At 65.0% G+C, this 56588-nt stretch carries 54 protein-coding genes (2 of these 54 running past the window's edge); 21 read left to right on the forward strand and 33 right to left on the reverse strand.

The window, feature by feature from the left end; genetic code table 11:
• The 4 genes from tatC to AC1MDG_RS10930 all read left to right on the forward strand — a co-directional run.
• Window positions 1–169, forward strand: the end of a protein-coding gene (gene tatC / locus AC1MDG_RS10915; RefSeq protein WP_043481644.1) for a twin-arginine translocase subunit TatC. 626 nt of this gene lie to the left of the window's left edge; the window shows 169 of its 795 coding nt (coding positions 627–795); the start codon falls outside the window, past its left edge; it ends in the stop codon at window positions 167–169.
• 24 nt (window positions 170–193) lie between these two features.
• A complete protein-coding gene (locus AC1MDG_RS10920; protein WP_479803900.1) occupies window positions 194–3088 on the forward strand; it encodes a DEAD/DEAH box helicase in 2895 nt (964 codons plus the stop codon).
• A 63-nt stretch (window positions 3089–3151) separates the two neighbouring features.
• The gene (locus AC1MDG_RS10925; protein ID WP_479803901.1) at window positions 3152–4828 is read left to right on the forward strand and encodes an amidohydrolase; all 1677 of its coding nucleotides are present in this window, start codon (window positions 3152–3154) and stop codon (window positions 4826–4828) included.
• 419 nt (window positions 4829–5247) lie between these two features.
• The gene (locus AC1MDG_RS10930; RefSeq protein ID WP_043481650.1) at window positions 5248–5988 is read left to right on the forward strand and encodes a polyprenol monophosphomannose synthase; all 741 of its coding nucleotides are present in this window, start codon (window positions 5248–5250) and stop codon (window positions 5986–5988) included.
• A 141-nt stretch (window positions 5989–6129) separates the two neighbouring features.
• On the opposite strand, the gene AC1MDG_RS10935 is transcribed toward AC1MDG_RS10930, so the two are convergent.
• The 4 genes from AC1MDG_RS10935 to AC1MDG_RS10950 form a co-directional block, all read right to left on the reverse strand.
• Window positions 6130–6477 (reverse strand): RNA polymerase-binding protein RbpA, encoded by a 348-nt coding sequence (locus AC1MDG_RS10935; protein WP_026266329.1) that lies wholly within the window; start codon window positions 6475–6477, stop codon window positions 6130–6132.
• Window positions 6478–6756: 279 nt separating this feature from the next.
• Window positions 6757–7737 (reverse strand): SPFH domain-containing protein, encoded by a 981-nt coding sequence (locus AC1MDG_RS10940; RefSeq protein ID WP_479803902.1) that lies wholly within the window; start codon window positions 7735–7737, stop codon window positions 6757–6759.
• Window positions 7738–7840: 103 nt separating this feature from the next.
• Window positions 7841–8302 carry an NfeD family protein gene (locus tag AC1MDG_RS10945; protein WP_479803903.1) on the reverse strand — a complete coding sequence of 154 codons (462 nt, stop codon included), beginning with the start codon at window positions 8300–8302 and terminating at the stop codon, window positions 7841–7843.
• Between the two features lie 122 nt (window positions 8303–8424).
• Window positions 8425–9282 carry a methyltransferase domain-containing protein gene (locus tag AC1MDG_RS10950; protein ID WP_479803904.1) on the reverse strand — a complete coding sequence of 286 codons (858 nt, stop codon included), beginning with the start codon at window positions 9280–9282 and terminating at the stop codon, window positions 8425–8427.
• Window positions 9283–9416: 134 nt separating this feature from the next.
• Here AC1MDG_RS10950 and AC1MDG_RS10955 point away from each other — a divergent pair, with 134 nt between their 5' ends.
• On the forward strand, window positions 9417–11486 hold the full coding sequence (locus AC1MDG_RS10955; RefSeq protein ID WP_479803905.1) for a S9 family peptidase: 2070 nt from the start codon (window positions 9417–9419) through the stop codon (window positions 11484–11486).
• On the opposite strand, the gene AC1MDG_RS10960 is transcribed toward AC1MDG_RS10955, so the two are convergent.
• Together AC1MDG_RS10960 and AC1MDG_RS10965 are read right to left on the reverse strand one after the other, a co-directional pair.
• Window positions 11483–12154, reverse strand: coding sequence for a peptide deformylase (locus tag AC1MDG_RS10960; RefSeq protein ID WP_479803906.1), 672 nt, complete (start codon window positions 12152–12154; stop codon window positions 11483–11485). The two genes, AC1MDG_RS10955 and AC1MDG_RS10960, sit on opposite strands and share 4 nt — an antisense overlap.
• A gap of 21 nt (window positions 12155–12175) precedes the next feature.
• The gene (locus tag AC1MDG_RS10965) at window positions 12176–13090 is read right to left on the reverse strand and encodes a hypothetical protein (RefSeq protein WP_479803907.1); all 915 of its coding nucleotides are present in this window, start codon (window positions 13088–13090) and stop codon (window positions 12176–12178) included.
• A 114-nt stretch (window positions 13091–13204) separates the two neighbouring features.
• On the opposite strand from AC1MDG_RS10965, the gene AC1MDG_RS10970 reads away from it, so the two are divergent.
• Window positions 13205–13663, forward strand: a complete 459-nt coding sequence (locus AC1MDG_RS10970) for a nuclear transport factor 2 family protein (protein WP_479803908.1) — start codon at window positions 13205–13207, stop codon at window positions 13661–13663.
• On the opposite strand, the gene AC1MDG_RS10975 is transcribed toward AC1MDG_RS10970, so the two are convergent.
• Genes AC1MDG_RS10975 through AC1MDG_RS10985 form a run of 3 tightly spaced genes read right to left on the reverse strand, consistent with a single transcriptional unit; the run spans window position 13650 to window position 16733 of the window.
• A complete protein-coding gene (locus tag AC1MDG_RS10975; RefSeq protein ID WP_479803909.1) occupies window positions 13650–14786 on the reverse strand; it encodes an FAD-dependent oxidoreductase in 1137 nt (378 codons plus the stop codon). The genes AC1MDG_RS10970 and AC1MDG_RS10975 overlap by 14 nt on opposite strands.
• The gene (locus tag AC1MDG_RS10980; RefSeq protein ID WP_479803910.1) at window positions 14779–15519 is read right to left on the reverse strand and encodes a class I SAM-dependent methyltransferase; all 741 of its coding nucleotides are present in this window, start codon (window positions 15517–15519) and stop codon (window positions 14779–14781) included. Before AC1MDG_RS10980 ends, AC1MDG_RS10975 begins: the two co-directional genes overlap by 8 nt.
• On the reverse strand, window positions 15519–16733 hold the full coding sequence (locus AC1MDG_RS10985) for a type III polyketide synthase (protein WP_479803911.1): 1215 nt from the start codon (window positions 16731–16733) through the stop codon (window positions 15519–15521). The genes AC1MDG_RS10980 and AC1MDG_RS10985 overlap by 1 nt, the downstream gene beginning before the upstream one ends.
• Before the next feature lie 148 nt (window positions 16734–16881).
• Here AC1MDG_RS10985 and AC1MDG_RS10990 point away from each other — a divergent pair, with 148 nt between their 5' ends.
• Window positions 16882–19272 (forward strand): ATP-binding cassette domain-containing protein, encoded by a 2391-nt coding sequence (locus tag AC1MDG_RS10990; RefSeq protein ID WP_479803912.1) that lies wholly within the window; start codon window positions 16882–16884, stop codon window positions 19270–19272.
• Window positions 19273–19303: 31 nt separating this feature from the next.
• Here the strand turns inward: AC1MDG_RS10990 and AC1MDG_RS10995 are convergent, their stop codons facing one another.
• The 4 genes from AC1MDG_RS10995 to AC1MDG_RS11010 form a co-directional block, all read right to left on the reverse strand.
• On the reverse strand, window positions 19304–19693 hold the full coding sequence (locus tag AC1MDG_RS10995; protein ID WP_479803913.1) for a nuclear transport factor 2 family protein: 390 nt from the start codon (window positions 19691–19693) through the stop codon (window positions 19304–19306).
• Between the two features lie 389 nt (window positions 19694–20082).
• Window positions 20083–20379, reverse strand: coding sequence for an antibiotic biosynthesis monooxygenase family protein (locus AC1MDG_RS11000; protein WP_479803914.1), 297 nt, complete (start codon window positions 20377–20379; stop codon window positions 20083–20085).
• A 120-nt stretch (window positions 20380–20499) separates the two neighbouring features.
• Complete coding sequence (locus AC1MDG_RS11005) at window positions 20500–20976, reverse strand: VOC family protein (protein WP_479803915.1); 477 nt, start codon at window positions 20974–20976, stop codon at window positions 20500–20502.
• 135 nt (window positions 20977–21111) lie between these two features.
• Window positions 21112–21480 (reverse strand): VOC family protein, encoded by a 369-nt coding sequence (locus AC1MDG_RS11010; protein ID WP_479803916.1) that lies wholly within the window; start codon window positions 21478–21480, stop codon window positions 21112–21114.
• A gap of 169 nt (window positions 21481–21649) precedes the next feature.
• On the opposite strand from AC1MDG_RS11010, the gene AC1MDG_RS11015 reads away from it, so the two are divergent.
• Together AC1MDG_RS11015 and AC1MDG_RS11020 are read left to right on the forward strand one after the other, a co-directional pair.
• On the forward strand, window positions 21650–22066 hold the full coding sequence (locus AC1MDG_RS11015; protein WP_479803917.1) for a DUF3054 domain-containing protein: 417 nt from the start codon (window positions 21650–21652) through the stop codon (window positions 22064–22066).
• 82 nt (window positions 22067–22148) lie between these two features.
• A complete protein-coding gene (locus AC1MDG_RS11020) occupies window positions 22149–22430 on the forward strand; it encodes an Lrp/AsnC family transcriptional regulator (RefSeq protein WP_011692051.1) in 282 nt (93 codons plus the stop codon).
• 14 nt (window positions 22431–22444) lie between these two features.
• Here the strand turns inward: AC1MDG_RS11020 and trpD are convergent, their stop codons facing one another.
• Complete coding sequence (gene trpD / locus AC1MDG_RS11025; protein ID WP_479803918.1) at window positions 22445–23503, reverse strand: anthranilate phosphoribosyltransferase; 1059 nt, start codon at window positions 23501–23503, stop codon at window positions 22445–22447.
• A 112-nt stretch (window positions 23504–23615) separates the two neighbouring features.
• On the opposite strand from trpD, the gene ctaE reads away from it, so the two are divergent.
• The 4 genes from ctaE to qcrB all read left to right on the forward strand — a co-directional run bounded on the left by ctaE (window position 23616) and on the right by qcrB (window position 27992).
• Window positions 23616–24290: an aa3-type cytochrome oxidase subunit III gene (gene ctaE, locus AC1MDG_RS11030; RefSeq protein ID WP_231510979.1), complete on the forward strand. Its 675-nt coding sequence runs from the start codon at window positions 23616–23618 to the stop codon at window positions 24288–24290.
• Between the two features lie 87 nt (window positions 24291–24377).
• A complete protein-coding gene (qcrC, locus tag AC1MDG_RS11035) occupies window positions 24378–25166 on the forward strand; it encodes a cytochrome bc1 complex diheme cytochrome c subunit (RefSeq protein WP_043481688.1) in 789 nt (262 codons plus the stop codon).
• 98 nt (window positions 25167–25264) lie between these two features.
• Window positions 25265–26335, forward strand: a complete 1071-nt coding sequence (qcrA, locus tag AC1MDG_RS11040) for a cytochrome bc1 complex Rieske iron-sulfur subunit (RefSeq protein ID WP_043481691.1) — start codon at window positions 25265–25267, stop codon at window positions 26333–26335.
• On the forward strand, window positions 26313–27992 hold the full coding sequence (qcrB, locus tag AC1MDG_RS11045) for a cytochrome bc1 complex cytochrome b subunit (protein WP_043481693.1): 1680 nt from the start codon (window positions 26313–26315) through the stop codon (window positions 27990–27992). Before qcrA ends, qcrB begins: the two co-directional genes overlap by 23 nt.
• A 64-nt stretch (window positions 27993–28056) precedes the next feature.
• Here the strand turns inward: qcrB and AC1MDG_RS11050 are convergent, their stop codons facing one another.
• Entirely contained in the window at window positions 28057–28851 is a 795-nt protein-coding gene (locus AC1MDG_RS11050) for a GntR family transcriptional regulator (RefSeq protein ID WP_479803919.1), read from the reverse strand.
• A gap of 159 nt (window positions 28852–29010) precedes the next feature.
• Between AC1MDG_RS11050 and AC1MDG_RS11055 the strand changes: the two genes are divergently transcribed.
• Entirely contained in the window at window positions 29011–29304 is a 294-nt protein-coding gene (locus tag AC1MDG_RS11055) for an HPr family phosphocarrier protein (RefSeq protein ID WP_479803920.1), read from the forward strand.
• A gap of 129 nt (window positions 29305–29433) precedes the next feature.
• On the opposite strand, the gene AC1MDG_RS11060 is transcribed toward AC1MDG_RS11055, so the two are convergent.
• The 5 genes from AC1MDG_RS11060 to AC1MDG_RS11080 all read right to left on the reverse strand — a co-directional run bounded on the left by AC1MDG_RS11060 (window position 29434) and on the right by AC1MDG_RS11080 (window position 34658).
• Complete coding sequence (locus AC1MDG_RS11060; RefSeq protein WP_043481700.1) at window positions 29434–29835, reverse strand: cytochrome c oxidase subunit 4; 402 nt, start codon at window positions 29833–29835, stop codon at window positions 29434–29436.
• Complete coding sequence (ctaD, locus tag AC1MDG_RS11065) at window positions 29832–31559, reverse strand: aa3-type cytochrome oxidase subunit I (RefSeq protein ID WP_479803921.1); 1728 nt, start codon at window positions 31557–31559, stop codon at window positions 29832–29834. Before ctaD ends, AC1MDG_RS11060 begins: the two co-directional genes overlap by 4 nt.
• 10 nt (window positions 31560–31569) lie before the next feature.
• The gene (ctaC, locus tag AC1MDG_RS11070) at window positions 31570–32442 is read right to left on the reverse strand and encodes an aa3-type cytochrome oxidase subunit II (RefSeq protein WP_043481703.1); all 873 of its coding nucleotides are present in this window, start codon (window positions 32440–32442) and stop codon (window positions 31570–31572) included.
• 186 nt (window positions 32443–32628) lie between these two features.
• On the reverse strand, window positions 32629–33018 hold the full coding sequence (locus AC1MDG_RS11075) for a HesB/IscA family protein (RefSeq protein WP_011692062.1): 390 nt from the start codon (window positions 33016–33018) through the stop codon (window positions 32629–32631).
• Between the two features lie 209 nt (window positions 33019–33227).
• Window positions 33228–34658 carry a M20/M25/M40 family metallo-hydrolase gene (locus tag AC1MDG_RS11080; RefSeq protein ID WP_479803922.1) on the reverse strand — a complete coding sequence of 477 codons (1431 nt, stop codon included), beginning with the start codon at window positions 34656–34658 and terminating at the stop codon, window positions 33228–33230.
• Between the two features lie 132 nt (window positions 34659–34790).
• Here AC1MDG_RS11080 and AC1MDG_RS11085 point away from each other — a divergent pair, with 132 nt between their 5' ends.
• Window positions 34791–35393 carry a DUF3043 domain-containing protein gene (locus AC1MDG_RS11085; RefSeq protein WP_479803923.1) on the forward strand — a complete coding sequence of 201 codons (603 nt, stop codon included), beginning with the start codon at window positions 34791–34793 and terminating at the stop codon, window positions 35391–35393.
• A gap of 63 nt (window positions 35394–35456) precedes the next feature.
• On the opposite strand, the gene AC1MDG_RS11090 is transcribed toward AC1MDG_RS11085, so the two are convergent.
• Entirely contained in the window at window positions 35457–36560 is a 1104-nt protein-coding gene (locus AC1MDG_RS11090) for a quinone-dependent dihydroorotate dehydrogenase (RefSeq protein ID WP_479803924.1), read from the reverse strand.
• Between the two features lie 126 nt (window positions 36561–36686).
• Here AC1MDG_RS11090 and AC1MDG_RS11095 point away from each other — a divergent pair, with 126 nt between their 5' ends.
• The gene (locus AC1MDG_RS11095; RefSeq protein WP_479803925.1) at window positions 36687–37697 is read left to right on the forward strand and encodes an alpha/beta hydrolase; all 1011 of its coding nucleotides are present in this window, start codon (window positions 36687–36689) and stop codon (window positions 37695–37697) included.
• Window positions 37694–38779 (forward strand): alpha/beta hydrolase, encoded by a 1086-nt coding sequence (locus AC1MDG_RS11100; RefSeq protein WP_479803926.1) that lies wholly within the window; start codon window positions 37694–37696, stop codon window positions 38777–38779. Before AC1MDG_RS11095 ends, AC1MDG_RS11100 begins: the two co-directional genes overlap by 4 nt.
• Before the next feature lie 7 nt (window positions 38780–38786).
• On the opposite strand, the gene AC1MDG_RS11105 is transcribed toward AC1MDG_RS11100, so the two are convergent.
• From AC1MDG_RS11105 to leuA, 3 genes are all read right to left on the reverse strand, one after another.
• Window positions 38787–39650 (reverse strand): isoprenyl transferase, encoded by an 864-nt coding sequence (locus AC1MDG_RS11105; protein WP_043481717.1) that lies wholly within the window; start codon window positions 39648–39650, stop codon window positions 38787–38789.
• Window positions 39651–39652: 2 nt separating this feature from the next.
• Window positions 39653–40408, reverse strand: coding sequence for a DNA repair protein RecO (gene recO / locus AC1MDG_RS11110; protein WP_479803927.1), 756 nt, complete (start codon window positions 40406–40408; stop codon window positions 39653–39655).
• 93 nt (window positions 40409–40501) lie between these two features.
• Entirely contained in the window at window positions 40502–42241 is a 1740-nt protein-coding gene (gene leuA, locus AC1MDG_RS11115) for a 2-isopropylmalate synthase (RefSeq protein WP_479803928.1), read from the reverse strand.
• Window positions 42242–42495: 254 nt separating this feature from the next.
• On the opposite strand from leuA, the gene AC1MDG_RS11120 reads away from it, so the two are divergent.
• Window positions 42496–44448: a M13 family metallopeptidase gene (locus AC1MDG_RS11120; RefSeq protein WP_479803929.1), complete on the forward strand. Its 1953-nt coding sequence runs from the start codon at window positions 42496–42498 to the stop codon at window positions 44446–44448.
• Between the two features lie 92 nt (window positions 44449–44540).
• Here AC1MDG_RS11120 and AC1MDG_RS11125 read toward each other — a convergent pair whose 3' ends face one another.
• The 5 genes from AC1MDG_RS11125 to AC1MDG_RS11145 form a co-directional block, all read right to left on the reverse strand.
• Window positions 44541–46115 carry an LCP family protein gene (locus AC1MDG_RS11125; protein WP_200891004.1) on the reverse strand — a complete coding sequence of 525 codons (1575 nt, stop codon included), beginning with the start codon at window positions 46113–46115 and terminating at the stop codon, window positions 44541–44543.
• Window positions 46116–46271: 156 nt separating this feature from the next.
• Window positions 46272–47231 carry a GTPase Era gene (era, locus tag AC1MDG_RS11130; RefSeq protein ID WP_043481724.1) on the reverse strand — a complete coding sequence of 320 codons (960 nt, stop codon included), beginning with the start codon at window positions 47229–47231 and terminating at the stop codon, window positions 46272–46274.
• Window positions 47215–48558 (reverse strand): hemolysin family protein, encoded by a 1344-nt coding sequence (locus tag AC1MDG_RS11135; protein WP_043481727.1) that lies wholly within the window; start codon window positions 48556–48558, stop codon window positions 47215–47217. The genes era and AC1MDG_RS11135 overlap by 17 nt, the downstream gene beginning before the upstream one ends.
• Window positions 48555–49028, reverse strand: a complete 474-nt coding sequence (gene ybeY, locus AC1MDG_RS11140) for an rRNA maturation RNase YbeY (protein ID WP_043481730.1) — start codon at window positions 49026–49028, stop codon at window positions 48555–48557. Before ybeY ends, AC1MDG_RS11135 begins: the two co-directional genes overlap by 4 nt.
• The gene (locus AC1MDG_RS11145; protein ID WP_043481732.1) at window positions 49025–50113 is read right to left on the reverse strand and encodes a PhoH family protein; all 1089 of its coding nucleotides are present in this window, start codon (window positions 50111–50113) and stop codon (window positions 49025–49027) included. The genes ybeY and AC1MDG_RS11145 overlap by 4 nt, the downstream gene beginning before the upstream one ends.
• Window positions 50114–50489: 376 nt before the next feature.
• On the opposite strand from AC1MDG_RS11145, the gene AC1MDG_RS11150 reads away from it, so the two are divergent.
• Window positions 50490–51452 (forward strand): GerMN domain-containing protein, encoded by a 963-nt coding sequence (locus tag AC1MDG_RS11150; protein ID WP_479803930.1) that lies wholly within the window; start codon window positions 50490–50492, stop codon window positions 51450–51452.
• Window positions 51453–51477: 25 nt separating this feature from the next.
• On the opposite strand, the gene AC1MDG_RS11155 is transcribed toward AC1MDG_RS11150, so the two are convergent.
• The 3 genes from AC1MDG_RS11155 to hrcA form a co-directional block, all read right to left on the reverse strand.
• Complete coding sequence (locus tag AC1MDG_RS11155; RefSeq protein ID WP_479803931.1) at window positions 51478–52254, reverse strand: 16S rRNA (uracil(1498)-N(3))-methyltransferase; 777 nt, start codon at window positions 52252–52254, stop codon at window positions 51478–51480.
• 2 nt (window positions 52255–52256) lie between these two features.
• Window positions 52257–53384, reverse strand: a complete 1128-nt coding sequence (dnaJ, locus tag AC1MDG_RS11160; RefSeq protein WP_479803932.1) for a molecular chaperone DnaJ — start codon at window positions 53382–53384, stop codon at window positions 52257–52259.
• 94 nt (window positions 53385–53478) lie between these two features.
• The gene (hrcA, locus tag AC1MDG_RS11165; RefSeq protein ID WP_043481740.1) at window positions 53479–54492 is read right to left on the reverse strand and encodes a heat-inducible transcriptional repressor HrcA; all 1014 of its coding nucleotides are present in this window, start codon (window positions 54490–54492) and stop codon (window positions 53479–53481) included.
• Window positions 54493–54726: 234 nt separating this feature from the next.
• On the opposite strand from hrcA, the gene AC1MDG_RS11170 reads away from it, so the two are divergent.
• On the forward strand, window positions 54727–55578 hold the full coding sequence (locus tag AC1MDG_RS11170) for a DUF3097 family protein (RefSeq protein WP_043481742.1): 852 nt from the start codon (window positions 54727–54729) through the stop codon (window positions 55576–55578).
• A 167-nt stretch (window positions 55579–55745) separates the two neighbouring features.
• Window positions 55746–56165, forward strand: coding sequence for a DUF4870 domain-containing protein (locus AC1MDG_RS11175; RefSeq protein WP_043481744.1), 420 nt, complete (start codon window positions 55746–55748; stop codon window positions 56163–56165).
• Window positions 56166–56201: 36 nt separating this feature from the next.
• Here the strand turns inward: AC1MDG_RS11175 and hemW are convergent, their stop codons facing one another.
• Window positions 56202–56588, reverse strand: the 3' end of a protein-coding gene (gene hemW, locus AC1MDG_RS11180) for a radical SAM family heme chaperone HemW (RefSeq protein ID WP_479803933.1). 843 nt of this gene lie beyond the right edge of the window; 387 of the gene's 1230 nt are visible here — the last part of the coding sequence; its start codon lies beyond the right edge, outside the window; the stop codon is at window positions 56202–56204.

The following is a 56588-nucleotide window of genomic DNA, read 5'->3' on the forward strand; positions in this document are numbered from 1 at the left end:
CCTGTCCATGTTCCTGCTGGCCGGACCGCTGCTTGCACTGTTTTTCGCCGCTATCGGACTCTGTATCTTCAATGACCGGCGCCGGGACCGGAAAGCCGCAAAAATCGCCGCCGAAACTGAAGCGACGGCCGACGTCGCAACGCCCGGCACCGAACTGGGGAAACTGTAGTCCCACGCCCACTAGGCTGGAAGTATGTCCTCCACAACCGGGCCACAGTCGCCGTCCGAACTCTATCGGGCCAGTGCCGAACGGACCGCAGAAACTAAAACGTACCTCGGCGCATTCGTGCGGTCGCTGAATTTCGAACTCGACGATTTCCAACGCCAGGCATGCCAGTCCCTGCAGCAGGGGAGGGGTGTACTGGTTGCGGCCCCTACCGGCGCCGGCAAGACCATTGTGGGGGAGTTCGCCATCTATCTGGCACTCCAGCGGGGACTAAAAGCCTTCTACACCACCCCGATCAAGGCGCTCAGCAACCAGAAGTACTCCGAGTTGGCAGATAAGTACGGCCCGCAAAACGTCGGACTCCTCACCGGGGATACCAGCATCAACGGCGACGCCCCGGTAGTCGTGATGACAACCGAGGTGCTGCGGAACATGCTCTACGCGGATTCGGACACCCTGGATGACCTCGGCTTCGTGGTCATGGACGAGGTCCACTACCTCGCGGACCGGTTCCGCGGCGCCGTGTGGGAGGAAGTCATCATCCATCTTCCCAGCGAGGTCCAAGTGGCATCGCTGAGCGCCACTGTCTCCAACGCCGAGGAATTCGGTGCGTGGCTGGACACTGTCCGCGGGCACACCGACGTCATCGTTTCCGAGCACCGGCCGGTCCCGCTGTGGCAGCACGTCATGGTGGGGCGCGAAATCGTGGATCTGTTTGCCGGGGAAACGACGTTTGACGAGATCGCCCCCGAAGGCGAAGCGGATCCCGCCGCGACGGCAATGACGGCGAACGCTGCCCTTGAACGGGGCTTCGAAGTGAACCCCGACCTGCTGGCGATGGCGCGCACCGAGAGCCAGATGAATTCACGGGCCCGCTTCGGCCATGGCGGACGAAGCCAGCGCCGCCAGCAAAGCCAGCGGGGAGATAGCCGCCACGGCCAGGGCGGCCAGCAGAGCCCTGTCAGAAAGGCCAGTCGCCCGCAGGTAATTGCCAGCCTGGACCGCCAGGACCTGCTGCCCTCCATCACCTTCATCTTTTCCCGTGCCGGCTGCGACGCCGCTGTGGCCCAGTGCGTCTCAGCCGGTCTGTGGCTGACCACTGAGCGTGAACAACAAGTGATCGCCCGCCGCGTTGACGAAGCCGCGCAGGACATTCCGTCGGACGATCTTGACGTACTTGGCTTCTGGAGCTGGCGGGACGGCCTCCTGCGCGGGCTGGCAGCCCACCACGCGGGGATGCTCCCCACCTTCAAGGAGGTCGTGGAGAAGCTGTTCGTCGAGGGCCTGGTGAAGGCGGTGTTCGCCACTGAAACCCTCGCGCTGGGCGTCAATATGCCGGCACGGTCCGTGGTGCTCGAAAAGCTGGACAAGTTCAACGGTGAAGCACACGTGGGGATCACCGCCGGCGAATACACCCAGCTGACGGGCCGCGCCGGCCGCCGCGGCATAGACGTGGAAGGCCACGCCGTGGTGCTGTGGCAGCCCGGGACCGACCCGACTGCGGTGGCAGGCCTGGCATCGCGCCGCACCTACCCGCTGAACTCCAGCTTCCGTCCCACGTACAACATGAGTATCAACCTCCTGGCGCAGTTCGGCAGGCCGCGCGCCCGGGAAATCCTGGAATCCTCCTTTGCCCAGTTCCAGGCGGACCGATCTGTGGTGGGCCTGGCCAAGCAGGTCCGGAGCAGGGAGGAATCCCTGGCCGGCTTCCAGAAGTCCATGACCTGCCATCTGGGCGACTTCACCGAATACTCCCGGCTGCGGCGGGAGCTGTCGGACGCGGAAAATGTCGCATCACGCAGCACCTCCAAGGCCCGCAAGTCCATCGCCGAGGACTCGTTGAGCAGGTTGCTGCCCGGCGATGTGGTGGATGTGCCAACGGGGAGGGCGCCCGGATTGGCTGTTGTGCTCGGCTCCGACCACAACTCCCGTGAACCGCGGCCTGCAGTGTTGACGATGGACAACCAGCTTCGGAGGATAGGCGTCCAGGACCTAGAGGGGCCCATCACGCCGGTCACCCGGGTCCGGATACCTAAGTCGTTCAACGCAAAGGTGCCCAAGTCGCGCAAGGACCTGGCGTCGTCGGTCCGCAACGCGATCAGGGAAAACCGTCCCCCCGCTCCGGGGAACGCCCGCAATACTGATTTCGGCAGGGCAGCGGCCCTGCCCGATCTCGAGAAGCGGATCAGCGATCTGCGGCTGACGTTGCGTTCCCATCCCTGCCACGGCTGCAGTGAACGCGAGGATCATGCACGGTGGTCGGAACGCTGGTTGAAGCTTCGCCGCGAAACGGACGGACTGATCCGCGAAATCCAGGGCCGGACCAACACCATCGCCAAGACCTTCGACCGGGTCTGCGACCTTCTTTCCAGCTACGGTTACCTCGAAACGTCCAACTCCGGAAAGGTGACCATCAACGCGGACGGCCAAAAGCTTCGCCGCATCTACGGCGAGAAAGACCTGCTTATTTCGCAGTCGCTGCGGCAAGGCGCATTCAGCGACCTCGATGCCACCGAAGTGGCTGCCCTCGCTAGCGTTCTGGTTTACCAGGCAAAACGGGAGGAACGCGGACTCCGGCCCAGGATGCCCAGCGTGTCGCTGGAGACGGCGGTAGACATCGTTGTCCGGGAATGGTCCGTGCTGGAAGACGCCGAGGAAGAGAACAAGCTTCCGTTGACCGGGGAGCCGGAACTGGGGCTCGTCTGGCCGATCTATAAGTGGGCCAAAGGCAGGCACCTCCAGGAAGTCCTCAACGGCACGGACCTTGCCGCGGGCGACTTTGTCCGGTGGGTCAAACAGGTCATCGACCTGCTCGATCAATTGGCGAAGATCCCCGGCCTGGATCCGAGGCTTTCACGGCTCTGCTCGGAGGCCATCATCCTGGTGCGACGCGGTGTGGTCGCCTACTCCACCGTGGTGTGACGCCGCAGGCGCCACCCCGCACACTTCCACCCATTTCAAGGCTGCTTAGGAGCACCACACACCATGACTGACGCACGGGCGGACCTGCCAGACGGAAAACGCAAGGTAACGCTGTACCGCAACGGTTCTGTCTACACCGCCGCCGACCCCTTTGCCACCGCCATTCTGGTGGACGGTGACACCGTGGCGTGGGTCGGTTCGGAGCAGGCGGCAACGTCGATCGCGGATTCGTCCATGGACGTCATCGACCTTCAGGGCGCACTGCTGGCCCCCGGCTTCGTCGATTCACATGTGCACCTGACGGAAACAGGCATTGCCCTGGACTCGCTGCAGCTGGGGAAGGTGCATTCAGCGGCCGAAATGCTGGATGCCGTAGCTGCCTCCGTGGCGGCAAAGCCAGTCGACGCCAGCACAACAGTGCTCGGCCACGGCTGGGACGAGAGCGGCTGGGCGGATCAGTCGCTGCCCAGCCGTGAGGAACTGGAGCGGGCAGCGGGCGGCCGTCGCGTGTATCTGTCGCGGGTGGACGCCCATTCCGCCCTGGTGTCGTCCTCGCTGGCCGAGTCAGCGGGACTGGCCGGCCTGGATGGCTTTTCGTCCGGCAGCCAGGTAAAGGGCCGCGCCCACACGTCAGCCAGGCTTGCTGCGCGGCAATTGCCGGACGACGTACTGCAAAGCTTTCAGGCACGGGCCCTGGCCGAAGCCGCCGCCAACGGCTACGTGGCCGTGGCCGAAATGGCGGCGCCGCATATCGGCAGCGCTGCGGACCTGCGGATTGCAGCCGGGTGGAACAGCCCGGAGGGTTCACGGAAGGCCGTGCCTGAAGTACTCCCGTACTGGGGCCAGCTGGCCGGGTCCGAGGACGAGGCCCGCGGCATCCTCGAAAGCCTGGGGGCCGGTGTGCGCGGCCTCGCCGGGGACCTGAACATTGACGGATCCCTGGGTTCCCGCACTGCCGCCCTGCGGGACGACTACAGCGATGCCCCGGGGGAGCGGGGCAGCCTCTACTTGTCCGTCGACGAAGCAGCAGCCCATCTGGCAGCGTGCTCGCTGCTGGGCATTCAGGCCGGGTTCCACGTCATTGGCGACGCCGGACTCGATGCGGCGTTGGACGCCCTGGACCAGGCAGCAGCCGACGTGGGGGAGCAGCGGGTCAGGGCAGCCGGCCACCGGTTCGAGCATGTGGAAATGGCCGATCCAGGGGCAATCAGCCGGCTCGCCAAGTACTCAGTGACCGTCAGCGTGCAACCGGGATTCGACGCCATCTGGGGCGGACCGGGCCGCCTCTACCACGAACGGCTGGGGCACCGGGAGCGCGGTATGAACGCCTTCGCATCCTTCTACGCGGCGGGGGTGCCCATCTGCTTCGGCAGCGACAGCCCGGTCACGCCGTTTAGCCCCTGGGCCAGTGTCCGTGCCTGCCTTGAGCACAGCAACCCGGACCAGCGCATCTCAGCCCGTGCGGCGTTCCTCGGCCATACAAGGGCCGGCTGGCGGGCAGCCAAGTACAGCAATCCAATGGCCGGACAGCTGGTTCCAGGTGCGCCAGCCAGCTTTGCTGTCTGGGAAGTGGAGGAACTCATGGTGCAGGTTGCCGACGGCCGGGTGCAGTCGTGGAGCACGGACCCCCGGGCACGAACACCTTTGCTCCCCGCGCTGGACACCGGCGCCAGCCCGGTATGCCTGCAGACCGTCCGGGACGGGAAAGAGTTGTTCACAAACGGCTCCCTGCAGTCATAGACGGGAAAGCTACCGGCGCGCCGTATGCCACTGACCTGCGGTAACACCTAAAACCGCACGTCAAGCGCGGGTTGACACTCCGGGGCCTGTCCGTAGCATTGAGTCGCAACGGACGGATCCACAGTCGAAGGGCTCCGTCTGGCCACGTGACCTTCCAGCAGGATCCTTAGCCCGGGACTGCCGGCAGGCCAGACTGTGGCAGTCCCAGGGGCAGGTCCACTTCGCAGCAGAAAACAGTTCCGCCGAGGCATATCGCATCCGTCCGAAACTGGCCCGAGGCGCGTGGACCTGCCCGCGGCTCCCCGTGGACGGCGCCCGGAGTGCGCAAACTCCCTATAATGGTGACTTGCGCCTTAAAGCCGGCAGTCCTGTTGAGCTTCCTGGCGCGTGACCGCTCCCATCAAGGAAAGGGCCCCGCTGTGCGTGTCCTCACCATCATCCCCACCTACAACGAGCTGGAATCGTTGCCCAAGACACTCGCGCGCCTGCGTGCGGCGGTCCCGGCTTCCGATGTGCTGGTGGTGGACGACAACAGCCCGGACGGAACCGGACGGCTGGCGGACGGCATCGCGGCTGAGGACAGCCAGGTCCACGTCCTGCACCGTGAAGGCAAGGCCGGATTGGGCGCTGCCTATATCGCCGGTTTCAAGTGGGGGCTGGAGGCCGGGTACGACATCCTCGTGGAAATGGACGCCGACGGCTCACACCAGCCCGAGCAGCTGCAGCAGCTCCTTGACGCGGTGGAAGAGGGCGCCGACCTGGCCATGGGTTCCCGCTGGGTGCCGGGCGGCAGCGTGGTCAACTGGCCGCTGTACAGGCAGGCAATCTCACGCATCGGCAGCACGTACGCCCGGCTTATGCTCGGCATCAGGATCAAGGACGTCACCGGCGGGTACCGTGCCTTCCGGCGCACCACGCTTGAGAAGCTCAACCTCGACCAGGTGGACTCCGTGGGCTACGGGTTCCAGGTGGACCTCGCCTGGCGTGTGGCCAAGATGGGCCTGAAGATCGTGGAACGCCCCATCACCTTCGTGGAGCGCGAACTCGGCGCCTCCAAGATGAGCGGAAACATTGTGGTGGAAGCCATGATCAACGTGACCAAATGGGGACTTACCGCCCGGTGGCAGAAGCTGACGGGCCGGGGTTCCGCCGCGGCCTAGGCGAGAGTTGCGAAGGTCCCGCGGCCGCCGGAAAGGGCAGGCCGAAGCAACCGGGCCCCATACACCAAAGGGCTGGGCCCGTAACCTCCCATGGAGGCTACGGGCCCAGCCCTTTGTCCTGCGCTTTGGTCTGCGCCGGGCCTAAGCCGAGCGCCGTTCGCCGCGGCGTTCCCGCAGAATGGTCAGGCGGTCTTCGAGGATCTGCTCGAGCTCAGGCAGTGAACGGCGTTCCAGGAGCATGTCCCAGTGCGTGCGGACGGCCTTCTCGTTGCTGTTGACGGGGCGTTCGCCGTCGACGAGCAAGGCTTCCTTGCCGGTCTTCGAAACCCACACCGGGGGGATCTCGGCTTCGGAAGAGAAGGTGACGAAGACCTGCTCGCCGTCCTCGCAACGGTACTCAACCCGCTGGCGCGGAGCCGGCTCAACGCCGGATTCCGTCTCCATGCTCTGTGCGCCAAGACGCATGCCCCGAAGGCTGCGATCGCTCATGATTTCTCCCTTTGGTCGGTTCGCGGAGTCAGGCTCCGCGCTAGCCGGGGCAGCTCACGCCTCGGACTACTGTTTGCACTGCGCTGCATCAATAAATACAACGCTTTGCCAAGCTTGGTTGTTCCAGCAGGCCTGAACCAGCCGGACAAATATACTATTATACGGGCTTCCGTCCCGGCGAGTAAAGCGGGGACTCCCGGGACAAGTTCATCCGGGACGAAACCGGGGGAGGCACCCGCAATGCGGATACCTCCCCTGGTCGTAGGTTGACGGGGTTGCCTACAGCGGCTGGCCCGAGGTGTTTGGTTCGGCACCGCCAGGCCGGGCCTCGGTGGCAGCATTAGTACCGGCGGCCGCGTCGAAAAGGCCGCCGCTGCGGGGGTCCGGATTGGTGCCTCCAAGGGCGTTGCCGATGCCCTTCAGCGCTTCGCCGACTTCGCTGGGGATGATCCACAGCTTGTTGGAGGAACCTTCGGCCAGCTTGGGCAGTGTCTGCAGGTACTGGTACGCCAGGAGCTTCTGGTCAGGGTTGCCCTTGTGGATTGCGTCGAACACCTTCTGGATGGCTTGGGCTTCGCCGTCTGCACGGAGGATGGCAGCCTTGGCGTCACCTTCGGCCTTGAGGATGGAGGACTGGCGCTGGCCTTCCGCGGTGAGGATGGCCGACTGTTTGGTGCCCTCGGCGGTGAGGATGGCAGCGCGCCGGTCACGTTCCGCCCGCATCTGCTTCTCCATCGAGTCCTGGATGGAGTGGGGCGGATCAATGGCCTTCAGCTCCACCCGGGAAACGCGGATGCCCCAGCGGCCGGTCGCTTCGTCCAGGACGCCGCGAAGCTGGCCGTTGATCTGGTCGCGGGAGGTCAGGGCCTCTTCGAGGTTGAGGCCGCCGACGACGTTTCGCAGCGTGGTGGTGGTGAGCTGTTCCACCGCCTGGATGTAATTGGCAATCTCGTACGTAGCTGCCCGCGCGTCCGTGACCTGAAAATAGACCACGGTGTCAATGGAGACAACGAGGTTGTCCTCGGTGATGACCGGCTGCGGGGGAAAAGAGACAACCTGCTCGCGAAGGTCCAAAAGCGGCAGGAGCCTGTCCACGAAGGGAATCAGGATGGTGAGTCCGGGCAGCAGTGTCCGCTGGTACTTACCTAGTCGTTCCACGACGCCGGCGCGGGCTTGCGGGACAATCCGCACCGACCGGACCAGCACTATTATTACGAACGCTACGAGAACCAGCAGCACGATTGTGACTGCGATATCCATACATCACCTATTCCCCAGTTATGTGTCTTGCCATGTGTTGCGGCGGTGCCCTGCCGCCTGCCCGGCGCCGGTGGCGGCCGCCGGGAGAGTGTGACTGCTGGTATTACTGGACGGCTGTTTCCGGCTGCGGCGCCACCACGGCGGTGGCCCCTTCGATGGCGGAAACCACCACACGTTGCCCGGCGTTGAGGACTCCGTTCTCCGAACGTGCGCTCCAGACGTCCCCGCCGATCTTGACCAGGCCGGAGGACGTGCTGACGGTCTCCATGACGAGGGCGGATTCGCCAATCAGGCGGTCGATGTTGGTCCGCTGTTCCGCAGGGCCCTTTTTCAGGTGTTTGAGCGCAACGGGACGAACAAAGACCACCATCAGCAGGGAAACGACGCAGAAGACGACAATCTGCAGCCAGAAGTCGGCGCCGGCGAAGTCAGCCAGCAGGCCCGCCAGGGCCCCGCCTCCGAGCATGATGAAGAAGAGATCCAGCGTCAGCATCTCCACCACGGCAAACGTCAGGAATACGGTGAGCCACAGTGCCCACCAGTTCTCGCCGAGCCATTCGAACATGCGCTCCCCCTTTGTTTCCGGGGCCGCGGACGCAGGCCCTCAGTAACTGTCCTTCCATCCTAGACCGAAGGTGCGGGGCTTAGGAGGCGGCCCGGAGGGACGTCCCGAAAGTAGTCAAGTCGTTATGCGGGCGGCGGCGTCAGGGGCTCAAATACGCTGATCCGGAACCGGGCTGAGACCTTTGTCAGCGGCGGCAGGGCGGCGGTGATGGCGTCCAGCGCCGTCGGGTCCAGGTGGTGGCCGGCGGGACCCATCAGGGCAAGGTGGCCGACGTCCGCGGGTTCAAGCCCAAGGTCGAGGTCCATCTCCCGTGTGGAGTGCGGAGCGAAATGTCCTTCGAGGGAGGCGGCAAGCCGCTCCTCCTTGGCGGGTTCAATGCCGAGCATGCCGGTTTGTCCGGCGATTTCCGCCAGGTGGCCGGGGCGCGGGGTCACCACGATCAGCCGGCCGCCGGGACGAAGCACACGGGCGAATTCCGCAGCGTTCCTCGGGGCGAAGACCACCGTGACGACGTCGACGGCCGCGTCAGCGACCGGAAGCGGTTGCCAGACGTCGCAGACCAGGTTCACGGCATCGGGATTCAGCCGGGCGGCACGCCGCAGCGCGAACTTGGATATATCCAGTCCGACGGCGGAGGCGGGGTTGGCGTCCAATATTGCCTTCAGGTAATGGCCGGTCCCCGTACCGGCGTCGAGTACCGCGGCGTGCGGCCCGCGCAGCGCGGGCGTTGCCAGTTCCGCAACTGCCTCCGCCAGTGGCTTGTAGTGCCCCTCGGACAGGAAGTCGAAGCGGGCGGCCACCATGGCAGCGGTATCGGCTTCGAAGACGGTCCCCTTGCCCACCAGCAAGTTGAAATAGCCCTGCCTGGCAGCGTCAAAGCTGTGGCCCTCCGCGCAGGCCAGCCGGTAGCCGCCCAGGGCGGGGACCAGGCTGTTCCTGCAGACGGGGCACAGGAGGGATCGGGCGGCGTCGGGGAGCATGCAACCCATCCTAGGGGCCCTGGCGGCGGCCGGCTCCCGGCGCCCGACCGCCAGGAGCCCCGGGTCCCGGCAGCAGGGTCCGGCGCGGCGTGAGTTATTTCACAGACCATGCACGAGCCGTTAGGCTCACACACGTGAAACCTGAACATCTGCCCCTGCTGAAGTCCGTTTCCGCCCCCGCCGTCCATCCAGACGGCAGCCGGGCCGTGGTCTCGGCCATCCGCCCGGATTTCGACGCCGACACCTACGTGGGCCAGTTGTGGACCGTGCCGCTGGACCCCGGGAAGCTGCCCCGCCGGCTGACCCGCGGCTTCCGCGACACCGCCCCGGCTTTTTCACCGGACGGCCTCGTGCTGGCTTTCCTGCGGGCAACTGCCGACGGGAAACCTCAGCTTTACGTCGTGGAGGCAACCGGCGGCGAACCCCAGGTCCTGACCAACGCCAAACTCGGTGTTTCATCCTTCGCCTGGTCACCCGACTCCCACAGCATCGTCTTCGGCGCCAGGACGCCGGACGACGGCCGGTACGGCACCCTGGACGGCGTCTCCGCCGGGGCCGAGGACGCGCGGCTCATCACGGACTTCAAATACAGGATGAACGGCGTCGGGTACACGGCGGACAAACCGCTCCAGCTCTTCATCGTGGACGTACCCGAGCTGGACGACGAACCACGCGTCGCGCCGTCAGGGCGTGCTCTGCACGCACGAAAGACCGCCGCGACGGGTACCGGAGCGGAATCCGGTCCGGTACCGGACGCCGACACCGCCGACACGCTGCTCCCGCCGGCCCGGCAGCTGACGTTCGCGGCAACTGACCATAGCGGCGAATCGTTCAGCGCGGACGGTCGTTGCGTGTACTTCATTGCCGCGCTTCATGAGGGCAGCGACGACGACCTTGAGACCGGCGTCTACCGGGTTTCCGTCTCCGGAGGAGAACCGGAACCCGTCAGGGCTGCCAACAGCGGCCGCCAGACAGTGGGCGCGGCACGCCAGTCCAGGAACGGGAAGTGGCTGTTCTACACCGCCCAGGAACTAGGCGAATCCGGCAAGGACTTCGTGGCGCGCAATACGGCTCTTTACGTGATGCCGGCTGCCGGCGGCGACGCCAGTGTCCTGAGTGACGTCGAAATGATGGATCTCTCGGGCGCAGCCGCCGGACTGGAGCTCCGCGGACCTGAGTCGGTCTTGATGCTGAACAACGCGCAGGGCACGGTGGAGCTTCTGGAGTTCGGGGCCACGGGGAACCACTCACTCCTGGTTCATGGCGACCGGGTTGTCACCGGCGCCGCCTCGGCCGCCGGCTCAGTGTTCGTCAGTTTCGCCGACCCGGCCACTGCGGGCGACGTCGCGGCCCTGGAGGACGGACAGCTGCGCCTGTTGACGGATTTCTCGGCGGAACTGCGGCTTCAGGCCGAGATCATCGAGCCACGGGCGCTGACCTTCGATGCGGCTGACGGCTATCCGGTCCACGGCTGGCTGGTGCTGCCGCCCGGGAAAGGTCCGCACCCGGTGCTGCTCAACATCCACGGCGGCCCCTTCGCGCAATACACTGTGGCCCTGTTCGACGAGGCCCAGGTGTACGCCGCTGCCGGTTACGCGGTGCTTATGTGCAACCCCCGGGGCTCTGCCGGCTACGGCCAGGCCCACGGGCGGGCCATCAAGGAAAAGATGGGCACCGTTGACATGCAGGACGTGCTGTCCTTCCTCGACGGCGCCCTGACAAAGTTCCAGGAGCTCGACGGCGGTGCCCTCGGGATCATGGGGGGCTCCTACGGCGGATACCTCACGGCGTGGACCATTAGCCAGGACCACCGTTTCAAGGCGGCCGTCGTGGAGCGCGGCTTCCTGGATCCGGTCAGCTTCATCGGCTCCTCGGATATCGGCTGGTTCTTCGGCGGCGAGTACACCGGCACCTCGGCCGAGCAGATGGCGGCCCAAAGTCCCATGGCCACGGTCCGCAACGTGCGCACGCCCTCGCTGGTGGTGCACAGTGAAGAGGACCTCCGTTGCCCCGTGGAACAGGGCCAGCGTTACTTCACCGCGCTGAAGCAGCAGGGTGTGGACGCGGCGTTCCTCGTGTTCCCGGGCGAAAACCACGAACTCTCCCGTTCCGGCACCCCGCACCACCGGAAGCAGCGCTTCGAGGAGATCCTGCGCTGGTGGTCCCGTTACCTGCCCACGGCGGCCAACAGCCAATTGTCCTAGTCGGCGGGCCGGCCCGGCAGAAAACCCAATTCCTGCCGGGCGAGGCCGATGTCCGGATGCGCCCAGCGGGCACCGTATTCGGCATTGTTGCTGAGAGAGCGCAACTCAGCCTTGTCCACGTAGAGGATTCCCTGCAGGTGGTCTGTCTCGTGCTGCACGATCCGCGCCTGCCACCCGGAGAAATCCTGCCGTCGCGCGGTTCCGGCGGGGTCGCTGAAATTGAGGCGCACGGTTTCGTGACGCGACACCACGGCCTGCAGGCCCTGGAGCGAAAGGCACCCTTCATAAAACGCCGCGGTGCCCGTCCCCAGCGGGGAGTACGAAGGGTTGATGACCGCAAAGAACTCCAGCGGTGACCGGTGGCGGACGGCCGACGTCTCGGCGTCGACGTCGTACTGGTCCTCCAGGACCGCAAGCTGCAGGGGTATGCCGAGCTGCGGCGCGGCCAGACCGACGCCCGGCGCGTCATGCATCACCTCACGCATCAGGGCGATCAGCGCCGCAAGTTCAGCGCCATCCAGTTGGCCGTCGTACGGGGCGGCCTGTTGCCGGAGCACCGGATGGCCGGCCTGGACAATGGGGGGAAGCCCGCCTGTTTCGAGGATTTCCTGGACAGTCTCCCTGATCCGGGCGGTGCTGAACGGCGTGGGGTTGGCTACATGAAGCATGGGAAAATCCTAGTGGGCTGTTCAGGCCGCTGTGACGAATTCGTGGATCCGGGCCTTCAGGAGGGTTCCGGCAGCAACCTTGAGCACACCTTTCCGGCCGCCGGCATCAACGCGGAGCGGCAGCAGGGTGCCCACCTTGTCCTCCGCGACAGCGTGCGGATCGCAGCGGGCAGGTCGGATGCGGAGACGCAACTCCAGGGGACCCGCGCCGGCAGCAACCGCCAAGCCGCGAGGCCAGGGGCTCTCCGGTGCTTCGGCCAGAAGAGTGGTGCCCTCGATGCGTTCAATAATCAGTGTGCGTAGTGTTCCGGGACCGGCTGCGCGCGGCGTGACCTGAAGGCGTACGACGGCGGTGCGGCCGTCCGCCGCAGCCTCCAGGTCCGGGGCCAGGCCTATGTCGGCAATCTGCCCGGCGTCCTGCGCGAGGCACAGCTCAGAATGGTTCCGGGCCAGGACTCCGAACGGGTCCGCAGCCGGCAGGTGCTCCTCGCTGGTTGTGGAGCCCTGCCGGACGGATACAGTCACTTCGGCCGGCGCGGCGCCGGAGCCGGCGTCCGCCTCGTTATCCGTCCCGGGTCTATCGGTCCCCGGCCGGCCGCAGGAAGGTGCAGGCAGCCTGGCCGGCAGGCTCTTGGTCTGGCCCGGCGGCACCTCGGTGCCCTCCGGCCGCGCCCGCCAGGCGGTGCCCGCCGGGAACAGCGGGCTCGAGACTTCGGCGCTGAGGACCGTGACCGGCACGTTCCGTGCATTGCTGATCTGGATCTCGATGACCTGCGTGCCGTAGTTGTCCCTGAACTGGCTGAGCCCTGCGGTCAGCGGAGCGGGCGCCGGCGGAGGGGGACTGCAACCTTGCACGGCCGGAACCGCCATCAGGCCACCCAGAGCGAGGACGGCAGCCGCGAACCGCCGTCGACCCGCCTGCAGGACGCCGTTCATGCCAGCAGTCTAAGGCCGGTGCCCGGGGTCGTCGTGCGGACGGGTCGCCCGGCCGCTGGCAGGCAGGCAACCGGCACTGAAAACAGTCGCCGGCCAATGGACTACCCTCGTTGCATGACTGAACAGACGCCGCTCACCTGTGTCCTTGGATTCGTCCGCGCCATTGAGGCAGGCGGCGGCTCCGCTGACGTGGACGGATTCCTGGCAGAGGACTTCACACTGGTGGAAGCGCCGCACGTGCTTGCTCCGGAGGGATCCACGCGCAGCCGCGAGCAGGTGCTGGCAGGTGCCGAGCAAAGCCGCCAGGTGGTGTCCAACCAGAGGTTCGACGTTCGGCGGACCACCTGCGAAGGAAACCGCGTTGTACTGGAAGTGGACTGGTCCGCCACGCTGTTGATGGATCTCCGCTATTGGAACGCGGGCGAAACCGTCCGGGCACGGACCACATCGGTCTTCGAGGTCCGCGAAGGCCGGATCACCAGCCAGGACAGTTACGACTGCTATTTCACCGGTGACGCCGATGCGGAACAGGCAGCTGCCGGGTCAACCGACGGGAGTCCTAGTGCATGGTAAACCGGGCGGCAACGCTTGAATTGATGGCCGGCACACTGGCGGCGCATCCGATCAGCCGGTTCCGGACCTGCCACAGCTGGCGCGGGAGCGGCCTGCCCAGGGCCATGTTGATTTCGGACTGCCGGGCAGCCCTCGCAGCCGCCCGCAGCCGGTGGCGATCAAAGGACCTGAGTTCCCGTTCGCGGGCAGTGTGCGCCAACTGGCTAAGGATGAGCGGTGCCAGTTCAGCAGCGTCCAGCCAGCCCAGGTTCATGCCCTGGCCGCCGATAGGGCTGATTTCATGGGCGGCATCACCGATGAGTGAAATCCGGCCGTGGATCATGCGGTTCACCAGTCGTGAGCGGACGCCAAAACTGCTCAGCATCGAATTGCTGCCGGCGTCGACGGCGATCCCGGTCCGATCCCGCACGATCCGCGCCAAGATACCGGCGGTAGGCGGCTCCGGCAGGGCTTCCGGCAGCCGGGCCACCCAACGACGCACTCCGCCCGGCAGCGGAAAGGACTCCACGATTCCGGGTACCTCCAGGAAAAGAGCCGCGTCGGGGCCGAACGCCGTGCCGTCGGCGAAGTCGCCCATCAGGTACCTGTCGGGATACATCTTCAGCGGGGCCGGGGTTCCCAGCAGGTGCCGGACGGTGGAGCGGACCCCGTCCGCGGCCACGGCCAGGGAGGCATGGATCCTAGATTCCCCGGCGGCGGTGAGGACGTCCACCGCAACTGCGGAGCCGTCGTCGTGGATTCCCGTCACGGTAAACCCGCGGTTTATCGCCCCGCCGTCCAGCTCCCTGACGCGCCGCTCCAGGGCGGCTTCTGTGCGTACCTGCGGGACTGACAGCACAAAAGGGTAGCGGCCGGACACGGAGTCAAAGGACATGCCGGCCACTTCCACGCCGCCGCCGATGGCAACGCCGCGGCGGATCGCCACACCCTCCTCCACCAGGCCTGCCGCGACTCCGGTCCGGTCGAGTGCTTCCAGCGACGGAGGATGGATGCCGATGGCGCGGGAGTGGGTGTCCGCTACCGCGCGGCGCTCCAGGACGCGGACCGACACGCCCTGCTGCAGCAGGAGGGCCGCCAGGTACAGCCCCACCGGTCCGCCGCCCACTACGACGACGTCAATCATCTCGTGTGTTCCGGTTCAGGTCGGCCCGGTTCAGGGTGAGGAGGTTGCGGAACGGCAAGCGCGGCGCCACGGCCCAGCCCGGGGGAGCTGCGGCCTGGAGTTCCGCAGTTGTGTAGCTGCGGCGGATGGAGGTCAGTCCGTCTTCCCGAATGAAGGAACCGGGGAACGGCCATGATGCCGCGTAGAAGAGTGCATAGGCGGCCGGGCTGCGGCGTATGTCGTTGTGGAGGACGCTGCCGCGGGACAGCAGCGCCGACTCGGCGAGGAACTGCGGCAGCTCCGACGCGCCCAGGTGGTGCAGCACGTGGTTGGAGACGACGACGTCGTAGCGTTCCCCTTCGGCCGCCAGTTCGGCAGTGGACGCCTGCCGAAAGGTCACCCCGCCGACGCGCCTGCGGCGCCGGGCGAACTCGAAGGCACGACGGTCCGGGTCTATGGCGGTGATCTCCAGCTTCAGCCGGTCCCCGGCCGCCCACGCCGCCAGCAGTACCGGCACGTCCCCGCCGCCGCAGCCGATGTCCAACAAGGTGGTCACCCTGCTGGCCGAAAGGACCGGCCGGAGGTGCGTCCGGTAGATTCCGCGCCATCCGGCCACCGCCCTGTTGACCACGGAAAATTGTGCGTAGGTACGGTCCAGCCGCTCAGGATCACAGCCTGGACGGTCCATTTCCTCCACTGCGTGGACGTCGCGCTGACGCAGCATTCCCAGGGCCGCCGCCACGTGCATGGCCATCAGATGAGCGACGGCTCTGTCCGTGCTGCGGCTTCCTCCGTCCCGGACGACTCCCGGGCCGCCGCGGGCGACGCTTCCGGCTGCGGGATGCGCACCTTGGTGAACATCGCCGTTTCCACCGTCAGGCCCGGTCCGAACGCCATGGAGCACACGCGTTCATCGCCCTCCTGCGGCGGGAGCCCGGCAATGTGCTTGAGGACGAAGAGCACCGTAGCGCTGCTCATGTTGCCGAAGTTGCGGAGTGTTTCGCGGGCCGGAACAAGCTGCTCGTCCGTGAGCTCGAGCCGGGACTGCACCTTGTCCAGGATGCTGCGCCCGCCGGGGTGGATGGCCCAGTGGGTGATGTTCCGATAGGGGAGTCCCCGCAGTGTTTCGTCGCGCGAAAGCAGCGGCTCAAGCGCCCCGATGATGTGGTCGTCAATGATGTGCGGGACATAGTTGCCCAGCACCATCTCGAAGCCTTCGTCGCCGATGTTCCACGCCATGGATTCCTCGCCGACGGGAGTGAGCACAGTCTCGAAGTGGTCCAGCTGCAACAGCGGGCTTCCTTCCGGAATGTCCCTGGCCGAGATGACAGCAGCCGCGGCTCCGTCGGCAAATAAGGCCGAGCCCATGATGGTGTCCGGGTCGTTGGAGGTGCGGACGTGGAGCGAACAGAGCTCGGCGCAGACCACCAGGACAACGGCGTCCGGGTCTGCCTCGCAGAAGGACTTGGCGGCGCGCAACGCCGGAAACGCCGCGTAGCAGCCCATGAAGCCCAGGTGGTAGCGCTGCACGGCCGGATTCAAACCCAGGGCACGGACGATCTTGTAGTCCGGACCGGGGTTGAAGAACCCGGTGCACGAGACTGTCACGAGGTGGGTTATGTCAGCTGCCTCGATACCGGCACAGGCATCCAGCGCGGCCTTGGCGGATTCCACGAAGAGCTTGGTGGCTTCGCGGCCGAAGATGTCGTTCCGGACCTTCGTGCTGGGACTCAGTACAAGGCCGGTATCCGGGTCAAAGAACTGCGGATCGTCCGCACGGCTGTCCCGGGTGAGCTCGGTGACGGCCGTGTACCGGGTGTCGATGGCTGCGGAATCAAAACAGGTATTGACCAGCCGGGAACCCAGCCTGGTAAGCCCTGGCTGGGCGGCGAACACATCGCGGGCCTCAGATTGAATGAGTACGGTGGGCGGGACAGCAGTTTCGAGGGACCTCATGTAGACCGTCATGGTTCATTCTCAGTGAGCATCGCCCTTAAGACAATGGTGGTTACCAAACGGTACGGCGCCCCGGAGGACCGCCCAAAGCTGGTTAGATTGAACCGGGCGACGCCGGCGGAACCCTCGCCGGCTGCCCGGATGAGCAGATGGAGACACGATGAGCATGGCCACCCAGACGGACCCGCAGTCGCCAGCGCAGCACGTGGCCGACAGCCACGATTTGATCCGCGTGCAGGGCGCACGCGAGAACAACCTCAAGGACATCAGCCTTGAGATCCCGAAGCGCCGGCTGACAGTGTTCACGGGTGTCTCCGGCTCGGGCAAGAGCTCCCTGGTGTTCGCCACGATCGCCGCCGAGTCGCAACGGATGATCAATGAGACCTACAGTGCATTCGTGCAGGGCTTCATGCCGACGCTGGCGCGGCCGGACGTCGACCTGCTCGAAGGCCTGACGACGGCGATCATTGTGGACCAGGAGCGGATGGGTGCCAACCCCCGCTCCACCGTGGGCACCGCCACGGACGCCAACGCAATGCTGCGCATCCTTTTCAGCCGGCTGGGCACTCCGCATATTGGGCCGCCCACGGCTTTCTCCTTCAACGTCCCGACGCGGAAGGCAAGCGGGGTGATGAGCACCGAGAAGGGCGGCCGGGTAGAGAAGAGTGTGGTGCAGAACGCGGTCTACCTCGGCGGCATGTGTCCGCGCTGCGAGGGCATGGGCTCGGTCTCCGATTTCGATCTCACGGCGCTCTACGACGACAGCAAGTCGCTCGGCGGGGGTGCCCTGACCGTCCCCGGCTACAGCATGGACGGGTGGTACGGCCGTATCTTCAGCGGCGCCGGCTTCGACATGAACAAGCCGATCGCGAAGTTCACCAAGAAGGAGTTGGACGATCTTCTCTATAAGGAGCCGACCAAGATCAAGGTCGAGGGAATCAACCTCACCTACGAGGGCTTGATCCCGAAGATCCAGAAGTCGATGCTCTCCAAGGACGTCGACGCGATGCAGCCCCACATCCGGGCTTTCGTGGAGCGTGCCATCACCTTCCAGGCCTGCCCCGAGTGCGACGGCACGCGGCTCAGCCCGGAAGCAAGGTCCTCGAAGATCCAGGGCAGGAACATCGCCGACCTGTGCGGGATGCAGATCAGCGACCTGGCGGCGTGGGTCCGTGACCTCAAGGAGCCCTCGGTCGCTCCGCTCCTGAAAGGCCTGCAGCACCTGCTCGACTCGTTCGCCGAAATCGGGCTGGGTTACCTCTCGCTGGACCGGCCTGCGGGCACGCTTTCCGGGGGAGAGGCACAGCGGACCAAGATGATCCGGCACCTGGGCTCGTCCCTTACGGACATCACCTATGTCTTCGACGAGCCGACGATCGGCCTCCACCCGCATGACATCGAACGGATGAACCAGCTGCTGCTGCAGCTGCGTGACAAGGGCAACACCGTACTCGTCGTCGAGCACAAACCGGAGACCATCGCCATCGCCGACCACGTCGTTGACCTCGGCCCCGGCGCAGGCACCGAAGGCGGCAGCGTCTGCTTCGAGGGAAACATTGAGGGGCTGCGGGGGAGCGACACCATCACCGGCCGCCACCTCGACGACCGGGCCACCGTCAAGGCTTCCGTGCGCACGCCGTCCGGCACGCTCGAGGTGCGGGATGCCTCAACGCATAACCTTCAGGACGTAAACGTCGACATTCCGCTCGGCGTACTCTGCGTCCTGACGGGAGTCGCGGGTTCGGGCAAGAGTTCGCTGATCCAGGGTTCGGTAGCCGGCCGCGGCGGTGTCGTGGTGATCGACCAGGGCGCCATCAAGGGATCGCGCCGCAGCAACCCGGCGACGTACACCGGCCTTCTCGAACCCATCCGCAAAGCGTTCGCGAAGGCCAACGGGGTGAAGCCGGCGCTCTTCAGCTCCAACTCCGAGGGTGCCTGCCCCACCTGCAACGGCGCCGGTGTGATCTTCACGGAATTGGGCGTCATGGCCACCGTCGAGTCCGTCTGCGAAGACTGCGAGGGCAGGAGGTTCCAGGCGTCAGTCCTGGAATATCAACTGGGCGGCCGCAACATCGCCGAAGTGCTGGCAATGTCCATGACCGAAGCCGAGGCCTTCTTCGGCGAAGGCGAGGCGCGCACGCCGGCGGCCCACAAGATCCTCGACCGACTCGTGGACGTCGGCCTCGGGTACCTGACCCTCGGCCAGCCGTTGACCACGCTGTCCGGCGGCGAGCGGCAGCGCGTCAAGCTGGCCACCCAAATGGCGGAGAAGGGCGAAGTCTACGTTCTGGACGAACCGACCACCGGCCTCCATCTCGCCGACGTCCGGAACCTGCTGGGCCTGTTGGACAGGTTGGTGGATTCCGGCAAGTCGGTCATTGTGATCGAGCATCACCAGGCCGTCATGGCGCACGCCGACTGGATTATCGACCTTGGCCCGGGCGCCGGCCACGACGGCGGCAGGATCGTCTTCGAGGGCACGCCCGCCGAGCTCGTTGACGGACGGTCGACGCTCACCGGCGAACATCTCGCGGCCTACGTGGGAGCCTGACGGGGGGAGAAGCCGCAGGCCCGCCGCAGTGCTAGCGGCCGCCCTTGGCAAGGTAGTCAGCCGCGTCGTACTGGGTGCGCAGCTCGCGGATCTTGTCGCCGTCGAACTCGAAGAACTCCGAAAACCGGACCGCGCCGCCCGGCAGTTCGGCGTCGTACAGTACAGCTGCGCCGCCTTCCCCGCTGACCGCCTGCAGGACGGCAATGCCCTTGACGTTCTCGATGAACCCCCGCACACCCTGGGCGAATCTGGTGCCGCCGGCTAGACGGCCGGCGAGCGGCCCCTCGAACACGAAGTCATCAGCCAGAAGCGGGAGCAGGTCGCGGCCATCCTGGTAAGCGTCCGCGCCTCCGCGCAGGACCGCATAGTAGCTCCTGAGGGTGGCGTGGCCTTCGATGACGGCCACTGAGGCGGTTGACATAACATCTCCTGACGTCGCGGTTTTGATGCTTGAGATAGTCAAGCGGGCGCTTGAGTATCTCAAGCACGTTTCGTCGGTTTGTTAAGACTTACGGGCAGTTTTTGCAGCGGCACGGGCGCTTGACTTGGTCCGTCAGGTTCGGCTGGGACGGCGTTCTGAGGTCGGAGGCATTAGATGAGGTGACCTGACCTGCGGTAGCCCGAATTACTTCATCCACGGGAGTTCTCGCAGCTACTTCCACTCCCGTGGTTTTAACGCCGATAATCTACATTATGTAAAGTAAATCGAATTCAGCTCCCCGGGGCGCAACGAAACGCTCCCCTTAGTACGGCTAACGAGGGAATCACCTACGGCTGACGAGGAACGCCGTGAACCGCCCGCGTTGCGCATCAGCCGATGCTTGCTGCTTCATCCAGGGTGTGCGGCTCATAGTGCTCCAGCATTTCGCGCATCGCCGTAATTTCTTGGGTGAACGTGTCTGAGGCGCGCCAGACTTCGACCTGTTCCAGGGACTCCCACGGGCCGGTGCTGATGAACCTGTTGGGAACATCGCGGTCATGCATGAGTATCGCCTTCGCCCCGGGAAAATCCTCCTGAGTCTTCCTGGCGAGGTCGCGCCAGGCCTGGACAAAGTCATTTTCCCTGCCGGGTTTCACCAACCAGATTCCAAGCGTGTAGACAGACATCGCGAGTGCCTCCAATCGTGTGCGGGGTAGGTATTCCCGATTATTGTCCGGCCGCCCGGAGCCGGATAGGGCCACATGGCATATGCCCTACTCCCCCGCGCCGATGCGGGCGCCGCTTCCTCAGGCCCCGTCGTAAGCGGCCTGAAGTTCCGAGATCTGAAGCTTCCGCATCCCCAGCATGGCCTGCATGGCGCGCTGAGCCCCCTCAGGATCCGGTCCACCCAGCAGTTGCCCCATGACGGACGGCACCACCTGCCACGAGACCCCGAACTTGTCCTTGAGCCAGCCACACTGGCCCTCCGAGCCGCCAGCTGTCAGTGCGGTCCAGTAACGGTCCACTTCTTCCTGCGAGGAGCAGCTGATCACAAAGGAGACAGCCTCAGTAAAAGTGAACACCGGCCCGCCGTTGAGGCCCAGGAACTTCCGGCCCGCAATCTCGAACTCAACGGTCATTGCCTGGCCCGCGGGTCCGGGTCCGGCATCTCCATAGCGGGCCACATTTAGGATTTTCGAGCCCTCAAAGACTGAGACGTAGAAATCCGCGGCTTCCTCGGCCTGGGTATCGAACCAAAGACAGGTGGTGATCTTTTCAGTCATCGGGTCTCCCTATATCACTGGTTTCTGTCACTGGCTTCGCCGGAGCAGGAATCCCGACGGCGATCCCTCGCCTGCGTGTGCGAGCCTATCCGCGGGTGATTCGCGGCACAATAGGCTGGCAGCTAAGCCGCCCCGTTAATGCGGCAGCTGACTGACCAGGCCGACCGTGTTGCCTTCGCTGTCGCGGATGAAGGCCATCCATTCGTCCGTTCCCGCCGGACCCAAACGGCCATCCGCATGGCTGAAGATCACCTTGGGCTCGTCGACGACCTCCACTCCCCTGCCCCGGAGCCTGGTCACGGTTTCCCTGACGTCAGGCACTGCCAGGTAGAGCAACGCGGACGGCGCCCCGGCCTCGAGTAACAGCCGTACGCCATCCAGGTCGAAGAAGAGGAGTCCCGGCGGATCGAATACGGCCCGGGCTTCGACACCGAGCAGAGCGGTGTAAAACGCCCCGGCCCTCGGGAGGTCGCTGGCATGTTGCGCGATCTGGACAAGTCTCATGCTGCCGTCCGGGTTTGTCGTTGCGGGATAAGCGGGAGCACTAGCGGAGTAAGGAAAGGCGACGGAATGTTGGGTGGCGGTGTTTCCGGGCACAGTCTAAAGCTCCGACGGCTGTCCGGCCGGCTCACGCCGGCTCGTGCCGGCAGGAAACCGCAACTAGTGTGGAGGTATGCCTTCCCGCCCCAATCCAGCACCCGTCCGCGCGACTGCCGGGAAAGCGGCGGTACTTGCCGCCCTTGCCGACACCGTCCTGATCCTGGCGTTTGCAGCCATCGGCCGCGACGCGCACCAGCGCGGGGACGTGATCACCGGGGTCCTGTCCACGGCCTGGCCGTTTCTGGCCGGAGCCGCCGTAGCCTGGCTTGCCGTGCGGGTGTGGCGGGGGCCGTTGCGGATCTGGCCGGAAGGCGTCGCTGTGTGGCTGGGAGCCGTCGCCCTGGGCATGGCCCTGCGGGCGGTCACCGGACAAACGGTGGTGGTGCCCTTCATCATTGTTGCCACGCTGAGCCTGGGTGTTTTCCTCGTCGGCTACCGTCTGATCGCGGCCGCCGCCGGGCGACTGAAAAGGCGCCGGCTGCACCGCTGATTCGCCCCGATGTACTAGGCTGGCAAGCACACAGCATCGCCTGCCGTTCCCGCAATGGAGCACCCGATCCGAAAGGTCAAGAGTGATCACCGCATTCGTCCTGATCAAGACAGACGCGTCCCGAATTCCGGAGACGGCCGAGGAAATTTCGGCGATTCCGGGCATCAGCGAGGTCTACTCCGTGACCGGGGAATGGGACCTGATTGCTGTGGCGCGGGTGGCGAAGCACGATGACCTGGCGGACGTTATTGCGGACAAGCTCTCCAAGGTACCCGCGGTGGTGCACACGACGACGCACATCGCGTTCCGCGCCTACTCCCAGCACGACCTCGATGCGGCATTCGCACTGGGCTTCGAGCAGTAAGCCCGGCGGGGCTCCTAACCCTGGGTGAGGGCAACCCACTTTTCCAGCACGGCCGCCGCGGCACCCGAGTCAATGGCCTTTTCCGCGCGCTTCAACGCGGCCGCCATCCGGTCGGTCAGCGGACCGTCCGCGTCGACGTCGAACGCCACCAGACCTGCGGCCGCATTCAGCAGGACGGCGTCACGGGCCGGACCCGCTACGCCGCTCAAAACATCACGAACGACGGCGGCATTGGCTGTGGCGTCCCCGCCGCGGAGCTCTTCCACAGTTGCGGGACGGATGCCCAGCGCCTGCGGATCAAACGTCTGCTCGGTCACCTCGCCGTTACGGATCTCCCAGACGGTGGACGGCCCCGTGGTTGTCAGTTCGTCCAGGCCGTCGCTCCCCCTGAATACCAACCCGCGGCTGCCGCGCTTGGCCAGGACCCCGGCCACCAAGGGCGCCATCCTCGCATTGGCGACGCCCACGGCGGAGGCCTGAACGCGCGCCGGGTTGGTCAACGGACCGAGGAAGTTGAACGCCGTCGGAATGGCAAGCTCACGGCGGGGCACGGCGGTGTGACGGAACGACGGGTGGAACACCTGAGCGAAGCAGAACGTGATGCCCGCCTCGTCGGCGTTGCGTGCAACCCGGTCAATCGGCAGGTCAAGCCGGACGCCGAGTGCTTCCAGCACGTCCGCTGACCCGGACGACGACGACGACGCACGGTTGCCATGCTTGACTACTTTTGCGCCGGCTCCCGCGCAGACGAGGGCAGCCATGGTGGAAATGTTGACGGTGTTCAGCTGGTCGCCGCCGGTGCCCACGATATCCAGCTTCTCGCCGCCGATGTCGACGGGGTTCGCGTGCGCCAGCATGGCCTCAACAAGCCCGGCAATCTCATCCACCGTCTCGCCCTTTGACCGCAGCGCCACCAGGAATCCGGCGATCTGCGAAGGAGTAGCCTCCCCGGACATGATGGTATCCATGGCCCATTCCGTGTTGTCGGCCGTGAGGTCCGTGCCGTTGATCAGTGCCGAAATGAGCCGCGGCCAGGTGTTGCCCGCCGCCTGTGCAGATGCCTGTGAAGTCACCTCCTGATGCTATCGAGGCACCCGCCCCGATGACCAATGTGAACCGGCCGGGGAACTTTTCCGCGCGAATTCGCGTCTTTGTAGAAAAAGTCTCCGCAAAAGGCGGTTTGCGTTGGGCAGGAGGAACTTTTACAGACATAATGTCTATGTGACATCTGCGACCCATGCCCCCAGTACCCCGGCGCACCCGACGCTGAACCGCCCGAATATGGTTTCCGTAGGAACCGTTGTCTGGTTGTCCAGTGAGTTGATGTTCTTCGCCGGTCTCTTTGCCATGTACTTCACACTCCGTTCGACGTCCGGACAGATGTGGGCCGAAGAGACAGCCAAGCTCAACTTCCCCTTTGCGCTCGTAAACACGATCGTCCTCGTGGCAAGTTCCTTCACTTGCCAGATGGGCGTCTTCGCCGCTGAGCGGCTCCAGCCGCGCCGCGCAGGCGGCCCCCTTGCCTTTACGCGTTGGGGGATGAACGAATGGTTCACCCTCACGTTCATCATGGGTGCCTTCTTCGTTGCCGGCCAGGCAACCGAATACGCCATGCTCGTCTCGGAGCATGTGTCGCTCTCGTCGAACGCGTATGGCTCAGCCTTCTACATGACCACCGGCTTCCACGGCCTGCACGTCATCGGCGGCCTCATCGCCTTCCTCTTCATCATCGGCCGTTCGTTCGCCGCCAAGAAATTTGGTCACTTCGAAGCTACGTCCGCGATTGTCACCTCGTACTACTGGCACTTCGTCGACGTCGTGTGGATCGGCCTCTTCCTGGTCATCTACGTCCTCAGGTAGCCCCGACTTGACTCTTTTTCTACAAGAGGCAGAATTTCAAGAAGCGGCTCCCGGAGCCGACGCAGGATCGAAAAAAGGAACCACCACGTGAAGGCACTCTCGCAGAAGCGACGTCACCCACTGGCAGCCATTGCGCTGCTGCTGATGGGCCTCCTCCTCACTGGTGGGCTGTACGCCGTTGCCACCACCGTCAACGAGGCCAAGGCTTCCACCACCAGCTTCAGTGCCAATGACACTGAAGAGGGCGGAAAGCTTTTCGCCGCCAACTGCGCAACATGCCACGGCATGGGTGCGAGCGGAACCAAGGACGGACCCTCACTTGTGGGCGTCGGTGCTGCCGCCGTTGACTTCCAGGTAGGCACGGGGCGCATGCCCATGCAGATGAACGGCCCGCAGGCTTACAAGAAGCCCGCACAGTTCAACGACGAACAGACCCACCAGCTGTCCGCTTACGTCGCTTCGCTCGGGCCCGGCCCGTCCATCCCCGAAGAAGGCCTCCTGGACGCGCAGGGCAATGCTGCCGAAGGTGGCGAGCTCTTCCGCGTCAACTGCGCCATGTGCCACAACGCAGCGGCCGCCGGCGGTGCGCTCACCCGCGGCAAGTTCGCTCCGGCCCTCGCAGACGTCTCCGAGAAGCACATCTACGAGGCCATGGTCACCGGACCGCAGAACATGCCGGTCTTCAACGATGCCAACGTCTCCCCCGAAGGCAAGCGTGACATCATCACCTTCCTCAAGCAGATCGAAGCTAACGGTTCACCCGGCGGAGCCGATCTCGGCGCCTTGGGCCCGGTTTCTGAAGGTTTGTTTGTCTGGATCGCCGGCCTGGGCGTCATCATCGCCTTCACCATCTGGCTGACGTCCCGGACGTCCTAGGGCGTCCGCAACTGTAAGAACTCCTGCTGACAAGTCAGCAGTATGGAATTGAAAACTAACCCGGCACAGGCCGGGACGAGAGAAGGATGAGGCGAATTATGGGCAACCATAGTGACGGCAGTCCGAACCACTCGGGCACCGTAGCTACGGCTGGTCAGAATGAGGTGGAGAAGTTCCAGGATCCTGGAATTCCCCCGCATCGTTTGCGCCTGGCTGACACGGACCCGAAGGCCGCAAAGCGTGCAGAACGGCAGGTTGCCATTCTCTTCGGCAGCTCGGTCGTGGGCACCGTGATCTTCCTGGTGGCGTACTTCGCCATCGATCTTGGACCCGACTCCACGATCGCCACCATCCGGCTGCAGAATGCCCTGCTGGGCATCGGCACCGCCTTTGCCATGCTCGGCATCGGCACCGGCATCGTCCACTGGGCGAAGGCCCTCATGCCGGACCACGAAGTCTCCGAAGAACGCCATGCCATCCGCACCGAAGAGGACCGCCAAGCGGCAGTCCGCATCGTTGATGACATTGTCGAAGAAACGGGCATCAAGCGCCGGCCGCTGATCCGCAACACCCTCCTCGGCGCCGTAGCGCTGGCTCCGTTGCCTGCACTGGCCGTCTTCGGTGACCTTGGTCCCCGCCCGGACGACAAACTGGCACACACCATGTGGGCCCCGCAGGAAGGCAAGCTCAAGCGCCTCACCCGGGACCCCGATGGCACGCCCATCAAGGCCTCTGACGTCACCATCGGCTCTGCTTTCCACGTGATTCCGGAAGGCCTGAACGAACTGCATGAAGGCAAGCTGAACGAAAAAGCCAAGGCTGTCGTCCTGCTCATGCGCCTTAACCCCGAGTCCCTCAAGCCCTCCGCGGGCCGCGAGGACTGGAGCTACAACGGCATTGTTGCCTACTCGAAGATCTGCACCCACGTTGGTTGCCCTGTTGCCCTGTACGAGCAGCAGACCCACCACCTGCTGTGCCCGTGCCACCAGTCAACCTTTGACCTGACCCAGGAATGCAAGGTTATCTTTGGCCCCGCCAGCCGGCCTCTCCCCCAGCTGCCCATCGCAGTTGACGCCGAGGGCTACCTGGTCGCTACGAGCGACTTCAAAGAACCCGTAGGACCGAGTTACTGGGAGCGTGATGAGCATGAGCGCAACATCAACAGCTAATGCCCCCGCCTTCGTCGCCAAAACCAAGGGCGGCCGCATTACCGACTTTGTTGACCAGCGCGTCGGCGGTTCGGGAATTCTCCGCGAATTCGGCCGGAAGGTCTTCCCGGACCACTGGTCGTTCATGTTCGGCGAAGTTGCCCTGTACTCCTTCGTCATCCTGCTGCTCTCGGGCACCTTCCTGACGTTCTTCTTCGATCCCTCCATGGCGGAGACGCACTACGACGGCTCCTACACGCCGCTGAAGAACGTCGAAATGTCCGTCGCATACAGCTCTTCGCTGGACATCTCCTTCGACGTCCGCGGCGGCCTGTTCATGCGTCAGGTGCACCACTGGGCCGCACTGCTGTTTGTGGCTTCCGTTTCCGTGCACATGCTGCGCGTGTTCTTCACCGGCGCGTTCCGCAAGCCCCGCGAACTGAACTGGGTGGTGGGCGGCGTCCTGCTGATCCTCTCCATGGCGGCAGGCTTCACCGGCTACTCGCTCCCCGATGACCTGCTCTCCGGCAACGGCCTGCGCATCATCGACGGCGTTATCAAGTCGATCCCGGTGATCGGCACCTACATCTCGTTCTTCCTCTTCGGCGGCGAGTTCCCGGGTACGGTCATCATCAGCCGGCTCTACATGCTGCACATCCTCCTGGTACCGGCACTGATCCTGCTGATGATCGTGATCCACCTCTTCATGGTGGTTGTTCACAAGCACACCCAGTACCCGGGCCCGGGCCGCAACGACGGCAACGTCGTCGGCTACCCCCTTGGCCCGGTATACGCGGCCAAGGCCGGCGGCTTCTTCTTCATCGTGTTCGGTGTCATCGCCCTCATGGCGGCGTTCTTCACCATCAACCCGATCTGGAACTACGGCCCCTACGACCCCTCCCCGGTTTCCGCAGGCACGCAGCCTGACTGGTACATCGGCTGGGTTGACGGCGCCCTGCGCCTCATGCCCGGTGTTATCGGCGACTTCCACTTCGAGTACGTCATCTTCGGCCAGGTGCTGACCCTGAACGTGCTGCTCCCTGCCTTGGTGCCTGCCGGCCTCGTTTTCACGATCCTCTTCATGTACCCGTGGATCGAACGCTGGATCACCAAGGACGACCGCGAGCACCACGTCCTGGACCGCCCGCGCAACGCTCCCACCCGGACCGCGATCGGCATGGCCGGCTTCACGTTCTATTGTGTAATGTGGGCCGCTGCGAGCTCGGACCTCATTGCAACGCACTTCCACGTTGCCCTGAACGATGTCACCTACTGGCTGCGCGCACTGTTCTTCATCGGCCCGGTCATCGCTTTCATCGTGACCAAGCGCGTCGCCCTGGCGCTTCAGCGCAAGGACCGCGAAATCGCCCTGCACGGCCGCGAAACCGGCCGTATCGTCCGCTTGCCGCATGGTGAGTTCATCGAGGTCCACGCCCCGCTGGATGACTACAAGCGCTACAAGCTGGTGGGCTTTGAGTCACCGGTGCCCCTGCCTGCGGTTCCGAACGAACACGGCGTCGTTACCCGCAAGGAAAAGCGCCGCGCGGCGCTCTCGCGCTGGTTCTTCGAGGACAGGGTTGCTCCTGCCTCGCCGGCCGAGCTCGAGGCTGCCCACGGGCACCACGGCCAGCACGAAGCGGTCGAGTCGGCCGAGGGACAGAAAACCCTCAGCCACTAGCTAACGGTTTGACAGCACCACAGAAGAGGCCCGGTCCGAATGGACCGGGCCTCTTCTTCATCCCCTATGGACTCCGGTAGCCGGAGGCGTAGTTGCGCGTAGGACGGACGCCGGGTCGCTGCAGCGGAACCCACAGCTTGTAGCGGTCTGCACGGTAGTAGGAAACGGAGTAGTCCACCATCGAGCGTGCGACAAAGGCATGCCTCTGGATCTTGAGCAAAGGCGAACCGACCTCGACGTTGAGCAGCCTCGCTGTGGACGGCGACGCTGCCGTGGCCTCGATCATGTCCTCCCCCCACTCCATGACCAGGCCAAAGCGTTCGCTCAGCACGTTGTACAGCGAGGTGGGGGGTTCGCCGTCGAGCAGGCCAGGCACCCGGTGCGCGGGAATGAAGTTCTCATCCACGCTCATGGGTTCGTTGTCAGCCAGCAGGAGGCGCCTGAAGCGCACCAGGGGGGTTCCCTCGTCCAGCTGGAGCTCCCGGGCCAGGAACGCGCTCGCACCGATCTGTTCGAAGCTGAGGACCTTGGCCGCAGGTACCATGCCGCGGCGCTGCATTTCCTCGCTGTAAGACGTCAGCTTTACCTGCAAATCGAGTTTGGGTTTTCGGACGAAAGTCCCCAGACCCACTACCCGTTCAATGACTTCCTCGCCCACCAGGGCGTCAATGGCTTGCCGGACCGTCATCCGGGCCAGGCCGAATCTCTCGGCAAGGTCACGTTCCGAGGGCAGCGAAGACCCGGGAGGGCAGGAAGCCGTGATGTGCGTGCGGAGGAGCTCCCGCAGCTGGACGTAGATGGGCGTCCCGCTGTCACGGTCGATCTCCCCTACCATTCTGCTCGCGTCAGACGCCGCCATGGCCACGTTCCAGATCTAGATTCATGCTTTAAGGGTAGAGCAACAACGAGGCAGGTCTAGACCACCCGTACCCGGTTTCAGCCACCGGACACCCCGGCACTACGCTTGTTCAGGAATGCAGTCGTGACGGCCGAGTCCCGTCGGAACAAAGGAGTCCTGTTGCCAGTGCGCAAGGCAATCGTTCAATCACCCATAGGCCTGCACGCGCGGCCGGCCGCTGTCTTTGTGCGGGCTGTGACGGAGTCCGGTCTGCCGGTCAGGATCGGCAAGGAGGGAATCGCGCCGGTCGACGCACGGTCCTTACTCGAGGTCATGACTGCCGACTTCTACTGTGGCTGCGAAGTGGAGCTCTCGGTTGATCCGGAGGCCCTTCCTGCCCGCCAGAGCGTTGAATCCGCAGCAGCGGCACTGGAAGGCCTAACCCTTTTGCTGGAGGCTGGAGCGGCCGCCTGACGGCTCCCAGGCGCCGACCGGCCACTCAGCGTCCACTCGTGGAAGGACGCGGTCCCGCTTTTCTAAATGAACGACAAAACGACGGCGGGCCCCACCGTTTGGTGGGGCCCGCCGTCGTTGATTTTGCTGCTAGTGCGCGTGGTCGCCGCGGCTGTATTCGTAGACCCAGCCGACCAGGGCGATGACGGCCAGGCCGCCGGCTATGAACGTGACCCAGAATCCTACGGCCAGGCCGAGGAATCCGCCTGCGCAAGACAGGCCCAGGACCAGGGGCCACCAGCTCCAGGGGCTGAAGTGGCCCTGCTCACCGGAACCCTCGTGGATCTCGGCGTCGTTACGGTCCTCGGGACGCATGCCCACGCGCTTGGCGGTGAACCCGAGGTACGCGCCGATCATGCCGGCGAGCCCGCCCACGAGCAGGACACCCAGGATACCGACCCATTCAGTCCAGTTGGTCAGGAATCCGTAAACCACGGAGACCGGTACGAAGAAGAAGACTCCGGCTCCAAAAATCCATGATTCGATCTTCACTTGGCGGTGTCCTTCTGATCTGCGTTGCCGAGCACGGACGCTGCCGGTGCCGGTGCCTCAACGGTGTGCGACTGTGCGAGTTCCGGGTGGTGGAGGTCCAGGGCAGGACGCTCCGAACGGATACGGGGCAGCGACGTGAAGTTGTGCCGGGGCGGCGGGCAGGATGTGGCCCACTCAAGCGAAGCGCCGAAGCCCCAGGGATCGTCCACCTCAACCTTTTCGTTGCTGCGCCAGGTGATGTAAACGTTCCAGAAGAACGGGATCAGCGAAGCGCCCAGCACGAACGAGGAGATCGTGGAGAACTGGTTCATCCAGGTGAAGTTGTCCTGCGGCATGTAGTCCGCGTAACGGCGGGGCATGCCTTCAACACCCAGCCAGTGCTGGATCAGGAAGGTTCCGTGGAAACCGAGGAACAGGAGCCAGAAGTGGATCTTGCCGAGGCGCTCGTTGAGCATCTTGCCCGTCCACTTCGGCCACCAGAAGTAGAAGCCGGCGAACATGGCGAACACCACGGTGCCGAACACCACGTAGTGGAAGTGCGCCACCACGAAGTAGGAATCCGAGACGTGGAAGTCAAGCGGAGGCGAGGCCAGGATGATGCCCGTCAGACCACCGAACAGGAAGGTGGCCAGGAAGCCGATGCTCCAGAGCATGGGCGTTTCGAAGGTGATGGAACCCCGCCACATGGTGCCGATCCAGTTGAAGAACTTCACGCCGGTAGGTACGGCGATCAGCATCGTCATGAAGGAGAAGAACGGCAGCAGCACCGATCCGGTGACGTACATGTGGTGTGCCCACACGGTGACGGACAGGGCCGCGATGGCAATCGTCGCGTACACGAGGCCCTTGTAGCCGAAGATCGGCTTGCGGCTGAAGACCGGGAAGATTTCCGAGACAATGCCGAAGAACGGCAGCGCGATGATGTACACCTCGGGGTGGCCAAAGAACCAGAACAGGTGCTGCCAGAGGACGGCGCCGCCGTTCTCGGGATCAAAGATGTGTGCACCGAAGCGGCGGTCGGCGCCGAGGGCGAACAGGGCTGCTGCCAGCGGCGGGAAGGCCATCAGGACCAGGATCGCCGTCACCAGGGTGTTCCAGGTGAAGATCGGCATGCGCCACATGGTCATGCCCGGGGCACGCATGCAGATGATGGTGGTGATGAAGTTGACCGCACCGAGGATGGTGCCGAAGCCGGAGAGCGCAAGACCGAAGACCCAGAGGTCACCGCCGACGCCGGGGCTGAAGGTGGTGTTGGACAGCGGCGCGTAAGCGAACCAGCCAAACGACGCCGCACCCTGCGGGGTGATGAAGCCGGAGACGGCGATCGTGGAGCCAAAGAGGAAGAACCAGAAGGCCAGTGCGTTCAGTCGCGGGAAGGCGACGTCGGGTGCACCGATCTGCAGCGGCATGATGACGTTCGCAAAGCCCGCGAACAGCGGGGTTGCAAACATCAGCAGCATGACGGTGCCGTGCATGGTGAACAGCTGGTTGTACTGCTCTTTGGTCTGCAGGATCTGCATGCCGGGTTCGAACAGCTCGGCGCGGATCAGCAGCGCCATGACGCCGCCGAAGCAGAAGAACACGAAGGACGCGATCAGGTACATGTACCCGATGGTCTTGTGGTCGGTCGAGGTGATCCAGTTGACGACGATGCGTCCCTTGGACTTCGGGACAACGGGCGCCCCAAGGGCCCCGGCAGGTGCGGATTGAGTGTATGTAGCCACGTCGCTCCCCTTACTTAATTTCGTTCAGGTTCGGGTTGCGGTCGTACTCTTCGCCGAGCAGGCCGGTGTTGCCGTCCTGGCGCAGCTGGTCCATGTGCGCCTGGAACTCCGTTTCGGAGACAACCTTTACGCGGAACAGCATTTCGGAGTGGTATTCGCCGCAGAGTTCGGCACATTTGCCGTCGTAGGTGCCCTCTTTGGTGGGGGTAAACCTGATGTAGTTCGTCTTGCCCGGGATCATGTCGCGCTTCTGCAGGAAGGCCGGGACCCAGAAAGAGTGGATGACGTCGCGCGAGTTGAGCTCCAGGTCAACGGACTTGTTGACGGGGAGGTACAGGGTGGGCAGCTTTTCCTTGTCCACTTCGGCACCCGTAAGGTGCGCCTGGACTCCGGCTTCGTGGACGTCGGCGTTGATGACGTCGCCCTGCTTGTAGTTGAAGTCCCATGCCCACTGCTTGCCACGGACGTCAACGACGACGTCGGCCGGCTCGGAGCGGTTGTCAATGGCCTGCTGGTCCCGGTCGGTGAAGTAGAAGAACACCAGCACCATGAACAGCGGGATGGTCAGGTAGAACACCTCAAGGGGGAGGTTGAAGCTGGTCTGCCGCGGGAATCCAACGGTGCCCTTGCGGCGGCGGTAGGCGACGATGCACCAGACCATGAGTCCCCAGGTAATGATGCCGACGACCAATGCGGCAATCCATGAGTTGACCCAGAGGTCCATGATGCGGTCAGTGTGATTGGTGGTGCCACGCTCGGTGGGCAACCAGCCTTTCTGTACCTCTGGTGAACATCCAGTCAAAGCCAACGCGCCGGCTAGTGCCAAGCCAGTGATCGTAGTGATCTGTTTGCGTCGGCTGCCGGTTCGGTTCTGCGAACTCACAGACGGCCCTTCCTACTTGTTGCTGTTGCCCGGGCCGTAGATGGCTCCCCGGGCACACTAAAAGTTTTACTACTCGATGTAGAGCTTACCGCTCCCCGGGGGTTTTCGCTCACATGTCGGCACCGTGCGTCGGCACCGGTTTAAACCGGTGCCGAAAGCAAGCTGTCATGAGGCAAAAGAGCCAGGTTAGTGGAAAGAATCTCCACAGGCGCAGGATCCGCCGGCGTTGGGGTTGTCAATGGTGAACCCCTGCTTCGAGATGGTGTCCTCAAAGTCGATGCTGGCGCCGCTGAGGTACGGGACGCTCATCTTGTCGACAACGACCTCAACGCCGTCGTAGTCACGTACGGCGTCTCCGTCGAGCAGCCGCTCATCGAAGTAGAGCTGGTAGATCAAGCCGGAGCAACCGCCCGGCTGGACAGCAACGCGCAGGCGAAGGTCGGTGCGGCCTTCCTGCTCCAGCAGGCTGCGGACCTTGCCCGCAGCGACGTCGGTCAGCTTGACCTCGTGCGTGGGCAGCTCTTCGCTGGCGGTGCCGGTGGCTGCGGCGCTGTTTTCATTGGTTGTAGTGCTCATTGGCCTACCTTCTTACGACGGTGGTGGCGACTCGGCTTGCGCGTTGCCCGCCCCTACGGAAACGGTATGGGCTATAGCTACATGCTACGTCGATCCTGCGTGTAGCTCTAACTCCTGACGTAACCGTGGCCATACCCTGAATGTTCCCTGACGGCTCCGAAACAGAACCGCCAGGAAACCTTCACGCCAGCGTGCCTCCGGTGCTGGCGTCAGGCGAGACCCTCATGGTTGAGCCGTGCCAGCAGCAGGGCTTCGGCCACGACGGCGTTGCGAAAGTCCTCCAGGTGCAGCGACTCGTTGGCACTGTGGGCCCTGGAGTCGGGATCCTCGACGCCGGTTACCAGGATCTGCACTTCGGGGTAGACCTCCGTGAGGTCCGCAATGAAGGGAATCGAACCCCCGATGCCCATTTCCACCGCGGGAACGCCCCACGCTTCCCCCAGCGCCCACATCGCCATGCCGGCGGCAGCGGAACCCGTGTCAGTCAGGAAGGAGCTGCCGCTCTCCCCCGGCGTGAATACCACCTTCGCCCCGAACGGCGCATTCGACTCGACGTGGTTCTGCACCGCGGCCATGGCGTCGGCCGGGTCTTGGCCCGGGGCCAGCCGCAGGCTGAACTTTGCCCGCGCCCGCGGCAGCAGGGTGTTGGAGGCCACGTCCACGGCGGGAGCATCGAAGCCGATGATCGACAGCGCCGGTTTGGTCCATAGCCGGGAGGCGATGGTTCCGCTGCCGGCGAGGCGGACGCCGTCCAAAACGGACGCGTCGGCTCGGTACTCCGCTTCCGTCAGGTCGACCGAGACGTCGTCCCGGCTGACCAGGCCCTTCACGGCGACGTTCCCTTCGTCGTCGTGCAGGGTGGCGATCAGGCGGGAGAGCAGGGTGGGTGCATCGAGGACGGCCCCGCCGAACATTCCGGAATGGACGGCGTGTTCCAGTACCTGCACCTCAATGGTTCCGTCCACCAGGCCGCGCAGGCTGGTGGTCAGGGCCGGTACGCCAACCTTCCAGTTGCTGGAATCCGCCACCACAATGACGTCGGCGCGCAGCAATTCGCGGTGGGTTTCCAGGAACGTGCGGAACGTGGGCGATCCGGCTTCCTCCTCGCCCTCAATGAAGAACGTCACGCCGAGTCCCAACTCATCGGCCAATACTTCGGTAACGGCGGCATAGGCGGCAATATGTGCCATGATGCCCGCTTTGTCGTCGGCGGCACCCCGGCCGTACAGCCGGCCGTCGCGTTCGACGGCGGTAAACGGTTCGGTCTCCCACAGCGCCAGATCGCCGGTCGGCTGGACGTCGTGGTGGGCATACAGCAGAATGGTGGGCTTTCCCTCGGCTGCGGTTCGTCGCGCCACCACAGCGGGACCGCCCGGCGTGCCGTCCTCTTTGTTGCAGCGCAGGATCCGCACGTCATCGATGCCTGCGGCCCGCACCAGTTCCGCCACAGCCTCCGCGCTGCGGTCCAGCGGGGCAGGATCGAAGCTGGGCCAGGCAATGCCCGGAAGCTTCACAAGGTCTGTCAGCTGCCCAACGGTGGTGTCAAAGGACGCGTGTACGGCCCGGCGCAGGGCATCGACGTCGATCCCGTCGATTCCTGCGCTGATTTCTTGCGGGGTCCCCGCCGGTGATGAAGTCATGGCCAAAACCCTACCTGTGTCCGTAACCACAGGAAACACTCCGGAACCGCCGGCGGGCTCCCCCGGTTCCGTCGCTGCGGGGCCCGCGCGACACATGACTTTCCGCCTGCGCGTGCAAGGTATTCTTTAGGAGTGTTTGGACGTAAAAAGGAAGCGCCGTTGGCGCAGGACGTAGTTGACCAGCAGGCAGCCGAGGCCTTGGCCCGGCAGGACGCAGCCCTCGGCAAGGGTGCGCCCACGCCCAAGCGCAAAGCACAGGAAGCGGCGCGGAAGCGCCCCCTGGTGCCGGAGGACCGAAAGGCCTCAAAAGCAGCGGAGCGGGCAGCCGTGCAGGAGCAGCGGCTCAAGATGCGCCAGGCACTGGACACGGGTGACGAGAAGTTCCTTCCCCTCCGGGACAAGGGTCCGCAGAAGCGCTATGCCCGCGATTACGTTGATGCCCGCTTCAGCCTCGGCGAGTACCTCATGTTCGGCGCCCTGCTGTTCGTGATTATCTCCCTGCTGGTTCCCTCCACCAGCGAATCAATGATTTATGTTTTGGGTGGCTTCTGGGTGATGTTCCTGGCCGTCTTCGTCGACGTGTTTATCCTGTCGCGGAAGCTCCGGAAGCGCCTCACGGAAAAGTTCGGCGAGGTGGAACGCGGCACTGTCTGGTACGGATCCATGCGTTCCCTCCAGTTCCGCCGTCTGCGCCTTCCCAAGCCGCTCGTCAAGCGCGGAGAGTTTCCCGCCTGATCCAGGCACGAAAAAGCCCCCGGCAGTCTCCCGACTGCCGGGGGCTTCTTCGTTGGACGGCGCTTATGGCCGGGGTTCCGCCTGGGCGTTGGCCCGGCGGCGGCTGGGGTGCTTGGCCAGCTGGCGGTTAATCCGTGCCGCCCAGAAGGGGCCCTCATACAGGAACGCCGTGTAGCCCTGCACCAGGGTGGCGCCGGCGTCGAGCCTTTCCTGGACATCTTTCGCCGTCTCCACGCCGCCGACGGAAACCAGTGTGAGGGTGGTGCCGGCTGCTTTCCTGAAGCGGCGCAGCACTTCCAGCGACCGGGCCTTCAGCGGGGCGCCGGACAGCCCGCCGGGCCCGCAGTCCCGGATTTTTTCGGGGTCGGAGGTGAGCCTCTCCCGGCCGATCGTGGTGTTGGTGGCGATAATACCGTCCAGCTTGAGGTCCAGGGCGAGCTGCGCGACGTCGTCGATGTCCTCGTCGCTAAGGTCCGGCGCGATCTTCACCAGCAGCGGGACGTGCCTCCCGGCGGACTTGTCCGCTTCCTCGCCCACTGCTTTGAGCAGCGGGCGGAGGGATTCGACGTTCTGAAGCAGCCGGAGACCCGGCGTGTTGGGAGAGCTGACGTTGACCACGAGGTAATCGGCTGCGGGCGCCAGGTTCCGGGCGCTGATGAGATAGTCACCCACTGCGTCCTCGAGTTCCACCACCTTGCTCTTGCCGATGTTAACGCCGATCACCGGACGGACGCCAGGGTGGCGCCGCTGCAGGGCAGCCCGGGCGGACTTAAGCCGGGGTGCAACGGCGGTGGCGCCGTCGTTGTTGAATCCCATCCGGTTGATGACTGCCTTGTCCTCGACGAGGCGGAACAGCCGCGGCTTTTCGTTCCCGGGCTGGGCCTGCCCGGTGATGGTACCGACCTCCACGTGGCCGAACCCCAGCTCGGTCAGAGCTTCAATTCCGTGCCCTTCCTTGTCAAAGCCGGCAGCGAGCCCGAAGGGCGAAGGGAAAGTGATGCCGAAGGCAGTGGTCTGGAGCGACGGCGCCGGGGCCGTGAATTTCGCGAGCACCCTGCCCGCCCCTGAGCTGTGGGCCAGCCTGATGGCTCGAAACCCGATCTTGTGGGCGCGTTCGGCGTCCATCCATGAAAAGGCAAGGCGAAAGAAGGTGGGATATACGCGCATATGTCCAGTTTTCCGCTTCAGGCTCCGCAGACCAAACCGGCGCGCATGCTGTCCCGCGGTGTGACGCGCTTGGGAGGCACCGAGGGTTTGTTCGCTGCTGAAGCAGCCGTTGTCTAGGCTAATCAAATGGAGTGGCACACAGATATCCTGGGGGACGACTTCGCAGCCTGTTCGTACCAGGCCACAGGCGCCGACGGCGTCGAGCGTACGGCTACCCTTGTGCGCCACGTGCCCCAAGGCGAAGCCCGCGGGACAGGCACCTCAGGACCCGGGCCCCTCCCCCGCCGGGCTGTCCTCTTCCTTCACGGCTGGAGCGATTATTTCTTCAACGTGGAGCTCGCCGGCTTCTGGACACGTAAGGGATTTGAGTTCTTTGCCCTGGACATGCACAACCACGGGCGGAGCCTTCAGCCTGATACGCATGGCGGCTACGTGGCCGACCTCGACGACTACGACGCCGAAATCAGTAAGGCCATCGGGATCATCGGCTCCCTTTGGCCGGAACACGGCATCAAGCCCTCCCTGACCCTGATGGGCCACTCAACGGGAGGTCTGATCGCCGCCCTGTGGGTCAGCCGGCATCCTGGCGTGGCTTCCCAGTTGGTCCTGAACAGCCCCTGGCTGGAAATGCACGGCAGTTCATTGGTCCGGCGCGCCGCCAGGTCCATGGTGGGGCCGCTGGCACGATACCGGCCGGAGGCCGTGCTGCGGCTGCCGGAGCGCGGCTTCTATTGGCGAAGCATCAGCAGCGAGGCCGAGGGTGAATGGACCCTGGACAACAAGTACCGGCCGCCCCTCGCGTTCCCCGTGCGGGCCGGCTGGCTTAGTGCGGTCTTGGCCGGGCATTCCCGGGTGGCCCGCGGGCTGCGGATCGACGTCCCCATCCTGGTCCTCCTGTCCGGGGCCAGCGAGAACGGCATGTTCTGGACGGAGGCCATGCGACGGTCGGACGCCGTGCTCGATGTGAATACCATTGCTATCCGGGCCATGGCCCTTGGCCGGACGGTCACCTTGGAACGGATCGACGGCGCCCTCCACGACGTCTTCCTGTCTCCGCCGCATGTCCGGGCGGATGCGTACGCCCGGCTGAACCGCTGGATCCGGGGCTACGTCCTCGACGACGGCGGCGAGGAGTGAAAGCGGCGGCGCCGGAGGCACCTCCGTGGCAGCGCGATCAGCTCGGGGACGGATTCGAGTCCTTGGAGCTGCCCCTGCCCGACGACGACGAAGGCGCGGTGTGTGCCACGCTGGTCCGGTACGTGCCGGCCGCTCCGGCGGGTCCGCCTGATTTCCTTGCGGGGCTGCGCAGCACGGTCTTCCGGCCGTTGGCGTGGCCGGCCGGGGACGCCCGGGCGCAGAACGGTTTTGTACGCCCTGGAGCAGTCCTGTACCTTCACGGCTGGGCGGACTACTTCCTGCAATCCGAATTGGCCAGGTACGTTGGCGCGCGCGGCTTGCACTTCTACGCGCTGGACCTTCGCAAGTATGGCCGCAGCCTGCGGACCTGGCAGACGCCCGGCTACACCACGGACCTGGAAGTCTACGACGCGGACATTGCCGCCGCGCTCGCCATGATCAGGACGGATGTGGCAGCGCGCACCGGCGTGGATGCGGAACCCGCTGTCCACATGCTGGCACATTCACTGGGCGGCCTGATCGGGGCGCTGTGGGCCGACCGCCACCCGGGCGCGCTCGAAACGCTGGTCCTCAACGCACCATGGTTGGAGCTTCAGGGCAGCAGCCTGATCCGGAACATCGCCATGCACCTCGTCGAACCCATTGCGCGCGCGGATCCGCGACGGCCGTTCCATTTTCCGGAAATGCCCGGCTATTGGGAGAGCGTCAGCGACCAGGCCCACGGCGAGTGGTTCCTGGATCCGCAGTGGCGCCCGACGGCGTCGTTCCCGATCCGTGCCGGATGGACCCGGGCGGTTCTTGCCGGACATGCGGCCGTGGAACGGCGCCTGGACATCGCGGCTCCCGTCCTGGTGATGCTCTCGGACCGAACCAAAATCCAGGCCGAGTGGTCCGAGGAGTTGATGAGCGCGGATGCCGTGATCGACGTGGAGCAGACAGCGCACCGGGCGCTGGGCCTGGGACGCCGGACAGCCGTCTTCCGCTACCCCGGGGCGATCCACGATGTGTTCCTCTCACGCCGCGAGGTCCGCCAGGAAGCGTACCGTGACCTGGTCGCCTGGCTGCATTCGCATCCGGGCTGACCGGTGGTCAGGGCTGCCCGGACTCCGCGGGTTGCGGTTCCTCGGGGCGGCGGTCCGGCCGGGCCGCATCCACGGCGCCGCCGTACCTGCGGTCCCGCCGGGCATAGATTTCGACGGCGTCCCACAGGGTGCGGCGGTCCACGTCGGGCCACAGCGTGTCCATGAAGACGAACTCCGCGTAGGCCGACTGCCACAGCATGAAGTTGGAGAGCCGCTGCTCACCGGAGCTTCGGAGAAAGAGGTCGACGTCGGGAAGGTCCGGTTCGTCCAGGTACTTCTGGATGGTCCGTTCAGTGATGGCACCAGGCTTGAGCCGGCCGGCCGCGACGTCTTCGGCGATGGCCGAGACCGCATCCGCGATTTCGGCACGGCCGCCGTAATTAACACACATGGTCAACGTGCAAGTGCTGTTGCCCTGGGTGTATTCCTCCGCCTCTTCCAGTTCCCGGATCACCGATCCCCAGAGCCTGGGCCGGCGTCCCGACCAGCGGATCCGGACACCCCACTCGTCCAGCTGGTTCCGCTGGCGTCTTAGCACGTCCTTGTTAAATCCCATCAGGAAGCGGACTTCCTCCGGGGAACGCCGCCAGTTCTCCGTGGAGAAGGCGTACACCGTGACGTACTTGATCCCGAGTTCAATGGCTCCCGCGACGACGTCCAGCAGCGCAGGCTCCCCCGCCTTGTGGCCCTCGATCCGCGGCAGCCCGCGCTGGTTCGCCCAGCGGCCGTTGCCGTCCATGACGATTGCCACGTGTTGCGGGATAAATTCCCCCGGAATCGATGGCGGCACGGCCCCGGAACTGTGCGGATACGGCGCCGTCACCGGCGCGGTCCGCTGCCGGACGGGAGTCTTCTTCTTTCCAAGGGCCACTGTCAGCTACGCTCCACATGTTTGAGTGATTTCAGCACCCGTTCAAGATGCCATTGCAGATAGCTGGCCACCAAACCGGCAGCCTCGCGCCGGTGCAGGGCCAGGGACGCATCCGCCGTCGTCCAGTCCCCCGTCAGCAGTGCACCCAGCAGGAACACTGTTTCCGCCGCGGGTGCGGGCGACCCAGGCGGACGGCAATTGCTGCACACCATGCCGCCCAGCGGCGCCGAAAAGGCCGTATGCGGGCCGGGTGCGCCGCAGCGGGCGCACACCGTGAAGCTGGGAGCCCACCCGCCGGTAGCCAGGGCGCGCAAAAGGTATGAGTCGAGGATGAGCTCCGGGGTGTGTTCTCCCCGGCTCAGCGAGGCAAGGGCCCCCACCAGCAGGTTGTATTGCGCGGTGCCGGCCTCGCCGTCCACGTCCGTCAGCTTTTCGGCCGTCTCGGTCATGGCCGCCGCCACCGTGTAGCGGCCGTAGTCGGCCGCGATGCTGCCGCCGTAGGCTCCCTTGGCCACCGCCTGGGTGACGATGTCCAGTGTCCGTCCGGAAATCAGCTGCAGGTCCGCCACCATGAACGGTTCCAGGCGGGCGCCGAAGCGGCTGCTGGTGCGGCGCACTCCCTTGGCGACCGCCCGCACCTGGCCGTGGTGTTTTGTCAGGAGCGTGATGATCCGGTCTGCTTCACCCAGTTTGTGGGTGCGCAGCACCACGGCGTCGTCACGGTAGGCGCGGGCAGAGAAGGAGGATTGTTGGGCCACGGTTAATCTTCGCACTGACCTTCGGGAAAACGCGGCTGCTGCGCCTCCGGAGTGGTCCGGGGGCGCAGCAGGTCAGCGGTTGGAATGATTGGCCTAGGCCTGTGCGTCCCGGATGGCGCGGTTGACGGCCGAAATGACGGCCTTCAGCGAGGAGGTGGTGGTGTTGGAGTCAATGCCAACGCCCCACAGCACCCGCTCGCCGACTGCGCATTCAACATACGCCGCGGCACGGGCATTGCCGCCTTCAGAGAGCGCGTGCTCGCTGTAGTCCAGGACCCGTACGTCCACGCCGTCCTGGCCGAGGATCGCCAGGAGCGCGGCGATCGGGCCGTTGCCGGTGCCGGTGCGGCGGACCTGGGCGCCGTCGACGGTGACCGTCGCGTGCAAGGTCATGGCGCCGTCGTCGTCCGTTTCCGTGCTGAAGGACCCCAGCGAATAGCGTCCCCACTGGCCGTCCTCCTTGCTGGAGGGCAGGTACTCGTCCTGGAAGATCTGCCAGAGCTGGGCGCCGCTGACTTCGCCGCCCACGGTGTCGGTCCGCTTCTGGATGACGCCGGAGAATTCGATCTGGGCGCGGCGCGGCAGGTCCAGGCTGTGCTCGTTCTTCAGCAGGTAGGCCACGCCGCCCTTGCCGGACTGCGAGTTGACCCGGATGACAGCCTCGTAGCTGCGTCCCAGGTCCTTGGGGTCGACCGGCAGGTACGGAACCTGCCAGGTGTAGTCGCCCACGTCCTTGCCGGCGGCCGCCGCGTCACGCTCGAGGGCTTCGAAGCCCTTCTTGATGGCATCCTGGTGCGAGCCGGAGAACGCGGTGAAGACGAGGTCGCCGCCGTAGGGGGAACGCTCGGCCACCGGCAGCTGGTTGCAGTACTCAACGGTGCGGCGGATGTCGTCGATATTGGAGAAATCGATCATGGGGTCGACGCCCTGGACGAACATGTTCAAGCCCAGCGTGACCAGGTCGACGTTGCCGGTCCGCTCACCGTTTCCGAACAGGCAGCCTTCAATGCGGTCCGCCCCGGCGAGGTAGCCGAGCTCGGCGGCGGCAACACCGGTGCCGCGGTCGTTGTGCGGGTGCAGCGAGAGGATGATTCCCTCGCGGGGGTGCAGGTGGCGGCTCATCCACTCGATGGAATCGGCGTAGACGTTGGGGGTGGCCATTTCCACCGTAGCCGGCAGGTTGATGATGACCTGGCTGTCAGCCGAGGCCTCGAAGACGTCAGCCACGGCGTTGCAGACGCGGACGGCGTATTCGAGCTCCGTACCGGTAAACGATTCCGGTGAGTACTCGTAGGTGATGTGGGTGTCAGCCAGGGTTTCTTCGTACTTCTTGCACAGGCGGGCGCCCTGGAGGGCGATATCCAGGATGCCGTCCTCGTCCTGGTTGAACACGACGCGGCGCTGCAGGACCGACGTCGAGTTGTAGAGGTGGACGATGGCCTGCTTGGCGCCAACCAGGGACTCGTAGGTCCGCTCAATCAGGTGCTCGCGGGCCTGCGTCAGCACCTGGATGGTGACGTCGTCGGGAATGTGGTTGCCTTCAATCAGCTGACGGACGAAGTCGAAGTCAGTCTGCGAGGCGGAGGGGAATCCCACCTCGATTTCCTTGTAACCCATGCGGACCAGCAGGTCGAACATTTTCATTTTGCGGGCCGGGCTCATGGGGTCGATCAGCGCTTGGTTGCCGTCCCTGAGGTCCACGGCACACCAGCGCGGGGCTTGGGTGATGACTTTGTCCGGCCAGGTCCGGTCAGGCAGTTCAACGGTGATCTGGTCCTGGAACGGCAGGTAGCGGTGAACGGGCATTCCGGAGGGCTTCTGTGCGTTTCGCATTACTATCGGGGCCTTTTCTGTGGTTCCTGTGTGAAAGGTGGCCGGGCAACACTAACTCCGCGACGAGGATTGGCCTTGCGCTAGATCGCGTCTGAGGCCTCGCCGCGGCAGCTAAGAAGAAGCAGTTCTGCGCGCACCATTTCACAGTAACACGGGTGCGTAAGATGAAGGAGCATCACCTCCAGCAACGTCCACTATGCAGACGCTGCCACCGGGGCCAGCGCCGGCGGCAGCCTTCACCTGAAGGAGCACTTGTGCCAAACTCGGGGATCGACCTGTCCAACATCGACCACACCGTGCGGCCGCAGGATGACCTGTACCAGCACATCAACGGCGCGTGGCTGAAGAGCACCACCATTCCGGATGACCGGCCCCTTGAAGGCACCTTCACGGCCTTGCGGGACGGGTCCGAGCTGGCGGTCAGGGAAATCATCGAAGAGGCCGCCGGGCGCGGCGAAGAAGCCACCGGCATCGAACAGAAGGTCGGGGACCTTTACAACAGCTTCATGGATGAAGCCACTGTCGAGGCCAAAGGCATGGAACCCATCCGGGAACGGCTCGCCTCGGTGTACGCCACGAAGTCCGCGGCGGACGTCATCGAACTGGCCGGAAGGCTCTTCCGTTCCGATGTATCCGGGCTCTTCTACATCTACCCGGCGCCTGACGCGGGAAACCCGGACCGGATCCTGCTGTACACCGGGCAAGGCGGCCTCGGCCTGCCGGATGAGTCGTATTACCGCGAAGAGAAGTTCGCTCCCATGGTGGCGGCCTACCGCGGGCACGTCGGGAACATGCTCGGCCTCGCCCGGAACCCGGACCCGGAAGGCGCCGCGGAACGCGTGGTGCGTCTGGAGACAGCTTTGGCAGCCCACCACTGGGACAACGTGGCCCTGCGGGATCCGCAAAAGACCTACAACCTGAAATCCGCCGCGGAGGCCCGGGAACTTTTCCCGCTGATGGATGCCTGGTTCGAGGCCGCCGGGATCGTGCCGGACAAGCGGCAGGAGATGGTGGTCAGCACGCCCGATTTCTTCGCCGGGGCAGCCGGCCTGCTCGAATCCGAGCCTGTGGAGGCCTGGCAGGACTGGCTGGCCATGCGCGTTGTCAGCTCAGCAGCTCCCTACCTCTCGGCAGAATTCGTGGATGCGAACTTCGCGTTCTACGGCACCACCATTAGCGGCACACCCCGTAACAAGGACCGCTGGAAGCGCGGCGTCGCCGTCGTCGAAGCAGCCCTCGGCGAAGCGGTGGGCCAGATTTACGTCTCACGGCACTTTCCCGAAACCCACAAGGCCCGCATGCAGACGCTCGTGGCCAATCTCATTGAGGCCTACCGGCAGAGCATCACCGGGCTCGCCTGGATGGGCGAGGACACCAAGCTCGAAGCCCTCAAGAAGCTTGAAGCATTCCGGGCCAAAATCGGCTACCCGGACGAGTGGATCGACTACTCCGCGGTGGAGATTGACCCCGCCGACCTCCTCGGAAACGTGGAGCGGGCCCACAATGCCGACGTCGACCGGCACCTGGACGAGGTGGGCAAGCCCGTTGACAAGAACAAGTGGCTCATGACGCCCCAGACCGTCAACGCGTATTACCACCCGCTGCTGAACGAAATCGTGTTCCCGGCGGCCATCCTGCAGGCTCCGTTCTTCACCGCGGACGCCGACGACGCCGTCAACTACGGCGGCATCGGCGCCGTTATCGGACACGAGATCGGGCACGGTTTCGATGACCAGGGCTCGCAGTTCGACGGCGGCGGCGCCCTCCGGAACTGGTGGACCGAGGATGACCGGACCGCCTTCGAGGCCCTGACGTCCAAGCTGGTGGCCCAGTTCGATGCATTGTCGCCCACCGCGGCCCCTGGCCACCACGTCAACGGCAAGCTCACCCTGGGCGAAAACATCGGCGACCTCGGCGGCCTCACCATTGCCTACAAGGCCTACCTGATCAGCCTTGACGGAGCGGAACCGCCGGTGCTGGACGGCCTGACGGGTCCGCAGCGGTTCTTCGCGTCCTGGGCTGCCGGCTGGCGGCAGGTGATCCGGAACGAGGAGGCCATACGCCGGCTTGCGACGGACCCGCACTCCCCCAACGAGTTCCGTACCAACGCCATCGCCAAGAACCTGGATGCCTTCCATGAAGCATTCGATGTGGCAGAACAGGACGGCATGTGGATGCCTGCGGCGGAACGCGTCAGCATCTGGTGACCGACACGTCCCGATGAGGAAAGCGGGGCCGGCCACAGAACGTGGCCGGCCCCGCTTTTCTCTTACTATCGACCGCTTACTATCGACCGCTGCTAGCGAACAATCAGTTCAGGGTTCGCCTGCTGGCAGACCGTGTCGCCGGCCGTCTGGTTGACAATGTCGGACGGAAGTGGCGCCGAGTCCATTTTTGTTCCGGACATGAAATCGGCGCCGAGGTAGACCTGAACTCCGCTGACGCCGGCTGCCGGGAGAACCTGCGTGGCCGGTATTTCCAGCAACGCCGCGACGTCCGCGGCCACGTCCTCGAAACCGGGTGCGTAGTAGACCGCCGTCTTCTCGACCGGCTGCGCCGCCAGCGGGGCCACCTGGGTGAAGCCGCCGGCAATAATGGCCTGGGTGATTTCCTGGGTCCGTGCCGGAACTCCCGTTCCGTTCGCCACCGTGACCGGCTGCAGCGCCTTGTTATATGCAGGCGGCGGTGTTTCGGCAGGCGTGGACGGTGAAGGGGCGGGAGCCGACTCGGTCGGTTCCGCCGTGGGACTCGGGGTGGCTGTGGGGTCGGTCAGGTCGACGTCCTTGCGCAGCGCGGCGAAAAGCTGTGACGCAGCCGGCTCAGCAACGGTGAGTCGGTTGGGATCGGTGGGCGCGGGCGTGGTGGGCACGGCCACGAACGCCACCTTGCTGATGTCGATGTTCTTGAGCCGGTTACCGATGGTCAGCAGCGACGGCACGGACGCCAGTCCATCATCCACCGTAAGGTTCCGGGTCACGACGTCGGCAATCTTGAGCATCTTCTGGGGGTCCGACAGCGTGCCGTCATCCTTGATCTTGCGGGTGAGGGATGACAGGAAGCCCTGCTGCGCCTTGATGCGGCCCAGGTCACCGCCGTCCGCGAAGGCATGCCTGGTCCGGAGGTAGGCCAGCGCCTGCTCGCCCTGCACCTGCGAGTTTCCCGCGGGGAGGCGCAGGCGGGAGTCGGGGTCGTAGACGGCGTCACTGACGCAGACTTCCACGCCGCCCACGGCGTTGGAAAGTTCCTTGACAGCGTTGAAATCCGCCATCATGAAGTGGTCGATTTCCAGTCCCGTGATTTTGTTTACGGTATCCACGGCACAGCCAATGCCGGCCTCTTTCATGGCTTCGTTGATCATCACGCCGCTTCGGGCCGGAAAAACCTGCTTGGTCTTCTGGTCCGTGCATTCGGGAATGTCCACCAGCAGGTCCCGCGGGAAGCTAATGACGCTGACACGCTTGTTGTCCGCCGAGATGTCCATCATCATCATGACGTCCGACTGGCCGTAGCCGGTGGAGTCCTCGGCCGTTCCGTAGTCGGAGTTTTTGCCATCCCGGGTGTCAGAGCCCAGGATCAGGATCTGCATCCGGTCCTTGGAGTCGTTGACGGGATCTTCGGTACGGCTGCTGCCGGCACCGAGCGGGGCTTTGCTGATGTTCATCTGCAAACGGATGACCCAGAAGGCGGCGAAAGCCACAGCGCCCACAAGAACGAGGGCCACAACAGCAGTAGTCACCTTGAACCACACCGGCTTTCCGCGCATTGCGCCGAGGTGCCGGGCAGGGCCCATGTCCTTCGTGTCCGAATGCCTGGCAGCGGCGTCGGACGCTGGCGAACCAATGCCTTGTCCGGGAGTGTCTCGGCGTCGCACCACGTGGTGTTACCTTCCTCTATAAAACGGGGTTCGGTCCATTTTAGTGGTCCTGGCTGGGAAAACGCCCGATGGGCGGGCGCAGCGGGACAGCCGGGAGCGGCCGTCCGGTCCGGCACCCGCGTCGAACCGCCAGGCAGCCGGGTGGCTCGATGCAGTCTAGAAACCGAGCTTGACCAGCTGCTTTGGATCCCGCTGCCAGTCCTTGGCCACCTTGACGTGCAGGTCCAGGTAGATCCGCGTTCCGAGCAGCGCTTCGATGCCCTTGCGGGCATTGGTGCCCACTTCCCGCAACCGGGCGCCGCCCTTGCCGATGATGATGGCCTTCTGGGAGGGCCGCTCCACGTAAAGGTTGACCCTGACGTCAAGGAACGGGCTGTCCTCGGGCCGGCCCTCGCGGGGAACGATCTCCTCAACCACAACGGCCAGGGAGTGCGGAAGCTCGTCCCGGACCCCTTCCAGGGCGGCTTCTCGAATGAGCTCCGCGACCATGACGGCTTCGGGCTCGTCCGTCAGGTGCCCGTCCGGATAGAGCGGCTGCGACGGCGGCATGTGGCTGATGAGGACATCCGCCACAGTGTTCACCTGGAACCCGTCCGTTGCCGATACCGGCACAATGTCCTTCCACCCGTCTTCGCCGAGGACTTCGCGCCCCAGCGCGGCAACGGCAAGCAACTGCTCAGTCAGTGCCTGCCGGTCCACCAGGTCGGCCTTGGTGACGATCGCGATGATGGGCTTCTTGCCGACCGCGGCCAGCTGCGCGGCTATAAAGCGGTCGCCGGGGCCGATCTTTTCGTTGGCCGGAAGGCAGAAGCCAATGGCGTCCACTTCGGAGAGGGTGTCTGCCACCAGGTCGTTGAGGCGCTTGCCCAGCAGTGTCCGCGGCCGGTGCAGGCCGGGAGTGTCGACGAGGATCAGCTGGGCGTCTTCGCGGTGGACGATGCCACGGATCGTGTGGCGCGTCGTCTGCGGCTTGGCGGAAGTGATGGCCACCTTCTTGCCCACCAGTGCGTTCGTCAGCGTGGACTTGCCGGCATTAGGCCTACCCACGAGGATCGAAAATCCGGCGCGGAAGCCGCCAAAGGCCTCGCCGCCGTCCGCTTTATTCTGCTTGCTCACGTGGAACTCCCTGTTGCGTTGTTTCGGCCTCGTCGAGTAGGTCTTCAAGGTCAGTCTGTTCTGGAAAGGCGCCCTTTGCAACGGGCGCCGCGATGATGTGGCTGACCCTGTTGCGGCGGCCTTCCAGGCGTTCTGCCCGCAGCGAGATCCCGTCCACCTCGACGGTGCTGCCGACAATGGGAACCCTGCCGAGGGCCTTGGCCAGCAGGCCGCCCACGGTGTCCACTTCGTCGTCGTCGAGTTCCACATCAAAAAGCTCACCGAGGTCGTCGATGCCCATCCGCGCACTGACGCGGTAGCTCCCGTCGCCCAGGGCCACGGCCTCCGCGCTCTCGGTGTCGTATTCGTCCACGATCTCGCCGACGATTTCCTCGATCAGGTCCTCCAGGGTGACCAGTCCGGCCGTTCCGCCGTACTCATCGATCACGATCGCCACATGGGTGGATTCCTTCTGCAGTTCGCGGAGCAGGTCGCTGACCTGCTTGGACTCCGGAACGTAGCGGACTTCGCGGGCAAGGTCGTCGACGATGGGGGGTTCTTCGTCCGGGCCCAGGCTGTGCAGCGCGGCGGCGACATCCTTGAGGTAGATGATGCCCAGGATCTGGTCCGTGTTGTCCCGGATGACGGGGATCCGCGAGTATCCCGACCGCAGGAAAAGGGACATGGCCCGGTGCAGGCTCGAGCCGGCGTCGATGCTGAGGATGTCCGTGCGGGGCACCATCACGGCCCGGACCAGGGTGTCGCCGAAGTCGAACACGGACTGGATCAGTTCGGCCTCGTTGTCCTCGATCATGTCCGACTCGGTGGCGCGGTCCACCAGTTCGCGGAACTCCTCCTCGCTGAAGGAAGCCTCATCGCCGCCGCGTGCAGCAGGTGCCACGGCGCTGCCCAGGGCGACAAGCCAGCCGGGGATGGGGCCCAGTACCCAGCACAGGAACCGGATGATCGGCGCGCTGAACCGGACGACGCCGCCCGCGTGGGCACGGCCAAGTTGCCGCGGGGAAACCCCGACGATCACGAAGCCTACGAGGGCCATGATTCCGGTGGCGGCCAACCCTGCAAGCCATACACTGTCCAACAGGCTGTGCAGAAGGACCGCCACTGCCACTGCCGAGGCCATTTCGAACCAGATCCGCCAGAACCTCAGGGAGCGCATGTGCGCCACCGGTTGGTCCAGGATGCGTTTGAGGGCCTGGCCGTTGCTTCGAAGCACTGCCTCTTCGGCGTCGTGGCGGGGCAGGAAGTTAAACGCGGACTCGGCCGCTGTCAGCAGGGCGGCGAAGCTGAGGAAAACCAGCGCCATGCCAACGAGGATCAGTGGGGTCACTGCATCGTCTCTGACGGGGCTTCTTTACCGGTGAATCCCTCAAGCAGTTCCCGCTGCAGGCCGAACATCTCTTCTTTTTCCTCGGGATCGGCGTGGTCGTATCCCAGCAGGTGCAGGATGCCGTGGGTGGTGAGCAACAGCATCTCGTCCTGGGTCGAATGACCGGCGTTGCGTGCCTGGACTTCCGCCACCTGCGGGCACACGGCAATGTCCCCGAGCATGCCCTGGGGTGTCGGCTTGTCCGGTGTGCCCGGGGTCAATTCGTCCATGGGAACGGACAGGACGTCGGTGGCACCGGGCTCATCCATGAGTTCCAGGTGCAGCTTTTCCATGGCGGTTTCGTCCACGAGGAGGATGGACAGTTCAGCCTGGGGGTGGATGTACAGGCGTTCGAAAACGAACCGCGCCAGGGCAACCAGCTGGGCTTCGTCCACCGTGACGCCGGATTCGTTGTTTACCTCGATGCTCATGCGTGCTCTCCCCGCTTCTCCCGGCTCACGGAATGCTTTACCCGGTTCCTCTGTGCCTCGTCCCAGACGCCGTACGCATTGACAATGTCTCCCACCAGCCGGTGGCGGACCACGTCCGAGGCGTCGAGCACGCTGAAGTTCACGTCCTCGATGCCCTGCAGGATCTCTTCCACGATCCGGAGCCCGGAACGCGTGCCGAAGGGCAGATCCACTTGGGTGACGTCCCCGGTGACCACCATTTTGGAGCCGAATCCCAGCCGGGTCAGGAACATCTTCATCTGCTCGGGCGTGGTGTTCTGGGCCTCGTCGAGGATGATGAACGCATCATTGAGGGTTCGGCCGCGCATGTAAGCCAGCGGAGCCACTTCAATCGTGCCGGCCGCCATCAGGCGGGGAATGGATTCAGGGTCCATCATGTCGTGCAGGGCATCGTACAGCGGACGCAGGTAGGGGTCGATCTTGTCGCTGAGCGTCCCCGGAAGGAACCCCAGCCGTTCACCGGCCTCCACCGCGGGCCTGGTAAGAATGATGCGGCTGACTTCCTTCTGCTGCAGGGCCTGGACGGCCTTCGCCATGGCGAGGAAGGTTTTGCCGGTACCGGCCGGTCCGATGCCGAAGATCACCGTGTTGGCGTCAATGGCATCGACGTAATTCTTCTGGTTCAGCGTCTTGGGCCGGATAGTCTTGCCGCGGCTGGAGAGGATGTTGTATGTCAGCACCTCGACCGGGTTTTGGAGCGACTGGCTCCGGAGCAGGGCGGCGAGCTGCTGGAGCACTGCCGGTGTAATGACGGTTCCCCGGTCAACGAGCCCGCGCACTTCGTGGAGCAACCGCATGATCCGTGGAACATCGGCGGCGGGGCCGCTGATGGCCAGTTCGTTGCCGCGTACGTGGAAGTCCACAGCCGGGAACTGTTCCTCGATGAAGCGGAGCGCCTCATCATGGCTGCCAAGGGACTGAACCATCTGTTCGGAGTTGTCAAAGATGACCACCTCCGTCCTGACACCGGGAAGACTATGGGGAAATTCACCTGTGGTGCGCTCTCCGGCGCTGAACCGGGGCCTTCCGTTTGTTGCTTCAGTCATGGTGCCGGCCTGCGGGCCTCTGGTCCCCTCCAGTTAGGAAATGTGTCTCTCAGGCCGGTCAGTTCGCCGTTGCTGCTTTAGCGTCGGGCTCCGCGCCCGGCCGAGTCCTTACATCTTACGCCAGTACGCTGTCCGGGAGCCGCGGACTGCGGGCGCCCGCCGTGCGGATGCAGCCTTTTCGTTGCAGGTTCCCGTCATTAGGTATCAACTTCGTATCGGCCGCATATCGTTCCCGTTGCAGTTCGGGCGACCGCCCGCAAACGCCGCTGGGGGCCGCGCACTCTATGTAATGCTGGAATTCGCTGGCGTTGCGCCGGCCAAAAGACGACTTCACCACCAACGGTGGAAGGGACAGGGCGGGGTACCCGGGAGCACTATGGAGATCAGGAATCCACGACGCCGGAAGGCAGCAGGAGGCGGGCGGACGCGTTCCGCCGTGCTGCTTTTTGTGCTGCCCGCCGCCATGGTGCTTTCCGGCTGCGTAGCCACTCCCCAGCCTTCCGCAACCACCGCGGACAGCACGCCTCAGTCGGTGACCGGATCCGCCACCGCCGGAGTGCCGAGCACGAGTGCACCGCTGGAAACTACACAGGCTTCCAATAAAGCTCCGGTGTATTGGATCGGCCGGAGCAACGAGAACGTCTTCCTTTACCGTGAGTTCCGGGACGTCCCCGAAGAGGAAAATCCCGTCACCAGGGCGCTGCGCTCGATGATGTCGGACAAGCCCCTCGATCCCGACTTCTTCACCCCGTGGCAGAATCCGAAGAAGCTCGCCACCTCGATCTCCGGCAAGAATGTGATCACGGTGGACGTCTCACCGGATGCCTTCAACAGCAACCTCGACGAAGACATGGCCAAGCGCGCCATCCAGCAGCTGGTGTACACCGCAACGGCCGCAGGGGCCAGTTCGGGGCTGGTGGACTCCGGCCAGCAGATCCAGGTGGTCGTCCTCGTCGACGGACACACGGATTACCTTGCTTTCAACCACGTGAAGCTGGGTGCTCCCACTCCCCGCAGTGCGGGCATGGTGGCCCCGGTCTGGATCATTGATCCACAGGAAGGCGTGGGCGTTGCGCACGGGAGCGTCAAGATCAGCGGCCGAAGCACTCTCCCCGGTGGCAAACTCCGGTGGAAGATCCTGAAAGTTGAAGGCAGCAGCGACAAGGCGGCCTACTTGAGCGGCGACGTCACCGCATCGGCCGAACCGGCACAAACCGGGCTTTTCGCGCTGAACGTGAACCTGGCCCCGGGGAACTATGAAGTGCGGGTGTCACAGATCGATCCGGGTAAACCGGACCGGGAAATGAATGTGGACACCCGCGGCTTCAAGGTCGAATAGCTCCGCCTTTAGCGTCGAATAGCAGCTACCAGCGTCCAAGGATGTCGCTGGCGAGCACGGTGGCGGCCGGCCCTGCCGTGGAGGACCTGAGCACATGGTGGCCCAGCAAGGCCGTCACGGCACCGGCTCCGCAGAGTTTGGTGACCTCCCGCGGACTGATTCCGCCCTCCGGTCCCACAATAAGGAGGATCTCGCGCGGCCCCGGCCCCGGTGTGCCGCCGTCGCCGTCGCGCCACTTCTCCAGAACGGCGCGCAGCGGTCGGACGGCATCCTCGTGGAGGATGATGGCGAGGTCCGCCGCGGAGACGGCGGACTGCAGCCCGGCACCGTCGACGGCGGCGCGGACCTCCGGAATCCATGCCCGCCGCGCCTGCTTGGCCGCCGCGGTCACCACGGACTGCCATTTGGCATGCGCCTTGGCGGCACGCTCGCCTTTCCATCGGACGATGGAGCGTTCCGACTGCCACGGAATGATGGCGTCGATGCCCAGTTCAGTCGCGGTTTCGGCAGCCAGTTCGTCGCGGTCGCCTTTGGCCAGCGCCTGGACCAGGACCAGGCGGAGGTCCGGGCGCTCCTCGGATTCCAGGGCCGAACACTCCACGGTCAGTTCACCCGGCGCGACGGCGGCGACGGTACCGGAAAGCCGCTTGCCCGCGCCGTCGGCTATGTCAACGGACTCCCCCACGGCGATCCGCTTGACGGTGACCGCGTGCCGGGCCTCGGGACCCTGCAGCACGAAGTGCGAACCGGGAACCTGCTGGTCCAGGGCTCCGGGGGTTGCAAAAAAGACCGGGTTGCTCACCGCTACAGGTTACCGAGCCTGTCCCGGAGCTTTGCGAAGACACCGCCGCTGGCGGCGAGTTTGCCCTCGGTATACTGCTCGCCGCGCAACTTGGCCAGCTGCCGCAGCAGGTCTTCCTGCGCGGCATCAAGCTTCGCCGGGGTTTCCACCTGCAGGTGGACCTTCAGGTCGCCGCGGCCGTAGCCCCGGAGGTGGGTGACGCCAAGCCCGCGCAGGGTGATGATCTCACCCGACTGGGTGCCGCCCTTGACGTCGATTTCCTGCTGCCCGTCGAAGGTGTCCAGGCTGAGCTCGGTGCCAAGGGCGGCGGCGGTCATCGGGATGTTCAGGGTGGCGTGGAGGTCGTCACCGTCACGCACGTATGTGGCGTCGTTGTTGACGCGGATCTCGACGTACAGGTCACCGGAGGGGCCTCCGGCAGGACCGGCCTCGCCCTGGCCGCCCAGCTGGATGCGGGTTCCGGTGGCTACACCGGCGGGTACCTTGACCGTCAGCGAACGGCGGCTGCGGATGCGGCCCTGGCCGTTGCACTCGTTGCAGGGATCCTTGATGACCGTTCCGAAGCCTTCGCAGGAGCCGCAGGGGGCGGCCGTCATGACCTGGCCCAGGATGGAGCGGACGGCCCGCTGGACCTGGCCGCTGCCGCCGCAGATGTCGCAGCGCTCCGGGTGGGCGCCGGGCTGGCAGCACGACCCCTCGCAGGTGGGGCATGTTACGGCGGTGTCGACCTCGAGTTTCTTGTTGACGCCGAATACGGCGTCGCGAAGGTCGATCCGGACGCTGATGAGGGCGTCCTGCCCGCGGCGGACGCGCGAGGCCGGCCCGGAGGAACCGCCGGCGCCGAAGAAGGTGTCGAAGATGTCCTGGAAGGCGAAGCCCTGTCCCGAATAGCCGGTGCCGCCGAAGCCGTTGTCCGTGCCGTTTTCGTTACCGGTGGTGTCGTAGACACGGCGCTTCTGCGGGTCGGACAGTACTTCATAGGCGTGGGTGACAGCCTTGAAGCGGTCCGAGGCGTCCTCACCGGGGTTGACGTCCGGGTGCAGGGTGCGCGCAAGCTTTCGGTAGGCCTTCTTGATCTCTTCGCCCGTCGCTTCGGGTGAGACTCCAAGAACGTCGTAGTGGCTGCTCAAAGTTCGTATCTCTTCCTGGTTGTACTGCCTGTGATGCTGCTGCCGCGTCCCGGAAGCCGGGACTCGGAGGCCTGGTTGGCTGATGACGGACCGGTCATGGTCCAAGGATCCTGGAAAGGTAGCGTGCCACGGCGCGGACCGCGGCCATGGTGGTGGGATAGTCCATCCGGGTGGGCCCGAGGACGCCCACCTTGGCGCTGGAGCCCGGGCCGTAGCCTGTGGCCACCACCGAGGCTTCCGCGAGCCCGTCGTAGGGATTCTCCCGGCCAATGCTGACGGTGACGCCGCGGGGGTCTTGCGCCATTTCACTGAGCAGGCGCAGCATGACCACCTGTTCCTCGAGTGCCTCAAGGACCGGGCCGATGCTCAGCGGGAAGTCAACGTTCGACCGCGCCAGATTGGCGGTACCGGCCATGACCATCCGCTCCTCCCGTGTGCTGCTGGCAAGGGCATCCAGTCCACGGGCCAGCGCCTGCGCGGCCTGCCGGCGCGAGGGTTCACAACCGGCGACGACGGCGGGCAGCGCCTGCGGGAGCAGGCTCAGCGGAGTCCCCGCCAAGCTCTTCAGGAACCGTGCGCGGAGGCCGGCGAGGGCCTCATCGCCGAGTTCCTGACCGACGTCGATGACCCGCTGCTCGACCTTGCCGGTGTCCGCGATCAGTACGAGAAGCACCTGCCGCGGCGCCAGCAGCACGAACTCAATGTGCCGCACCATGGCACGGCTGAGGTGCGGGTACTGCACAACGGCCACCTGGTTGGTCAGCTGCGACAGCAGCCGCACGGTGCGCTCCAGGACATCGTCCAGGTCCTCCGACCCTTCCAGGAGCGTCTGGATGGCTCGGCGTTCAGCCTGCGACAGCGGCTTGACGGCGGATATCTGGTCGACGAAAAGCCTGTAGCCCTTGTCCGTGGGGATTCGACCGGCGCTGGTGTGCGGGGCCGTGATCAGGCCCTCATCTTCCAGCGCCGCCATGTCATTGCGGATGGTGGCACTGGAGACCCCGAGATGGTGCCTTTCCACCAGGGCCTTGGAGCCCACGGGTTCGCGGGAATGGACGTAGTCCTCCACGATGGCCCGCAATACTTCAAGCTTGCGTGGCTCGCTCATTCTCCACCTCCGATCGGCTTTCCCGGGCCCGCGGCCCGGCATTGCGCCAAGCGCATGCCCCGTCACGCGTTAGCACTCGTCATGTCTAAGTGCTAACCAGTCTAATATGAGTCGCCGCGTTGTTAGCATTGGTACCGCTCCGGGCGAAACCCGGACGCGGGACGGGACAAGCAACTCCGCGAAGCCGCGGCCGTCCCGTTTCACTTTTCTCTAGCGCAAGGCTGTGTCTATCCGATGTCGTACCAGAACTGGGGCCCGCAGGACATCACTGCTCCGAAGAAATCCGAGCTGCCCGAGGTGCCGGTGGAACGAGGGATGGTGCTGGAGGACGTACAGTCCGGCTGGGTTGGCGCTGTCACCAGGGTGGAAAAGTCCGGCGGCATGCACGTTGTAGCCCTTGAGGACCGGCGCGGCAAGTCGCGCACGTTCCGTCTCGGCTTCGGGTTCCTCCTGGAGGGCCTGCCGATCCGGCTGATGCCCCCGGCGCCCCGTCCGCAGGCAGCCGCCGCCGCGTCCGCCAGGACCGCCTCCGGTTCCGTGCGTGTGGCAGGCCAGCGCGCGCAGGTGGCCAAGGCCAGCCGCATCTGGGTGGAAGGCAAGCACGACGCCGAACTCGTGGAAAAGGTCTGGGGTGACGACCTCCGGGTGGAGGGCATCGTCGTCGAACCCCTGCACGGCATTGATGATCTCGCCGCGGCGGTAGCCGCGTTCCGCCCCGGCCCGGCCCGGCGGCTTGGCGTGCTGGTGGACCACCTGGTTGCCGATTCCAAGGAGTCCCGGATCGCCGACGCCGTGATGGCCTCCCCCGGCGCCGCCGGCAACGTCCTGATTGTTGGCCACCCGTATGTGGATGTATGGCAGGCCATCAGGCCCGCCGTCCTCGGCATTGACGCGTGGCCGGTCATTCCCCGGGGCATCGACTGGAAGACCGGCATCCTGACGGCCTTCGGATGGCCGCACGAGACCAAGGAGGACATCGGCCTGGGCTGGCAGAAGCTGCTGGGAGCCGTCCGCAGTTACGCGGACCTGGAACCGTCGCTGCTGGGTCGTGTAGAAGAGGTCATCGACTTCCTCACGGTCCCGTAGGGCGGAGCGGACAACGCCGCAGGCCGAGGTACACGCCACGGAAGGCGCCTGTTGAACTCTTCGAATGCACGCCTGACCCAGTATTCTTGATACGGCGGTTGTTGCTGTTCAAGCAGCGCCCGCTTATCCGGGTACCACCGCACCACTGCAATCCGAAGGACGAGACCGTGGCAGAGAACGCACGTGAACAAAGGGACAACCAGGCCGGCCATGGCCAGCCCCAGTATCATGGCGTCCCCGCCAATGCCCTGCCGCTGACGGCCAACGAAGACCGGCAGTGGGCAACCCTCGCGCACTTCGGCGGCATCCTCGGATGCGTCCCGTCCCTTTTGATTTACCTGATTTTCAAGGACCGCGGGCCGTTCACCGCGCAGGAGTCCAAAGAAGCCCTGAATTTCACGCTGCCTCCCACGATCGCCGCGGTCATCTGCAACATCCTGGTGATGCTGCCGGTGGTCGGTAACATCTTCGCAGTGCTGGCCACGCTGATTTGGATCGCTGTGACGTGCTTCTCCGTGGCGGCCGGGATCCACGTGAACCGCGGGCAGCCACACCGCTACGACTACAACCTGCGCTGGATTAAGTAGAACCGGCCAGGCGAAGCGCGCAGCCGGTTCGGCCCGTTAGTCGGGCAGGATCCTTCTGACCACGGCGTCGGCGAGGAGCCTGCCTTTCAGAGTGAGGACGAGCCTGCCCTTGAATGCCAGCGCGGGATCCACCAGGCCGTCCGCGATCAGTCCGGCGACGGCGTGCCGCCCGGACTCTCCCAGCCCGGACACCCCGAGTCCGCTGCTCAGCCTGGCTTCAAGCATGACCCGCTCAACATTCCGCGTTTCGGCGTCGAGCGTCTCCCGGCCCGCCGCCGGAGACGCCCCGCCGGCAAGCCTCCCGGCGTATGCCGTGGGGTGCTTGACGTTCCACCAGCGGACTCCGCCGACGTGTGAGTGCGCGCCCGGGCCGATGCCCCACCAGTCATCGCCGCGCCAATAGGCCAGGTTGTGCCGGCAGGC

The organism is Arthrobacter sp. AIWTK1 (assembly GCF_056680535.1).

Excerpts from the sequence above, each read along its gene's own strand:
- AC1MDG_RS10920 (WP_479803900.1), top strand. The coding sequence starts at position 194 with ATGTCCTCCACAACCGGGCCACAGTCGCCGTCCGAACTCTATCGGGCC.
- AC1MDG_RS10925 (WP_479803901.1), top strand. The coding sequence starts at position 3,152 with ATGACTGACGCACGGGCGGACCTGCCAGACGGAAAACGCAAGGTAACG.
- AC1MDG_RS10935 (WP_026266329.1), bottom strand. The coding sequence starts at position 6,477 with ATGAGCGATCGCAGCCTTCGGGGCATGCGTCTTGGCGCACAGAGCATG.
- AC1MDG_RS10940 (WP_479803902.1), bottom strand. The coding sequence starts at position 7,737 with ATGGATATCGCAGTCACAATCGTGCTGCTGGTTCTCGTAGCGTTCGTA.
- AC1MDG_RS10945 (WP_479803903.1), bottom strand. The coding sequence starts at position 8,302 with ATGTTCGAATGGCTCGGCGAGAACTGGTGGGCACTGTGGCTCACCGTA.
- AC1MDG_RS10950 (WP_479803904.1), bottom strand. The coding sequence starts at position 9,282 with ATGCTCCCCGACGCCGCCCGATCCCTCCTGTGCCCCGTCTGCAGGAAC.
- AC1MDG_RS10960 (WP_479803906.1), bottom strand. The coding sequence starts at position 12,154 with ATGCTTCATGTAGCCAACCCCACGCCGTTCAGCACCGCCCGGATCAGG.
- AC1MDG_RS10965 (WP_479803907.1), bottom strand. The coding sequence starts at position 13,090 with ATGAACGGCGTCCTGCAGGCGGGTCGACGGCGGTTCGCGGCTGCCGTC.
- AC1MDG_RS10970 (WP_479803908.1), top strand. The coding sequence starts at position 13,205 with ATGACTGAACAGACGCCGCTCACCTGTGTCCTTGGATTCGTCCGCGCC.
- AC1MDG_RS10975 (WP_479803909.1), bottom strand. The coding sequence starts at position 14,786 with ATGATTGACGTCGTCGTAGTGGGCGGCGGACCGGTGGGGCTGTACCTG.
- AC1MDG_RS10980 (WP_479803910.1), bottom strand. The coding sequence starts at position 15,519 with ATGGCCATGCACGTGGCGGCGGCCCTGGGAATGCTGCGTCAGCGCGAC.
- AC1MDG_RS10985 (WP_479803911.1), bottom strand. The coding sequence starts at position 16,733 with ATGACGGTCTACATGAGGTCCCTCGAAACTGCTGTCCCGCCCACCGTA.
- AC1MDG_RS10990 (WP_479803912.1), top strand. The coding sequence starts at position 16,882 with ATGAGCATGGCCACCCAGACGGACCCGCAGTCGCCAGCGCAGCACGTG.
- AC1MDG_RS10995 (WP_479803913.1), bottom strand. The coding sequence starts at position 19,693 with ATGTCAACCGCCTCAGTGGCCGTCATCGAAGGCCACGCCACCCTCAGG.
- AC1MDG_RS11000 (WP_479803914.1), bottom strand. The coding sequence starts at position 20,379 with ATGTCTGTCTACACGCTTGGAATCTGGTTGGTGAAACCCGGCAGGGAA.
- AC1MDG_RS11005 (WP_479803915.1), bottom strand. The coding sequence starts at position 20,976 with ATGACTGAAAAGATCACCACCTGTCTTTGGTTCGATACCCAGGCCGAG.
- AC1MDG_RS11010 (WP_479803916.1), bottom strand. The coding sequence starts at position 21,480 with ATGAGACTTGTCCAGATCGCGCAACATGCCAGCGACCTCCCGAGGGCC.
- AC1MDG_RS11015 (WP_479803917.1), top strand. The coding sequence starts at position 21,650 with ATGCCTTCCCGCCCCAATCCAGCACCCGTCCGCGCGACTGCCGGGAAA.
- qcrA (WP_043481691.1), top strand. The coding sequence starts at position 25,265 with ATGGGCAACCATAGTGACGGCAGTCCGAACCACTCGGGCACCGTAGCT.
- qcrB (WP_043481693.1), top strand. The coding sequence starts at position 26,313 with ATGAGCGCAACATCAACAGCTAATGCCCCCGCCTTCGTCGCCAAAACC.
- AC1MDG_RS11050 (WP_479803919.1), bottom strand. The coding sequence starts at position 28,851 with ATGGCGGCGTCTGACGCGAGCAGAATGGTAGGGGAGATCGACCGTGAC.
- AC1MDG_RS11075 (WP_011692062.1), bottom strand. The coding sequence starts at position 33,018 with ATGAGCACTACAACCAATGAAAACAGCGCCGCAGCCACCGGCACCGCC.
- AC1MDG_RS11080 (WP_479803922.1), bottom strand. The coding sequence starts at position 34,658 with ATGACTTCATCACCGGCGGGGACCCCGCAAGAAATCAGCGCAGGAATC.
- AC1MDG_RS11090 (WP_479803924.1), bottom strand. The coding sequence starts at position 36,560 with ATGCGCGTATATCCCACCTTCTTTCGCCTTGCCTTTTCATGGATGGAC.
- AC1MDG_RS11095 (WP_479803925.1), top strand. The coding sequence starts at position 36,687 with ATGGAGTGGCACACAGATATCCTGGGGGACGACTTCGCAGCCTGTTCG.
- leuA (WP_479803928.1), bottom strand. The coding sequence starts at position 42,241 with ATGCGAAACGCACAGAAGCCCTCCGGAATGCCCGTTCACCGCTACCTG.
- ybeY (WP_043481730.1), bottom strand. The coding sequence starts at position 49,028 with ATGAGCATCGAGGTAAACAACGAATCCGGCGTCACGGTGGACGAAGCC.
- AC1MDG_RS11145 (WP_043481732.1), bottom strand. The coding sequence starts at position 50,113 with ATGACTGAAGCAACAAACGGAAGGCCCCGGTTCAGCGCCGGAGAGCGC.
- AC1MDG_RS11150 (WP_479803930.1), top strand. The coding sequence starts at position 50,490 with ATGGAGATCAGGAATCCACGACGCCGGAAGGCAGCAGGAGGCGGGCGG.
- hrcA (WP_043481740.1), bottom strand. The coding sequence starts at position 54,492 with ATGAGCGAGCCACGCAAGCTTGAAGTATTGCGGGCCATCGTGGAGGAC.
- AC1MDG_RS11170 (WP_043481742.1), top strand. The coding sequence starts at position 54,727 with ATGTCGTACCAGAACTGGGGCCCGCAGGACATCACTGCTCCGAAGAAA.